Source organism: Neobacillus niacini (assembly GCF_000759675.1).
GTDB classification, from domain to species: domain Bacteria; phylum Bacillota; class Bacilli; order Bacillales; family Cytobacillaceae; genus Neobacillus; species Neobacillus niacini_A.
In genome coordinates this window covers 173,014-230,684 of record NZ_BAWM01000021.1, presented here as the reverse complement: position 1 = coordinate 230,684, position 57,671 = coordinate 173,014, and the positions used below count along the sequence as shown (strand labels likewise).

The following is a 57,671-nucleotide window of genomic DNA, read 5'->3' as shown; positions in this document are numbered from 1 at the left end:
TTCCCTTTAAAACCTCTGTTTGTCCAAACTGTTTATGCAGGTTCTTTATTTCAATCATGTATATTTCCCCCTATCAAATTAGCCCGCCACGTAACGATCCAGTCGTTTTTCCATCTGCCCTTGTGCATTCGAAAGAACGGTACTGAAAATTAAATAGATAAATCCTGCTAGACAATATAGTACTAATGGTTCATAGGTTGTAGCGGTAATTTGCTGAGCAACTCTAAACATTTCGGTCACAGTAATGGTTGCGGCCAAAGATGTATCCTTTACCAAGCCAATAAAACTGTTTGCCAAAGGCGGGACAGATACCCTTGTTGCCTGAGGAAGAATAATCCTTTTTAATGCTTGACGATAGCTCATCCCGATTGAGTAACCTGCCTCCCATTGTCCTTTGGGAATTGAAAGTATAGCTGCGCGAATAATCTCTGAGTTATATGCGCCAACACTAATAGTAAAACCGATTATAGCTGATGGCAGCGGACCAATTGTAATCCCTACACTTGGAAGACCATAAAAAATAATAAACAACTGAACAAGCAGCGGTGTTCCCCTAATCACCCATACATAAAATCTTGCAACAGCGTCGAGAGGTTTAATTCCCGAGATCCGAGCCAGTGCTGTAAGCAAAGCAAGAATGAGTCCCAGAAAAAAAGATGTGAGTGTCAACGGTACGGTAAAAGCGATCCCTGCTTTTAACATCGGTAAAAATGAGTTTACAACGATGTCAATAATTCGGTCCATTCTTTCATTAGCAAACATTAGAACACTCCTTATTTGGAAACATCAGTTTCAAAGTATTTTTGTGAGATGCTTAAATACGTACCATCTTTCTTCATGTCGGAGAGTGCTTTATTTACGGCCTCTACCAATTCTTTATTCTCTTTCCTGAACATAATTCCCATTTGTGTAGGTTCATCAAGCTCTGCTGCAACTTTAAGCGGTGCATCAGGCTGTTGCTTTTTGAAATCAAGATAGGACAATCCATCATTAATAGTCGCATCCACACGTTTTGAAATTAATAAATCGATAGCTTGATTAAATCCTTCAACACTCACGATTTCAGCACCGTTGGAAGCTGCCATTTCTTTAAATATACTAGTTAGTGACTGAGCTGATTTTTTCCCCTTCAAATCTTCAAATGTTTTAATCGTGTCATTGTCTTTGTTAACAATTAAGTAAGGTTTTGACACATTAGTTGGCTCAGAAAAATCGTATTTTTCCTGTCGGTCAGGACGAATACCTACTTGACTCGCAATTATGTCGAATCGCTTCGAATCAAGTCCGGCAAAAATTCCGTCCCATGGAGTTTCAACAAATTCAGCTTTCACTCCAAGTCTTTTCACCACTTCCTCGGCGATTTCGATATCAAAACCAGTCAATTTTCCTGATGCATCATGGTAGGTAAACGGTGCATAGGTTCCTTCTGTTCCAATTTTAATGGTTCCATCTGCTTTAATTTGCTCTAGCAAATTCTTACTCTCATCTGACTTTTTGCCTGCTTGACTTGCTGCCTGATTTTCAGCTTTTCCACATGCCGTTACTACTAGTGCTAAAAGTAACGAAAAAGCGATGATGATAAAACTCTTTTTCATAAATGGTTTCCCCCCTATATTTTTTTAAAAAAATGGATGATTTGCAAATTACTAACTTACTTTTCTGTATCATTTTAATATTCCGAAAATTTTCCTCACTTTAAACTCTATCCTCTTCAAATTGACTCCACCTCCCCTTTCATTTTATTATGCAAGAGTTGTGCCAAAATAAAATCCTTGTTAATTCAACATCCCTACTTTCAAACTGGTTGGAAAATTCCCAATCCCGCGAGAAATATAGTGAGAACCTAATGTTCCTTACTGTTTCAGATTCCCAAATTTGAAAATATTTTTCTAATTACTCAAAAAATTATCCTCTAACCACCTATAAAGGCAAAAAAAGATTGCAAATGAAATTTGCAATCTTCGGGTAAAGTTATCAAACTTTTAGATTGTATCGTTCTAGCTTACGATAAAGTGTCGATAAACTAATTTTCAATTCTTCCGCCACTTTTTCCTTATCTTTTCGATCTCGACCACCCAGGAAGAAACTTTGGATAATGGATTTTTCATATTCGGCCACCATCTCATCTAAACTTAACCCGCCAGTATGAACAGGTGCCTGAATTTGGTACAAATAATCCGGAAGATCCTGAAAGCCAATCACATCCGATTCTGCCATATTCACCATAAATTCCACAACATTTTCTAAATGTCTAATATTCCCGGGCCAATCATATTGGATTAGCCATTGTTCTACCTGTGGATCCACCGTCATGTACGGACGATTTAAGATTGAACAATACTTACAAATGAAGTACTGGAGAAAGAAGGGAATTTCATCCCTCCTCTCCTTCAATAACTTTGTATGCAGCGGGATCACATTGATTCGATAATATAAATCCTCGCGGAATGTACCGTTTTGAACCATTTCTTCTAAATTGCGATGTGTTGCTGTTATCACCCGAACATTTACAGGCAGTGATTTGTTTCCTCCCACTCTTTCAATCTGTCTTTCCTGTAATACCCTAAGAAGTTTAGGCTGCAGGAAAAGAGGGAGATCTCCTATTTCATCAAGAAAGAGGGTTCCATTATTCGCCAGCTCAAACTTTCCTGCTTTTCCTTCCCGGTTTGCCCCAGTAAAAGCCCCTCCCGCATAGCCAAACAATTCACTTTCTAATAAACTCTCCGGTATAGCGGCACAATTAACCGCAACAAAGGGGTGGTTTTTCCGATTCCCTTCATAATGAATGGCCTTTGCCAAAACCTCTTTCCCCGTTCCCGTTGCGCCTCTAATTAAAACATTTGCCGTGCTATTTACGATACGCTTGGCTTTACGTACCACATCTTTCATATCCTCATTTTTGCTGATGAAGCCATCAAAGGTACTGACTTTATTCGAATTTAATGTATCTTCGTATAAATGGCATTGTCCTTGGTATCTTTCACTCTGCGAGATTAACTGGGATTCAACTACAAGACTTAGATGCTGGAGAAATTCCTTGAGTGAATCAGCATTTTCGATCATCTTTTCTTTTTGTTCAGTTGAAAAGCCCATGAGCCCGATGACACCTAATGTTTCACTTCCCTTGACGATTGGATAACCAATGGTTGCTGTCTCTTTGCATTCCTTAATGAATTTACAGCTCATACAATGGGATTCATTTTTAATGACATCATAGGTCATATCGGGTCTGCCAGTCTTCATTACAGCCCGCAACAAGGAGCCATCAGGTGCGGGTTTGCCAATTTGATGTTGATAACTTCCTGTTCCACTAACCCGATTACCGTTTCGATCAAGTATTGTGATATCAAAACCAAGTACCGCTGTAAGGTTCTCTGAAAATAGTTGAATAAATTCCTGATTCTGAGTGATACCCCTCACGTTTTCTCCCTCCCATGAGCTCAAGTGATTTTAAATTTTTCCGTGTCATATTTCTATGCAATTTTCAAGCCAACTTTAAATCCCCAAAAACCTTTGTAAGAAAAAAAGCAAAACACCCATTGTTTTGCCAATTTTTCTGATTTTCCGTTATATACGTTATACAAATGATTATACTAAATTTCCAAATAATGAAAATACTTTTTCGAAGGTTGATAAAATTTTCAGATGTTTGAGTAACAAAACTTCACTGAAAGATCGAAGTTTTGGCATACCATACAACAGCATTCAACGAGACTCCATGATCAAAGGACTGTGCTAAAATTCTGGAATAGTATTACAATATGATAATAAAATTACTTAATGAGCTTTACATAAAGAAGCGACGGCGTTTGCCATTCCCCTCAAGGCATTTTCCAGCATCGAACGAGGGCAGGCAATATTTAGCCTCATAAATCCTTCGCCTTCCTTACCGAAAATCTGTCCTTGATTCATCGCAACTCTCGCAATCTGTAACATAAATTCATTCAATCCTTTACCTGAAAATCGCAATTCCCGGCAATCCAGCCATACAAGATAGGTTCCTTCCGGCTGAATCACGTTGATTTCCGGAATGTGGCTGCGGAAGTAACTCAGCGTGTATTCCAAATTCCCCTGCAAATAGTCAAGAACCTGATCCAGCCATTCTTCTCCATAGCGGTAAGCAGCCTCTAACGCAACAGCGCCAAATATATTGGGTGAACCAATGGATATTGTATGAAGTTCCTGATTAAATCGATCGCGCAACTGTCCATTTGGAATAATAATACTGGATGTCTGCACCCCCATTAGGTTAAACGTTTTGCTTGGTGCTATACAGGTAATGGAATGATTCGCAAACTCTTCTGAAATCGAGGTAAAAGGAATGTGTGTATGTGTCTTATAAACAAAATCACAATGAATTTCATCTGCCACAACAAGAATGTTGTGCTTTCTGCAAATCTGTCCTAACCTCGTCAATTCCTCTTTGCTCCATACCCTTCCAACCGGGTTATGAGGACTACACAGAATGAACATTTTTACCGTTTCATCGATCTTCGCCTCTAAGTCTTCGAAATCGATCGAATAATGTCCATGTTTGAGTACAAGCGGATTGGTTACAACTTCACGGCCGGCCGCTTCAATCACACGGGCAAAATGATGGTAGACGGGCGGCTGAATCATAATTTTGTCTCCCGGCTTCGTAAAGGACTGAATCGAAAGCGATAGGGCTGGAATCACGCCTGGACTGTGGGTAATCCACTCTTTCTTAACAGACCATTGATGTCTTCGCTTTAGCCAGTTAACAATGGATTCAAAATACGAGTCCGATCTTACTCCGTAGCCATATACACCGTGCTCCACCCGCTGTTTTAACGCTTCGATGACCGGCTGAGGAGACTGAAAATCCATATCGGCCACCCACATTGGGATGACATCCTCTACGCCAAATTGATTTTTACGGTCGTCCCATTTTTCGCAATCCGTACCCAGACGGCAGATTTTTTGATCAAAATTATATTTCATAAAGTATCGCTCCTTCTCAAGTTTGCTAAATTCTACTTCCTTCATTCGATTTGCCGTGATTCATTTTCCCCGGTGTGATGGAAATTCTCTGAAATGTCACAGCTTTATAGAACATGGATTCAATTCTTTACAAGACTGATAGATTAGTTCAAAAAGGAGATCCAGATCGTTTAATTCTACACAGGAAAAAGCGATCCGAAGGTCCGTCTTGGCAAGTGAGATAGTCCCCACTCCGTACTGATTGAGCAAATGGACCCTTAGTATTTCAGCATCAGAATGCTTTATGCGGAGACTTACGAAATAACCTGAGTTGAATGGATAAGGTTCAAATTCATCCGCATATTTCCCGTCTACTAAGATCTCTTTGACTCGTTTGGCCCTGTCTTCCAATACTTTATTTCTCTCGTTACGCTGTATTTCGAATTCGGGATTTACCAGGGCATCCAAAATGATCGTTTGGGAAAGGTGCGGACTGCATGAGATGGTACTTCGAATGGAGCCCATCGCCTTCTTCTCCAAAGCTTCTAAAACCAGAGGGTCTCGAATTCCAAATGTGAGAAACCCAACACGAAAACCCCAAGCATACTCTTCTTTCGTTGCCCCATCGATTTTAATCGGGAGGACACGCGGATGTACTCCAACTAAACGGGCAAATATAGATTCCTTGATTGAATCTTCATAATATAATCCAAAATAAGCATCATCCATTACAGCAACAATGTTAATCCCATGATCCGCCGCCTGCTTGATGGCATCAAGAATTCCTTCTGCTTCTTTCTCCGTAGGAGTATACCCGGTAGGATTATGCGGAAAATTAAGCACAAGAATCGCCTTTCCATTCTTGCAGGATAAAAGAGACTCCAGCAACCCTTCTGCATTAAATTCATTTGTCTTCGTAAATAATGGATAGGTCACGGTCCTGCTGTCGTGGCGGATGTTGAAGAGTATATGATAGTTATCCCAATACTTATCTGGCAGTATAATCGAATCGCCTTTTTCTACAAACAGGTCGGATACGATACTCAAGCCATGGGTCAGCCCGTTCGTCACAATCGGGGTACCAAATTCCTTTCCTTCAAGGGAAGGATTATCCTTTAGAAGCTTTTTTCTCCAAACCTCACGTAGCTCCGGTTTTCCTGCGGGTGGTGCATACGGATACAGGTCTTTCGGATTATATGAGGAGAGGTTTTTATGAATCACATCTAAATAAATGGGTTGTCCACCCTCTGAAGCCATCCCGATTGTTGCATTGAATCGATCTGCTTTCCCCCTTGCCTCTCCAGCTTGGCTGACAATCCCTTTTGGAAAATACAAGGATTTTCCTAACAATGAAAACATCTCATATACTGGTTTATTCCGTTCTTCAATAACATGATTTAATTCTAAAGCCAATGGGTTTAGCATTTTATACACCCTCCAATTTCCTTTAACCGCAATGAACTTGACGAATCCTTCAGCCGCACCGTTATTCTAATGCCATTTCGAGATCCTTCCATATATCTTCTACATCTTCAATTCCAACCGAAAAACGAACGAGTCCATCATAGAGACCTGCTTTTTCTCTTTCTTCTTTAGGGATTATCGCATGTGTCATCGAAGCTGGATGTTGAATTAATGTACCTACATCCCCTAGGGAAACTGCTAAAGTACTCAGTTTTACTGAATTCATAAGTTTAACACCTGTTTCGTATCCCCCCTTCAAGACAAAAGAAATCATTGCTCCAGGACCTTTCATTTGTTTCTCCATGATATTTTTATCTTCAAAACTTGCTAGTCCTGGAAAATAAACCTTCTCTATAGCTTTATGTTTTTCCAAGCGTTCAGCCAAAATTTGTGCATTTTCTTGTGAGCGATCTATGCGAATGTGCAATGTACGTATCCCTTGACAGAGAAGCCAGGCATCCATAGGGGCCAAATTTGCTCCCATAGTCTTCTGCACTTCTTTTCTCATCGGATCAATAATTTCCTTGCTGGAAATCACTAGTCCGCCAATAAGATATCCATGACCCGACAAATATTTTGTTGCACTGTGAACGACAATATCAATGCCGCATAGAATAGGATTTTGTAAATATGGGGACAAAAACGTATTATCAACAACACTCAAGATACCCTTTTGCTTAGCGATCGCCGCTACACTCTTCATATCCACTAAGGAAAGCGTAGGATTGGAAGGGGTTTCAAAGTAGACCACTTTCGTTCTATCTGTAATGTGTGGTTCAAGCTCTTCCCCTGTCTTAAACGGTACAAATGTTACATCAATACCAAATTTCTTTACCATTTGGGTTAGAAATGCGTGCGTCGCCCCATACAACGCTGTGTGTGCAACAACGTGATCTCCTGCCTGCAAAACACCCAGAAGGCAACCAGTTATGGCAGCCATTCCAGATGAGAAAGCCAAACAACCTTCACCAAATTCCAATGCCGCTACCTTCTCTTCCAGTTCTCTTACATTTGGATTTCCCAGGCGTGAATACATAAATCCTGGATCTTCTCCTGCGAAGCGTTGTGCACCTACTTCTGCATTATCAAAAACAAATGTTGAAGTCATATAAACAGGTGAGATGTGTGAGCCGTGCCCTGGATCTTTATTTACTTTTACTAGTTTTGATGAATAGTTCATTATTATTACGCCTCCTAATTTTAGTAATCTGAAATGCTGCCGTTTTTATTCTTCCTATTAGTTGTATACAAATCTTTATATGCAAAAATTATGCCAATTCTATAAACCTTATAAAATCTACAGTTTTAATATTAAAACTCTTTATTTATTTTCATTTTTGCCAAGGTGCACTGCAAAATATAGTAATTATCTAACTTACCACTTTTGCAATATTGATAATATATTTCTAAAATTGGAAAGAAATTAGCTACCCTTCTAACTTTTTGGTATTTCATTTTGCAGACAAGTCACTGTTCCTTCTCCTGCACTACCTAAGAAAAAGAACCATGCTCAAATATCAGCATGGTCCATTGTTATTATTCTGTATTTTAAAAAACTACTTGGCTCGGGCGTCCCGGGAATAACGGTCGTTTTGTTGTTTTCACCCTCTGTCCCTCCTGACAAACCATTATTACGTTCAAAATGTTTTAATCCTGTATATCTAATTTTCATTACTTTATTAAGTAATAGATCTAATTCCTGACTATATTTAATCGTTCTCGAATCACACAGGCCATACATTAATACTGATGTCTCCATTTTGGCTTTCAGATAATTGTATTCCTTCACATATTTAATAAGTTCCATTTTTTATCCCCCTTGAAGCAAAAAAGGTCATACAATACTCATCTACTAAATGCACAAAGTCGGCCTGTTATTCGAACTCTAAAAGCTGTATAGTTTCCATGAAAAAATAGTTGATAAGATTGTTGAGACTAAAAAGATGGCCAATAAATATTGAGTGACTGCTCAATAGTTATTGGCACCAGGCAAGGATTTTCTATCCTAGTTTTCCACTTGCCTCTACAATTTGATTAAGAAACTGTTCAACCTCTTCCTGACTTTTTCCAAGTTTACTTACAAAGCGGTTCAGTTCCTTCCCTTCTTTAAAAGCAATAAAGCTTGGGATTCCGTACACATCCAGCTTCTCTAATACCTCTGGAAAATGTTCACGATTTACTGCAATCATATCTACATTTTCTTTATACGCTTCTTCCAAGATGGGCATAAATAAATCAGTATGCTGGCAGTCTGGGCAATATTCGGCATAGAATTTGGCCATAACTGGTTTTGTTGATAAAATCGCCTCTTCAAACTCTTGTTTTGTTTTAATCTCTTTCATTATTAAAATCCTCCCCATATTTGGTTCTCAATGATAGATTGATTGTTTCCACTACCTAATTCACTTGCATCAAGATATTTTTCGCAATCCAGAGCAGCCATACAACCACTTCCCGCAGCCGTAATGGCTTGGCGGTATTTATGATCTTGAACATCCCCGCAGGCAAATACACCTGGGATATTCGTTTCGGTTGCACCAGGATTCACCATGATATATCCCATATCGTCCGTTTTGATTTGATTGTCTAAAAATGCTGTGTTCGGTTTGTGCCCAATGGCAATGAAAATACCATCAGTTCCCAGAACTTCCTCTTTTCCTGTTTCGCTGTTTTTTACTTTCAAGCCAGTAACGTGTCGATCCCCTGCGATCACTTCTTCAGGAATGGAATTTAAGCTCCACGTGATTTTTGGATTCTTTTTGGCACGGTCTTGCATTATTTGGGAAGCGCGAAGCTCCTTTCTGCGGTGGACAACCCGAACCTCCGAAGCAAACTTCGTTAAAAAATTTGCCTCTTCCATAGCAGAATCTCCACCCCCGACAACGATAATTTTCTTTCCTCTAAAGAAAAATCCATCGCATGTTGCACAGGTGCTTACCCCACGCCCAATATTTTCTCTTTCCCCTGGTATCTCCAAAAGTTTCGCTGAAGCTCCCGTTGAAATGATTAAAGATTGCGTTTTAAGCTCCCCTATTCCTTCCACCGTTAAGGTAAATGGGTTATTGGAAAAGTCGACTTTTTTAACCCAGCCTCTTTTAAACTTTGCTCCAAAAAACTCAGCTTGCTTTCGCATGTTCTGCATCAACTCTCGCCCCATAATCCCTTCAGGAAAACCAGGAAAATTCTCGACATCTGTTGTCAATGTCAATTGCCCCCCTGGTTCAGGCCCTTCAATGACCAAAGGACTTATGTTAGCACGTGCTAAATAGATTGCTGCGGTTAACCCAGCAGGTCCAGTCCCTAGAATAACGGCTTTATACATCGCTTACCTCCTTATCTCTTAGTCATGAATAGTAATTTGCAATATTCGTGCCAATTTTTAATTCCTTGTATATTCACTATTTTTACAGCCTCTTATCGGTTAATCAGTCCTATTTCCTATCACGTTTGAGAAAAATTTTTTCAAGATTAAGAAAACATGTATCCACTCAAATTTCAAACGTTTGATTAAAAACCAGGAAAGTTTTTAAAGGAAAGATACAAGATAGTTGTTGTAACTACTTGAACAATATTTAGGAATATATTCAATCATCTTTCTAGGTAAAACAATATAAACTTCTTTACATGGAGCTACTTAAATGAGGATTTTGGATTGGTCTTAAAAGGGAGGTTTTTTTTGGAACTTAAGGATAAAATCATTGCTAGTATATAGACGACTTACCAATAATAAAAAGGCAATTCCTATAAATGTTATCAGGAATCACCTTTATATAAACCACATTTACTTAGATTGCTTTAGGTACCGCTTCAACATCCTCGAGCTTCTTAGTCTGCAACTTTTTTATTCCAATTCCGGTGGCACCATAAATTATATCAAATAATGGTACAAAGAAGGCCAGGAAGACATATGGGAAATATGCATATGGCGATACTGCCAACATCTGCGAGCAATAGATGGCGTTGGAGTTCCAAGGGATAACTGGTGCACCCATCGTCCCAACATCCTCGATATTACGCGAAAGATTTTCTGGCGCCAAATTATTATTTTTAAAAACATTTCTCATAAGTGAACCAGCTACAATCGCAGTTAATAACATCGATGAGCCAATCATATTTGTGATTAATGCAATCAACATTGTCGCTAGTGTTATTTTAAAAGTAGAGCCGTGGGTTCGTTTAACTAATGGCTCTACTAAAGCACTCAGAATGCCTGATTGTTCTAACATGCCCGTTACACACATAGCTAAAAGGACAACAAGGAATGAGCTCATTAAGCTGTAGAGTCCACCTCTGCTCAGGATAGGATCAACTAACTCACTGCCGCTTTTAAATACAAATCCATTGGTCATGATATCAAACATTTTAGTTAAATTAAATCCCTGAGTAAAAACAGCAACAGCCAGGCCGCTAAACACACCCATTAACAGCGAAACAATAGATGGGATGCCTTTCACAAGCATCACCAGTACAATAAGGAGAGGAAGTAATGAAATCCAGGATAAATCAAAATTCTTTGCAATTACACCTGTTATTTCATCAATCTGCTGCAAATCCGATCCTTCTTTTCCATACTTTAAACCTAAAAAGATAAATATTATAGCTGTTAGAATATACGCTGGGACAGTTGACCATAACATATGTTTAACGTGCGACATTACTTTAGAACCAGCAACTGTAGCTGCTAAAACTGTACTGTCGGACAGCGGTGACAACTTATCCCCGAAGAAGGAACCGCAAATAATGGCACCTGCTGTCATTGCTTGAGGAATGCCAAGTGCATTACCAACTGTCATTAATGCCAAACCAACCGTACCCAAGGTTCCCCACGAGGTTCCAGTTGCAAGAGATGTTGCTGATGTAACGAGCAAAGCCGTGATTAAAAAAAACTGAGGTGAAATTATTTCTAACCCCCAATACATAATATAAGGAATTGTACCAGAAGCCATCCAAGTAGAAATCATGACGCCAACTACTAAAATAATCGTATTCGGTTCAAAAGACTGCTTCCCCATTTCCCATGCCATATTTTGGACTTCATTATATTTGTATCCTAGTTTCATGACAAGCAAGGCCACGACAATCCATAACAACAAGAACATTAATTCCAGGGATGCACCAAAACCAAGTGTTCCCGTAAGCAGCAATACGAAAAATACTAAGACAGAAATCATTGCATATTTAAATGACACCGGAAATTTATACGAATTATCATCCCATGAAATAGTTGCATTTCCTTGACTTTCAGGTTTGTTCCCCATACACAAAACCTCACAATTTATTAGTTTTTAAAAACCACCTTTAACATAATTTACCCTAATCCGTTTCAATGCACGTTCTAGTAAATATCTCGTACAGGCAATATTTACTCTTACCAAACTACCGCAATCTTTTCCATATGCACTACCGTCATTGACTCTAACTCCTGCCTCTATAAAAAATTCAGCCAATTCCGTATTGTTAAGTCCCAGCTCTCCACAGTCAATCCATAACAAATAGGAACAATCAGGATACTGAACTTTTAACTTGGGTAAATGTTTATTAATATAGTCAATCGAAAAATCAAGATTGCTTCGTAAATAATCATTTAATTCACCCACATAATAATCGCATTCATTATAAGCAGTGATTAAAGCCTCTACCCCTAAATAGTTATAATCGAAATGATACTTGATATAAATATCGTCAAACGACTTCTTCAGTTTTTTGTTTTTTACAATCACATAAGCACTAAAGAACGACGCCAAATTAAAGGTTTTGCTTGGAGAGTTCATCACCACAATATGTTTATCCTCTTCCTCACAAATCTCTAAAAAAGAGTGAAAAGGCAGCCCTTTGTGAATCATGTCGCTATGAATTTCATCGCTTATAATAATTACGTTATTCTCGCGGCATAAATCGTACATTTTCTGCATTTCCTCTTTTGTCCATACCCGCCCAATTGGATTAGCAGGATTACATACAAGGAGTATTTTCACATCAGGCAGCTTTAGTTTGGCTTCTAAATCTTCAAAATCAATATGATAACTTCCGTTGTGGTAATTTAATAGGTTGTCGATTGTATCTCTATTAAAATTCTCAATTACCTTTTTAAAGGTGGCATAGACTGGAGGCTGAATCACCACTTTGTCACCCGGATTGGTATAGGCATCTAAGAACATCCATAAAGCCCCTGTCATTAATCCGGGCGCATAACTAATTTCGTCTGCCCTAACATCAACTTTATGATTGCGACCATACCAACCTTTAATCGCATCCGTAAATCGATCATGCGGAAAATAGCCATAACCGAATACTCCAAAATCTACTTTTTGCCTTAAAGCATCTAAAACTTCACACGGAGCCCTGAAATCTGTATCGGCAATGCCCAGCGGAATCAAAGAGCCGCTTTGTCCCTCGTTATCCCACTTATCTGAATCGGTACCGACTCTATTTATATTTTCATCAAAGTTGTGTGCCATCATTTTCCCTCATTCTTTAAAGTTATCAAGTATGCGTTTACATTTTCACATGAACTAACTTTACTTTTGCAACTCACCTATTTTGGTCTGTCGGACACGTCATATGACATGTCTTGGACATACACTCTTATATGGAACCATATAACATCTTAATCTTTTCATCCGTCCAGCCAAACATACCACCCGTATGAATAAACAATATGTTTTGGCTTTCCTGCAGGTTTCCATTTTTAAGTTCGCGATACAAACCATACATTGACTTCCCGGTATATACCGGGTCAAGAATGATTCCTTCTTCTCGTGCGAATCTCTCCATGAATTTCAGTTCATCCAATTGACTCTTACCGTAGCCCAAACCTATATAGCGATCAATTATGTTAATTTCCTTATCCGAAAATCGGAAAAGATTGTCTCCATATTGATTCATATCTTCTAAAACATGTAATATATCACGAACCGCTTGTTCCATCTGATTTAATACACTCATACCAATAATGGTTTTATTTTTATTAGCCTCTTTATTTCCATATAACAAACCGGCGTATGTTCCGCCTGAGCCGTCAGTAACCACAATCGTATCAAACTCGATTCCCAATTGCTCCTCTTGCCTCAATATTTCGTAATAGGCATCTACATACCCTAAAGCTCCCAGGCCATCTGACCCCCCCATCGGGATCACATATGGGTTATGACCTGATTCTGTCAATTCCTCCTTTAATTCTTTGATGATGCAAGGGAGATTTTGATACTGCTGTTCACTTAAAATCTTAATTTTTGCGCCTACTAATTTATCAAAAAACAGATTCCCTTCCGTCTTAACTTTTTCGCTTTCTTTTAAAAGTAATAAAGAATTCATTTTATATTTTGCAGCAATAACAGCCGTTGCTCTGGCATGGTTTGACTGAATCCCACCATTTGTGATTAAATAATCACATTTTTTGTTTTGAGCATCTTTTATCAAATATTCAAGCTTTCTAAGCTTGTTCCCTGATGTTGCCATTCCAGTTTGATCATCACGTTTTATGAAAACTGATTTATGTAAGTTTTGCCTAAAAAAATGCACCTTTTCAATTTTGGTTGGTAAGTTAGCTATCATTAGTTTATCCATATATTCTTTCCAATCCTTAAATAATCTCAACTAAAGCATTTTTTGGCAGTTTCTCAACAGCAATAGCCGTCCTTGAAGGGTATGGAGAAACAAAAAATTCCTTATATACTTCATTCATGGTACCGAAATCATTCATATCATTTAAATAGACAGTCGTTTTTATGACATCAGCCATCGAGCAGCCATCTTCTACGAGGATCGCTTGTACATTTAACAGAGATTGTCTTGTTTGATCTTCAATTTCGTCACTAGGAAATTCATTTGTTTCTGAGTCAATTGGAAGCTGCCCAGATGTATAGATCAAATAGCCTACTTTACGGTATGCTGAATAGGACAAATTACCTCTTGATATTTTTCAACCAAAACACCCTCTTAATAATTTTTTATTATCATGGTAATATTATATTATTGAGGTAACCTAAATTGCAACAAATTTTCGAAATATTACTAATTTCCTTAATTATAGGTATATTATAAAAAGGGTGTTTAAATTTTTGTGAAATATATGACCAAAATTCCATTGCTATACCATTATTCATATATGAATCCTTGGAATTATTTTGTTGAACAGCTTTATGCATCTGGAACATGAATTCAATTATTGGTAAACTTTAGATAAATTGATTTTATCTTTTTACCTGTTTCCTTATTGATTTTTTATTAAGATTTATAGAAGTCCATTATTATTTGTGAGGAGTAATAAGATGAATAGGAAAGTTAAGGAAAAAGAAGATATTCTTGATCACTATAAAAAATTGGTGGAATTTTTGGGTATAGTCCTTGGAGAAAACTATGAAGTGATTTTACACATTATTGAGAAGGGCAATTCTTATGTTGGAGCCATCGCAAATAATCATATTAGCGGCCGAACAATCAATGCACCGTTAACAGGACTTGCTCTTAAAATGATGAAAGACAAAACCTATCAAGATAATGATTATGTAACAAACTACAAAGGATTTACAAAATTAGGTGCAGAAGTTCGAGGTTCTACTTATTTTATCAAAGATGAAAATAATGAATTAATTGGAATGCTTTGTATCAATTTTGATTCTAGTAAACATAAGAAAATTGCGAATGACATCCTAGATTTAGTTCAGACTCAATTAAACATGATTAGCCCAATAGCAGATGAAACGGCAGGTTCCATAGAAGAAAAAATAGAAGAACGCCATGATCATGAAATTATCGAATATTTTTCAGATTCTATTGAAGAGGTTGTACACTTAATCGTAGACCCAGTTCTTTTAAATGAAAATGTCGTCATAAAGCAGGAGCAAAAAATAGACATCATAAAACAGTTATCCAAGAAAGGAATATTCCAATTAAAGGGTGCCGTATCCCAAGTCGCTGAGTTATTGAATATATCTGAACCCAGTGTATACAGATATTTAAAAATGATTGATAAGGATAAAAAGTAAATTATTTTGTACTTTATTAGAGCCTCTCGTTAAAGAATACGATGGGCTCTAGTTTTAGCAACTATTTATGGAAAGGTTCACCTTACTTAATGTTAAACCAATAATTATTTATTATAGTGATAGTTAAGCTTTTGAAGTTATCGCCAGCTTTCCCCCCACTTCACACCGTACAGGCGAGTTTCCCAGCATAGGAACAAACTTAGGTGCTTCCTATGAGCCTGTTAGCATTGCATGTGCCTGTAACACAAGAAGGATTTTTATATTGTTGATTCTTACTCATCCATAGCTAACCCTACATTTAGTAGTAAATACATTTCTATATAACGCCAGTATAGACCCGTACATTCAGAAGTTCGTCAGCAATATACTTTCTTATTATATTTCATCGCATTCTCACCATATCTGTTCAACACAAGCACCATGATTTACACCACCCCATCGGGTAGGCTTTCGTCAGCCGGACTGTTACGGTAAATTCTCACGCCTATTAGCCGAGCTTACAACACGCTTTTTCCCTACTAAACAACGTGCTATTCGACGCAGGGGCAGCCTTTCAGAGCGTTACCTCCTCATTCGACTCCTCGACATGACCCTTCAGTTTTAGAAACCTAAAACTGCCTGACCTTTACCGTATTGTGTGACCACATTTCATTTGAGTCAGGAACATTTCGCACTAACAATCTGAACGCTCCACTATATCCATATCAGAAACGTCATGAATGGTTTTTAGCAATAAATATTTAAACATGCGAATTGGGTCTATGGCATTCCGGCCATTATCCAGACATTATTTATTCTAAAGTCCTTCGTAGACAAAGGAAAAGTCGACAAGATCATTAATCCTGCGCAACATGTTATCCTCTTGGACGATTATATTATAGAGATCCATATAAGGACTAAACTTCAAGGATTGTTGTTTTGATATCACCGAAACCGCCCACTTAAATTAGATACACTAATTATAAAACAAAAAAGGCAAAAACCCCCGAAAAATTTGAGAGTTTCTGCCTTATTGTTTAAGGGGACTTTTTCAGTGCCCTCCTCCCTACGGCGCGGGGTGGTTCTCTCGTTTTCTAGAACATTCTTCCGAAAAAAATATGTGCATACTTCCCGCACAATTCCCTTCAGAACTCGTAGAATTTCAAGAAATGTTTCCATGATTATCACCTCCTTTCCTAAAGAAGGAAAAGAAGATTGACAACCCTGCCACTCCAACAATATTAAGCTGCAACTACTTTCTAACACGCTTAAGCTATCTAACAACCTATCAATCTTCGACAAAACTCGGGTAATGACCACTGGCACCGGTATTATTACACATTAACCGATATCTACAGCACATCTAAACCCAATATTTCCAGTTGAGCTATCGGGTGAGTTTTGTGTTCTGGCTGCAACTCGATAACGATTACAATAGGATTCGTGACACAAATAGGAGCCGCCTCTCATAACTTTTGTCTCCCCTGTTGACGGTCCTGTAGGGTTTACAACACTAGCATGATACGGTGAGAACCAATCTGAACACCATTCCCAAACATTGCCGACGACATTATATAACCCAAAACCATTTTCTTGAAATGATTGTACAGGTGCCGTTGACAAATAGCCATCGTCCAGACTATTTTCAATAGGAAAGTTTCCCTGCCAAATATTGCACTGTTGCTTTCCATCAATCAATAGCTCGTCACCCCAAGGGTATTTCTTTCCCTCTAACCCTCCACGTGCAGCATATTCCCATTCTGCTTCGGTTGGCAGCCTTTTTCCCGCCCAGTTGCAATAGGCAATGGCATCATTCCAGGAGACATGTACGACTGGGTGATCTAGTTTTGCTTCAATCGTGGAATCTGCCCCCTCCGGTTGCTTCCAATAGGCCCCATCCACGACAAACCACCACGGTGTTCCGCTTACACTATTTTTGACGGTCCTTTTTACATCGTCGGATACTAATAAATGAAAAACAAATGACCATCCAAACCGCTCCGCCTCAGTCACATAGTTCGTCTCTTCTACAAATTCTTGGAATTGTTTGTTCGTTACTGTATAGCGATCAATGGCGAAAGGCTTGATAAACACCTTTCGAACAGGCCCTTCTCCATCGGCCAGAAATCCTTCTTGATCCTCCGTACCCATTAAGAATTCTCCGCCAGGTAAGTTCACCATTTGATCCATATGCCTTCTGTTACGCTTTTCCTTTAAAGAAAAGACCTGCTCTGCCATTTCCCGATTTGGCTCGCTTGCAACACGGGTAACACTGCAGCATGACTTTTTTTCCATCTTGTACTCACCTCGCTCAAAAATCAAATCATATAGATAAAGGGCAACCCCTCTTCATTTACTGAAGTTAGATCAATTTTCTTATGTTCAAGTAACTGCTCTATCGTAAAAAATCCAATTTTCTTTTCATACCTTTTGTTCCACCCTGCTTTATTTGCAGTGTCTCTAACAGGTCCTTTCATCCCAACAATATAAATATCAAGATTATTTTCCTGCTTCAGCCGGTCATGTAACTCTTCTAAAACCGTAAATGCAGAGGCATCCATATCATTTACCCCAGAGAAATCAATGATCACTAACTTTGCATTCGGCTTCAACCTAATAATATCCATTAGTTTCTCTTCCAAGTAATAGATGTTAGCAAAGTGAATAGAAGAATCAACCCGAAGGATGATGACATCATCCTGAGTTCTTGCCTGTGGAAATCTTTTAACATCTCGGAAAACTTTTTCTTTTTCTAAATAACCAACTTCGATAATATTTGGCCTAAACATCCTGCTTAGTAATAGGAAGAAACTAAAGATCGCCCCTATCAGTATTCCCCACTGTATCCCGATAAACAAAGTAACAAGAAAAGTTACGAACCAGCTCCAGCCATCGACACGTTTGACCTTTATAAGATTCTTTAATTGTTTTAAGTCGATTAATTTATAAACAGCAACAATAATAATCGCAGCCAGAACAGAAGTTGGTAAATAATAGAAGTAAGAAGTAAACAGCAACAGGGTAAGTAGGATGAACCCCCCCGTAAAGATGGATACCATCTGGGTAGCCCCACCACTTTGATGATTCACAGCACTTCTAGAAAAACTTCCATTGATCGGTAATATTTGAAAGAACGAACCAAACATATTCGCTAATCCTAAAGCTTTTAACTCCCGATTTGGATTAATCTTATACTTTTCTTTATCAGCAATTGATTTTCCAATTGCAATAGATTCCATAAATCCTAACAAAGCAATGGTAAGAGCAGGCAGGATGATTTGCTGGACTGCCCCCAATGTTAACGTTGGAAATACGAGTGACGGGAACCCGCTTGGCACCATCCCAACAATGTTAACACCCAATTGATCCAATCGAAAACGATAAACAACCACTATCGAAAATAAGATTAAAAGAAGCGCAGCTGGAATACGCGGATTCAGTTTCTTCATTCCAACTAAAAAAATGATGCTGCCTATCCCAATGAAGAAAGTAATCCAATGCAGGTCCATCATTCCCTTTACTGCATCATTTAATAAGAGGTGCACCTGAAAGTAATTACCCACCTCAATCCCTAACAAGTTCTTTAATTGGCTTAAAGCAATGATAATGGCCGCTGCAGACGTATAGCCGCTTAAAACAGAAGGTGAAATAAACCGAACAATGAAGCCCAATTTAAACACACCAAATAGAAACTGAAATATCCCAACCAAAAGAGCTAATAGAATCACAAGTGTGACATATTCTGGCGTTCCTGGCTGCCCAACAGCGGAGATTCCAGAAAAGACCAAAAGTGAGGTAATCGCTGTTGGACCAACAGATAGATGCCTTGAAGAGGCAAAAAGAGCATAAATGACTGGGGGAAGTGTTGAAGCATAAAGCCCCATAACGGGCGGAAGACCAGCTAACATGGCATACGCCATCCCTTGAGGAACGAGCATGACAAAAAGCGTGATCGCCGCAATAAGATCCTTCAAGAAAAGGTTCCTATTATATGGTTCTTTCATATTAATTGGAATATACTTTCTATCTATCATGTCCATCTATCCTTTTCATACTCTTATTTCTAATGACTTAAATACCCCTGTAGAACTTTTTGGCCAATCTCATATATGGAATCAGTATGTTTTTCAAAAAAGTGATAATAGGAATCGCAATAATAGAGGTGGTTTTCATTCGTTTCTTTATCGTGAACCTTATACCTTTTACACCCGCCTCTACACAGGTGTATATGTTTACACGATTGACATTTCTCGCTTAAAGGAGCCGATTCCCTTCTAAAATGGCAGGCGGTACTGTTTGTAAACATCTCAACATAACCATGGTCTAGAATATTTCCGATTATAAATTCATCCAAAGCATAGAAATCACAAGGATAAACATCACCATTTGCTTCAATGACAAAGTAAGTCGTACAAGCGCCTGCTAGTGCACAGTTTTCAGGAGCGTATCCCTGTGACATCCGAACATAGTTATCAAACAATCGATCACTAATATAATTTCCTTGATCAAAATTCTCTTTATAATAAGTAAACAAAGTGTCTAGCGTATTTTCATATTCTTCAATTGTTAATGCAAACGGATCCTCCTGATGGGTCCCACCGAACTGCTGCAAGCAAGGAATATATTGAACAAACTTAAAGTCTTCTTTTTTAAAAAAATCATATACTTCATGGAGATGTGCCGCTACATAGGAAGATAATACACAAAGAATATTAAAAGGAACGTCACAGCGTCTAAGCAGGTTAATTGATTCCATAATCCGCTTATGAGTCCCTTGACGTTGATGGGTCATTCTTAAATAGTCATGAATATGACTTGGACCATCAACAGATACCCCTACTAAGAAATGATGCTCTTTAAAAAACTTTACCCAGTCCTCATCGATCACGTAGCCATTCGTTTGTATCGAATACTCAACCGTTGCACCTTTACTATTATACAGATGTACCTCTTCAATAAATTCCTTATAAAACGCTAATCCTGCTAGCGTTGGTTCTCCACCTTGAAAAGCAAAGGAAACCCGCTTTGCTCCACTCGCAAATGCCTTTTCAATAATGGACGCCCGGACATTTTCCTTCATGATGCCGTAACTTTTTACTAAGCGGTGATCAGCAACATCATGATAAAAACAATACTTGCAGGCCAAATTGCAACTAGACGATGCTGGTTTTATTAATATCGTTAACGTATTCATCTGGCTGTCAACTCCCATTTTAAGCTGCAAATCTTTAATACATCTGCGGCATTTTCTTTTGATATTTATCCATCTTCACGGTGAACCTTAAAGTGGTTAGATGCGGTCTTGTAATGGCACTGCCAACAACAACAGCATGGGCACCTAGATACAGACTTTGAATTGCTTCTTCGGGCGTATTAATCTTCCCTTCCATTAATACATGCCCTAAGCCTTCACAAACCCTGACGATTTCACAAAGCATCTCAAAGTCGGGACTATCAATCGATTTCGGATGATCATTAAAGCGATATAAAGTAGGAGCAACCAGATCTGCCCCTATCTGTAATGCTTGAGAAGCCTCTGCTGCGTTCCGGATATCAGCCAAGATCATGGTATCTGGGAATTCTTCCTTTATAAGCGGAATGATTTCATAGGCTTTTTTTCCCTCTTCATTGATGCGGTCGGTTGCGTCGATGGCAACAATATCAGCACCGGCCTCGACAACTGCTCGAACTGCCTCCATAGTCGGGGTAATAAAGACAGGACTATTTTCACTATGAATCTTCCATAGACCTATAATGGGAAGGTTTGTCCTTTGGCGAACTGCTTTGATCTGTTCGGGAGTATTTAACCTTAACCCTGCAGCACCGCCCCAAATTGCCGAATCAGCCATGGCTTCTATAATGCCCGGAACATATATAGGATCATCCAGCTTAGCCTGACATGAAACAATTAACCCATTTTTCAGTTGTTCAATTAACACCAACTTTGATTTCATCACAAAATCCACCTCACTCTAGATATGTCCTTTTTTCAAACAGAAAACATCCTTTCTAATCATTGATGAAAGGATGCGAAACTAGTTTATTTGCCGATTTCAATAATCTCTATTGCCCCTTTTTCTACCTGCTGACCGTGTTTTAATAGGGTACAAGATTTCCCATTGGTAAAAACAACAATCACATCAGTAGACGGAACTTTGGCTTTTATCGCTTGAAAATCTGCCGTAATCAATAAATCTCCTTGCTTAACCTTTTGTCCTTGTTCAACATGAAGCGTAAACCCTTCGCCATTAAGGGACACAGTGTCCACACCTACATGGATTAAAATTTCTGCCCCGTCACTTGATTTCAATCCAATTGCATGCTTCGTAGGAAAGGCAAACTCGACTACCCCTTCAATAGGTGAGTGAATCTCATTCTGGATAGGCTCAATGGCAAAGCCGTCTCCCATTGCCTTTGAAGCGAAGGCTTCATCCTCAACTGCCTCTAACTCCTTAAGCTTTCCTGCAACCGGACTAATAAACGTTGCTTTCTTTTTAAATAAACCTAACATTGTTTTACCTCACTTTTAACATAATCATTTGGATCTTTTGAACTCGGATTTACACATTCTCTTTTATTAACCTTCCAACTTTCCTTAATCTCAATATGTCCTTCAAGCAATGGATCACTTGTCTTTACTTGGTGTTCTTGTAATTTAGCACGCATCTCTTCTAAAACACTTGCATAACGTGGGTCATCCGCAACATTATTCCGTTCACCTGGGTCATAAATTAAGTCAAACAATGACTCCCTATACTTCACTACTTGCTGTAATCCATTTTCTAAATAAAATTCTTTAGAAGGGGAGTTGTCAATATTCGAGATATTAACCTTTAAGAATTCCTCATCATAGTGGCGGATATATTTATACATATTTGTTCGAACACATCTCGTAGGCTCATAGGAAGTATGGAAATTAACTTCCGCAAAAATCTCCTGCCTAACCTCTGCTTGGTGATTGTTAAACATTTCAACGAATGAAACACCCTGAAGATTCTCGGGTTTTTCAATGTTAAGTAAATCACAAATAGTTGGAAACAAATCCACATGAGACACCAAGCCCTCAACGACTTCACCTTTTGTAGTACTTTCAGGGACACGAATGATTAACGAAACACCAATTCCTGTGTCTGTTACATTACATTTGCTAAATGGGAATGCTAATCCATGATCCGTTGTATAGATAATGATGGAATTATCAAATAACCCCTCTTCTTTCAATGTGTCAATGACAATCTTGAATGAATCATCGAACCAAGAACTTGATTTTAAATAGCCAGAGTAGTCTTCTCTTGTTGTCTCATTATCCACAATTGGATAGGGAGGCATAATATACTTTGAGTTAATCCCATTCTTCTCTTCTTTCGGAAATTTACGATGGGTAGCAAACAGACCATAAGACAAGAAGAAAGGTTTGTCTTTGTCAGCATGTTTTAACCAATCACTTACCCGATGTGCATTCAAGTAATCCCATTTCACTAGCTCATCTTCAGCATACTCGGAATTATCTTCAGTAATATTTTCATCGTACCCAATAACCTGAGCACCGTTTTGCGAATTAAGATAGCTGCCCACTTCATGCTGAATTCCGCATAATACTGTGTGATAGCCAGTATTCTTCAAGAATGGAACAAGATGTTGCGAATAATCTTTCAAACCAAACCCACGCTGAGACAGCCCCAGCATTCCATTGCTATGTGGGTACATTCCTGTTAATAGCCCCGCTCTACTTGGGGAACACGTTGGTCCGACACAGTACGCCTGTCTAAATAGCGTTGCATCCTCCGCAAACATTTTTAAGTTTGGCGTCGGAACATCATAACCGTATGGACTTAATATTCTCCCACTATCATGTGTGTGTATATAGATAATATTTTTACGCATTGTAGTCTCCTTGTTTTGAAATATTCCCGGTGTCCACTACTTTTAACAACTTGAACTGATAATAGGAATACTAGTACAATGGCTGCACTAGTATTCCTATTAATCAACTAAGAAATTGACTCTATATACTCATCAATATCTGCTCGGACAAGATTTACCTTTGGTCCAAAGATTACTTGAACAGAAGTTCCTCGTACAATTGTGTTATATGCTCCTGTAGACTTTAATGCATTCACATCTATTACGTCTCCTTTTTTAACACTAACACGTAAGCGTGTAGCACAGTTGTCAATATCTGTGATATTACTCATCCCACCTAAAGCAGCAATAATTTGTTCTGATTTTCCTGAATCTGTTACATAATTGCTAGGTGATGTTTTTTCTTCTTCTGTAACACCATCATCCTCACGTCCAGGAGTTTTTGCATTTAACTTAATGATTGCTGTTTTGAAAATGAAGAAGTAAGCAATTGCAATTGGGATACCTAGAAGTAATGCCCAAATGTAATTTGTCTTATCATTTCCTTGGAATACACCAAACAGTAAGAATTCAATAGCACCTGCAGAAAAAGTAGAGCCGATGGTAATGTCTGCTAAAGCAGCTACAACGAATACACTGGCAAACAATACTGCTTCAATGACGAAAAGAATTGGCGATGCAAAAAGCAGTGCAAACGAAAGTGGTTCTGTTACCCCTGTAATAAATGCTGTTAAACCCATTGATAATAAGAAACCCGCAGTCGCTTTACGTTTTGGTCCTGCTGGAATGGCCTTATACATCGCAAAAGCTACGGCCGGCATACCAATCATAATGTGGAGATAGCGTCCACTATTAAATAAAGCAAGGTTTTCAAAAAACTTCGTTGTACTTGGATCAGATAACTGTGCTAAGAAAATCGTTTGGAATCCTTGGTATACTTGACCTCCAACTTCTAGCGTTCCACCAGCGGAAGTCGTCCAGAAAGGAAGGTAGAAAACGTGATGTAAACCTAACAAATAGAGCGTACGTAATGTTAAACCATATAAAAATGAACCGAATACACCTAAGCCAGTTGCAAACTCACCAAATGCTGCAATTCCATGTCCGATAAATGGCCAGATTAAAAACATTAATGAACCGATGATAAGAAATGCAAATGTATTAACAATTGGAACTAAACGAGATCCACCAAAGAAAGCTAAAAACTCTGGCAAGCTAGTTTTATAGAATCGGTTATGGACAAATGCTGTTCCAATCCCGGCTAAAATCCCTCCGAAAACACCCATTTGAAGAGTCATTACTCCAAATTGAAGTCCTTGTCCATATGCTCTTGGATCCGTACCCTCTGGAGGTAATCCCCCTGTTACCTTCAATAGAGCATTTATCGTAATAATTAATACGAAATATCCTACTACAGCAGCTAACCCTGCTGTCCCCTTGTCTCCTTTAACTAATCCAACCGCGATTCCGACAGCAAAGATAAGCGGCAACGCTGAGAATACCCCAGAACCTGCTGCATTCATAATCTGTAAAATCGCTTGCAAAATCGTGTTATTTAATACTGGATAGGCTTGAAGAACAGCTGCTCCAGATAAAGCCGAAGAAATACCTAGTAATAAACCAGCTACTGGCAAAATTGCGATTGGAAGTAAGATTGCTTTCCCCAGCCGTTGACCAAAGTCTAATGATTTCTGCTTAATCGACATGTAGAAACACCCCTTTTTTGTTGTTTGTTCTAATAATAAATTAAACTAATAAACTGCTAAAATGATTGCAATTACTTATTTCGCGTCAAGTATACTTACCTCTCTTTCTACATCTCCCTCATAAATTGTATTCGCTTTCTTACTTTTTTTTATTATAAATGTTAATACAAATTTAATCAATATATGTTAATACATTTTTATTAAAAAATACTATTAATTCTTCGTTAACCTTGTATTATAGTATATCAAAGTGTCTATTTTATGTTATGTTTCATAATTTATTAATACCTTTTTTCGAATATGGTAGAGGTGTATTATTGTCTCCTTTTATAAAAAAAAGTAGTAAATCTCATGATTTACTACTTTTATCGTCTATTTTAATTTTATGGACTGATATTGGTATTTTGAAGAATTTAAGATTAGCACAGAATAATCCGCTATTTCTCCATTTGCTAAATATGTGCTATTTAACACCTTTAAAATGGGTTGCTCTGGGTCACATTGAAAATGATGTATGATTTCCTCGGAAGGCATAATGGGTACAACAACTTGGTGAGAATAATCCAATGAGACCTTTCTCGTTTGTTCAATATAATTATAACGGGATTGTTGAAGTTTTTCATAGGATAAATCTGGGTAATCAGCTACACTCATATAAGTCATTTCAAGCATCATCGGTTCATCATCAGCTTTTCTTAACCGCTCTATATAATAAACTGAGCTTCCTCCATTTATGTTCAACTTATTACTGACGAACTCAGTAGCTGGAACAATTTTAAAAGTAAGAATATCAGAGCTGACTTTTTTGTTTAGCCCGGACATTTCATCAGTAAAACTTTTGATATTCGTCGTTCTATTAATATGGGACGGCTCCGCAACGAACGTCCCACTACCTTGATTCCGTATTAAATATCCTTTAGCAACTAAATTGTTGGTCGCCTGCCTTACCGTTACTCTGCTAACATCATACTCCTTAGCGAGTTCCTGCTCAGTTGGAATTAGCTGCTCTTTTGAGTAAAAACCACTGTTAATCTTACCTAAAATATCATTTTCGATCATCTTATATTTAGCTATTTTCTTCTGATTGTTCATCAGTAATTCTCCTTTATCAAACAATGATTATTAGTATGCTTTCGAACTTACCATACCTATCAATAAAAAAAGAAAAAATCTTTGAATCTTAAAAAGGTCAAAAAACATAGCTATTTTAGAATTACCTATCCATCGCCATACTACCATATGATTCAGGTCTTGTTAAGGGCAAGGGAACCGTAGGAACGGTTCTTAAAGGTGTCAATCGGAAGTTTTCGCAAAAAAAGGCACAGGTAAAATAAATCGGCACCACACTCCTGCAACTTTTTTCCGAAACGAAGAAAGAGAAGTGCAACGAACACTTCTCTATGCAGCCTCTACCGTCAGGGTGGTGGTTGTCAATGTTTACTATTTTTGAGAACCACACTTTTGCTTACGACGGCGTAAGGTGGTTTTCTTGTTTTCGATTGCCTTCTATTATGGAGTCTTAACGTAGAAAGGGCCTAAGTTATTCTTTCAGCAAGGGGTATTCCTCTTCAAATACTGAAACCCAATACCCCAATTCATCCCTTTTGCAAATAGCTCTTCTTTCCTCAATAATCCCAGAAGGAGTAAATTGATAAGCCCATACTCTGTCTAGATCATTATCTCGGTCGTAAAAACGGTAAATCATTAGGACGTTGGATTGTTGTTTTGTATTTTTCTTAAAAACCAATTTATTTAGGTAATCAATTCGTGATGAAGATTCAATATTCTGGATACCAATCACGTTTTGCGGGATGTATCCTTCTGTTGTCATGGAAAAAAGCTTCTCAATCGTGACAACATCCTTATCCCACTGATTTTCCCGTTCTAGATGTAGGGCAAGACTGACAAAATTATCTTTATCAATCCGCTCATCCCATTTCCACCAGGAAAGATCCATCGGACGGTTTCTTTTCAATCGCTTGTCATACTTTGCATCTTCTACAAAAACGGAAAAGCCAAGCATTTCTCCCAAATTCGAAAAATGCTCAATCTCCCTTCTCGTAAACATAGAGCGGTTATGTAATTCATTAAGATTTAATCTTCGATAGTTCCTAACATATCCTTCAAAAAAAAGCATTAAATCTAAGTTATTGCCCAACAAAATCATTCTCCCCTTCTCTCTATCTTCCTATTATGAATGAAAATCGGTATTAGTTTAATAGTCTTATCAGGGTAGCTATTAATTTTCCTGATATATTGAAATTTTTCCTGATAAACTATTATTTTTTCCTGATATATTGAAATTTTTCCTGAAATACGATTCTTCTTTTCTTATACTGCCTGAATCGCGTCCATTGTAGTTGGAACTTCACTTTGATGGTGCCAAGCACCTATCTCCGCTTGATTTGCCTTACTCTTAAAATCTCTCCCTCTGAAACTGTAACACCTTCCATCTATAAAATTCCATTTTATAGTCTTTAAGCTCACTAAGAAACCACCGGCTCCACTTCCTCTTTTTGGGCACTGAGCTTATTTATTTTATTTTCTTTATTTGATAAAGTCTGGAGTTATAAAAATTTATAGTTTTTTTTTTCAAACTTCGACTCGTTTCCCCCTTATTCGTCCTAACTAAACGTTTGATTAAAAGTTCCTCTAACCCTTTTGGAAAACCAACTTTGGTTAATAAACTTGAAAAAATCTTATCGAATTCAAGGCTGCCTAAATACGGAATGGTTATAAAAACGTCCATAAAGGGCTTGTTTTTTACATCAGTAGACATGAAGAAACAAATTCGGGACTAATCAAACGTTTGATTAAATTTGAGATGAATTCAGGAGCAATTTCGATTTTCTTTGGTAGTTACATGCCATAATTGTCGAGATTATTTATTACCAAATATACAATTTGTTAGTTGATCAGTAATCTCGGCTATCCATCCTAGAACATATTCCGGAGCATCACTGCTCCGATATAAACTCATATACTTTTTAATAAACAAATCATATCGAGAAGAAGTTTGTTCCAATTTGAATCGATTTTTGCACTTTTCATCTATTTTTTAATGTTTAATTCAATTTTCTGTGATTCGAAGGTTTTCCATGAATGGATTATGGTAGAGCTACCTAGGAATAAAACGGAAGCGCGCTGCCCTGAAGGGTTTTACCAGTGGAGAGCTTTGATGAATTAGTTGTACAGTACCAACCAATGATTCATAAGATTATTCATTCACTACACATTTATAGAAATGAAGATGAATTCTATCAGACGGGGTTAATTGGACTTTGGGAAGCGACGCAGTCCTTCGATGAAAGAAAAGGCAGCTTCTCGAATTACGCTTACACCTATATGAAAGGGAAAATGTTATCTCAAATGTCCCAAAACAACCAATTTAATGAAGGACTTATCCATCCAAAGGTGGAATTCTGGGAAACGATTGTAGACCATGAGTCTTCTAATTACCTCGAGAAAGAAACGATTAAAATCTATTGCGAAGGTCTAACGGAAAAAGAAGCAAAATGGGTAATCTCCATGTCTAAAGATCAACTAACCATTAAGGAAATCGCGGCAAGGGAGAAAGTTTCAGTATCTGCCGTTAAGCAATGGCGGTCAGGGGCAATAAGAAAATTAAAAGAAAAAGTTGCAAATCATAACTAACAATTTTCAACCCGGGCAGTGTGTGGTACTTAACCTGTCCAGGGTTACCAAGGTAACATTACCAATATTCGACAAAATCGGATAATATTCACAAAATATCCACTAATGGTACATGTAAGCGTACAAATATTATAGTAATAAATGATATTATTTCATTAATGGTTTAATAGTTAGAAGAAACACTTCTAGAATCATTTTACAAATATAGTTTTGATTCTCTTCGTTATATTAAATCACTATTCTAATCCCTGTTTACTCAACTTGACCTCACTTTACTAGGTTTCATGGCTTTCTCAACTTGCATTGTTAACATACAGTATCAGTATTCATTTCAACCATTATCTAACTGCTATCAGAAACAAAAAATCAAAATGATAACAATTTAGGAGTGATGAGTTTGTTTATTGAACCGCACTACATCATTAATCAGCATATGATGTACATGTTTGGGTTACTTGATCGGAATGCAAAAGTATGTACCCTAGTAAGAGAGTTCCACCGTGTTTTTATCGTTGATCGATCACCTTTGGAGATACTTGACGATAGTCTCAGATGTATCGGCTTTAATTTAAAGGGAGCCATGGATACTGCCAAAATTATCATTGGGAATAACATGATGTGCCCTGTCATGATCAACCATATACATAACATTTGTGTCTTTCCCGATAAATCGCATAAACACGAAGATACGATTTGGTTTAATCCCTGTCACATCTTAAGAACCCAAAGTTCTAAACGAAAAACACACATAGAGTTTCGAAATAGACAAACACTCAAGAATGATTCCAAACTTTTTTCTTTTAATAACAAATGGAAATCAGCAGAGCAGTTAAGCACAATTACCATTGAAAATGCGAATAACCCGGTATCTTATATCATTGCACCACCAAAGAAGCGTAGGAAAAGAAAATACAAAAAGAAATAATTGCGTCTTATCATAGAATAATTTTTAAGAATAAAAGCGGTTAAACTGCCCACTACTTTTCAATTTTAGATAGTTTATTTTCTTTAAAAACCAAAATTGGTAACGCTTACCCGTATAACATATTAAAAATACCAATGTTAATTTTTCCTACTAAACAATGGATTGTATAAAGGAGAACTATGAGTAGAACCGTTGTCGTAAAATTAAAAGAACTACTTATCAAAAAAGGGTTAACACTAAGAAAATTATCTCGTCTTAGTAATGTCCGTCATGCGGCTTTAAGTGAATTAGCTAACCAAAAGAGGCTCAATGTCCACTTTCATCATCTAGCAAGTATAGCGGATGCACTAGATATAGATGATATGGACCAAATCATTACATTCGAAAAAATCGAAGACTAATTAATAATCCATTTGGTACATTCCGATTTGCTAGATGGTGATTATACATGTTAACCCACTTTGTGGAATATTTTAGTCATTGGAATATTGAAATAGGATATGTAAACAAAAAAGGTAACTACCAATTTTATTGTGTAGTTACCTTTTTTAATAGAGTTATGAATCAAGTGGATTTGTTTTTAATTTGGTATAAACAATATACCGTTGTGGTAAGTCGCCAAGTTGAGAACCAGGTTCAGGTAACTTAATCCAAGCTTCTTCTTTGAATGTCCGATTATGCAGCTCAGGTTCATAAGGCTTAACCACTGACTTGGCTAAAAGAGCCGTTTCCTTTTTCATTTCCCATATGAAAATACTGATGACGGCTATTCCAGCGACAATGAGTAAAGTGGGAATACTAAACAATCTAGGAGCTACACTTCATACCAAGTATGTCACGAAAGGCAAACTGTTGGGATAACACTGTTATTGAAAGCTTTTTTTCGCAGTTAAAAACGGAATTCCCTTGTTTTTATCCCAACTGCCCAATCGATTCTTTTCAACAAAATCTAAAGAAATATATTCGCTATTACAACGAAAAACGAATCCAGCATAGAATGGGATTCGTTTCTTCTAAAATGTATTATTTAAATTACCAAAATGCATCATAAATGTCGAATTTATTGATGTCTATTTTTGGGGGCTTGACCAAATTTATTCATACCTTTGTGGAAGAAAATAGGGAAACGGCGGAACCGTCCCCGTGTTTTCATTTACTTGCCTTGCTTCTTACCTGTTGAAAGACCGATTTCATGAAGTGTTGGTGCAACACCATTCCATTCAATCTTGATTTCAAATACATTCTTAGATTTAGCTGTGCTAAATACATTCTGAGATTTAGCTAGTGTACCAACTTTAGACCAACCATTTTCAGTTCTTACTGAAACAACTGCATCTGAAATAGTTGATGGGCTTTGGATTACAGTAAACTTAGTGATATCAGTTCTATCAGAAAGTTTGTATACAAGGCTACCACTCTTAGGTGCATTTACACCTGGTTTAAATGCTGTATTTAATTTACCGTCGATTAAGTTAGCTGCTTCAAATCTAGGTTCAGCAGCTGGTGTAACCTCAAATGTAACATCTTTATTGGAATATTGTACTTCTAAATTTGTAATATCAAATGTAACTGCATCTTTTGTGTTATTAATCACTCGAGCATAACGTGCATTTGTAACGTTTGTTAAATCTGTTACTTCAGTCCATTCAACACCATTGATTGATGCTTCTAATGTTAATTTATCATTGTTTGTAACATCAGCAATGATAGTAGTTAATTCTTTAATTTTGTTTAGTTTGATACCAACATATTGACCTTTACCTAATTTAATACCTTTTACATCTGCAAGTGTCGCGTTAGATGGGAAGATATCTACTTTGTTTGCTGCTAATGCCTTAACATTTGTATATACATCTCTCTTAATGTGACCCGCATCATCCTTGTTGATTGATAATTCACGTACGGAAATCCAGTTGCTCTTAAGTTCACCTGTTGGAATTACTCTTATATGTTTAGCCTTTAAATTTAAGTCTTTGACAACGATTTTTTGCGTATGTGGACCATATTCTTTTCCATCTACATCTATCCATTTTTTTCCATCAATGGAATATTGGAATTTAACATAGTTAAATGAATCGCCAGCACCTGGCTCACCTTGTTCAAAAGTAATGCTATTAACGTCTGTTTCATCACTTAATTCTACCGCAACATAGTCGTCTGCCTTAGCACCGCGTCTTACCCACATAGTTGATAATCTATCAGTACCACCATCTACGATATTTTGAATATGTCCCCAATATAAGTTAGGACCCATGTTTGTGTAAGGGAGAAGTACTAATCTATTAGTATCTGGATTAATTGTTTGAGTAACCATTTCGCTTACTAATCTTGATAAATCATTAATAAATGGTACTAAATATTTTGTACCTGGTTCTGGTCTAGTTAGACCATTATTGATTGCTGGAACTCTATGAGATCTTGAAGCAGCGTATTCATCTCCACCTTGAACATAGAACTTCATTGCATCATCATATTTACCTTGTTCGTAAGCGACTGCTGCATTTATATATGCAATTGTTGATTCGGCTTCATCTCTTAAAGAATCAACCCAACCTTTAATTTCTGTATTTAATAGTTCATTTTTAGATTTTTGTACAAAACTATTTGTAGCATCTACAATCTTTCTATATTCGTTTAATAGGAACTTGCTATCTTTTACAATAGACTTTCCATCAAATAATTTTTTTGTAAAATCTACTATATATGGAGCTAACTCTTCTGACTCTTCTAAAGCTAAACCATGCCAGTTTGGAGTTGGATCACTCATATGTTTTGCAAATGTGTGTAACTCTTCTGCTGCATCTGGTGCAATGTACTTGAAAGAATCCGCCCAACTCTTGTCCATATCGAAACCAGCTCTATTCCAGCCATAGTCTGCTATTGCAAATAAAGCTACTTTTGAAGCTTGAGCTTCTTGCATTGGATTCGTTACAATACCACGGAAGTTCGTAACAGAAGGATCTAGCATTTCACCTTTACCCATTAGTAATCTCTTATTGTTGATATCATTAACTGGCCAGTTTAACCACATGAATGCTTCACGACCAACTGCTTCTTCAAAGAATTCGAAGGTTTCTTTATTTACATCACCAAGAATTACGTCACCTGTCCACATAATTTCAGTAGATTTAGGCATTTGTCCTATTGTATTTAAATATTCGTTATTAACATCGCCACCTGCAGACTCCTTTGTATATACCTTAGGAACGAAGATAAAGCTATATACATCGCCTTTTGATACGCGCCACTCTTCTAAATCGTTCATTAATCTTACTTGGTCTATTGCTTCTCCTACTGCTGCATCATCGCCAAGTACACCAAATTGACGTACACCAACATCATATAATTGCTCAAACTTTGTAATGATTGTTGCTAAATCTTCTTGATATTTTGCTTCATCATCAAATTGGATTGCATTGTGTAAGAATGGATGAATGGTCCAAATAAATTTATTCTTTGTAGCAGCTCCAACTTCAACCATTTCTTTAATTTCAGTTAACTTTTCAGTTGGGTATGGTTCTCTCCATTTAAGACTGTGATACACATCATCTTTTGGTGCGAAGATGTAAGCATTCATCTTAAAGTCTCCACCAAATTCCATTAAGCTCATACGGTTTTCATTGCTCCAAGGAATACCATAATATCCTTCAATAAATCCGCGCCAATGACCATCTGAATAATCTTTAATTAATAGTTTTCTAATTTCAGAACCTTCTACTTGCTTAAAGATTAATTTTAACGATGTAATCCCGTAGAAAGCAGAATCTGTATCTTTACCTAATACAGCGATTACATTATCATTAACAGATATGATATGAGAATCGTTTTTTGTAAAATGAGCCTCATCATCTAACCCTTTTGTATTGAAATACTTATCAACGATTTCGCCTGAGTTGTTAATCCCAACAATAACGTTTGTTTTTCCTGCTTGAATTTCTGTACCTACAGTATGACGAATATTTTTAATTGCTAACACTTCGATTAAACGATTTTTTGTTGCTTCATCTAATCCACTTTCAAAGACAACGTTTACATCTGAACCTAAGTCAAGGTTTCCTTTCTTGTATACAATGCTTTGAGGAATTGGATAAATTTCGTAACCTTGGTTACCTTTTTCCGAATTACTACCTTTTTTACTAGCTTCTATTTTTACTTCTTCTGCTTGAACAATAAAGCTAGGTAGTAGTAAAGAAACTAACATTACTACAGACATCATGATTGCTACTAAAGAATTTGGCTTTTTTCTAAATAAGTGCATGTAAATTCTCCTTTAACTTCGAAAGTAGTTTACGTTCCTTCTTACTAGTTTGGCATAAATAAATCACATGTTTTTCTATCATATTCACCCTTAACGTAACCGCTTACTACATAAACCAAGAAGAGGGCGAACCCTTATTTTCCGAAGGTCCGCCAATCCAGATGGTAACAGGAGTTGTCACCTTCTCCCCGGCATTGATCCGGACGATTCGTTTGACGTCTGCGTCCTTCAATGCCCGAAGAACCTCATGAATCGCCTGTTCATCCGTGTCCTTGCCTACCACAATTCCGACGTCTGGTGTCAAAGGAAACCCTTTATCCTCCGATATTTTTTGCTCCTGCGGTGTCGGATTTAAGTCTAGGTCTCCTGTTACAGCCGCAGATGCCCGTAGTGTTCCCTGTGACCCTACTCGCCAACTTTCACACTGGAGGCATTAGTAGGTTTATTCAGGGCAAGGTTCTTAGATCCTGGTTCTGGATCTGTACCATTGTCCTCAAAAGCCACCTAATTCTGCAATTTCTTCGTTTGTCAGTAGGCGATCGTATAACTGGAAGTTATCCAAGCTTCCTACTAGATTCTGACCAATCTTTTCTAGAGGCATGTTCATAGATGGAGAGTCCACCCACCATGTTCCGTTGAAGCCCTCAGGTTTCTTAGGACCTTGTAAAGTAGATACTAATTCGCCATTGACATGGAGAGTATTAGGTTGATTCCATTTAGCAAATTCGCCACCACTTGGCTTAGATTCATCAGAAGAGAATGCAATACGGTAAGGTTGTCCCTTCTTAAATGTAAAGTTGTGTTCGAAATTAAAGTTCTCACGTGAATAAGTCAGACGATACGTTCCATCCGCCTGTTCCTTCATAATAATAACACGTGTTTCCTGACCTGTAGGCATGCCGTCTTTCTCAACACATTCTTGTTTAGGCATCACTTCTTCGAAAAGAACGATGTCCCCAGTTTGATTTTCGTCAATAGTCAAGTCGAACATAGCTGTGTAAGGCCATTTTAGAGCCTTGTGTTGAGCTTTAATATAACCCTTACCATTAAATGTAAGTTGCTTTCCATTGGGACCATCCGTCAACTTTGCACCTTTAACAGTTGCGTTATAACCATTACCAGACTGATCCTTTAGATTTGTACCCTTCAATTCTTCCATGTCGAAGTTGTAAACAACTTCACCATCAGAATCGATGTCCTTGTATAAGTTATCTAATCCTGGTCCAACTTCGATAGTGTCAACTTTTTCTTTGAACTCTTCAAAAGTTTCATCCTCGCGACCATACCAGTAACTCTGAGCTAGGTATGGGTACTGAGAACGTTGTCTTGCAAAGATGTCGTTTACAGTGTAACCTGCAAACATACCACGGTCATTCCAAAGTAACATAGTACCACCAGCAATATTTGGGTGACCTTCTGGGAAGATAGTTCCATTTCCATACCATCCAACCATATTTCCAGCACTCAGTTCATTGTAGAGACGTTCTTCTTTCGCATAGTCGTAGAAACCAATCTGTGCACCTGGAACAATGTACCAGCGATGGTCTCCATTAACAACCTTGTATCCCTGATCCATCAGTTTTTTCAAACCACCAGAAACTTCTTCCCATTTCCAGTAGTCTATTACAATATCATCCATTGGATACATTTCCTTTGGATATTTTTCATTTGCTAGAGAAGCGTTAGAGTCCCAAGCAAACGCAGTTTTGTTGTACTTGTTAACTACCTTATCGTACATATTAACAGCATAAGCACGAAGGTCATCCTGATTACCAAAGTATTCATCCATACCGATATTGAATGCATCAGTGGTAATAACAGGGTTATCTCCGCCTAGATACTCTTCCAGAACCTCACCCATCAAATTTAAGACACGCTCACGTGCGCCTCCTTCTTCACTGAGATTGAAGTGAGTGCCATCTAGACCTAAATTCTTGTATTTTTCAGGAGCATCTTCATACTCGCCAAGCTCAATGAAACGGCGAGAATGAGCAGGTCCGTCGATTTCAGTAATTACGCGTATGCCATAGTCGCCCGCGTGTTTCTGAAAGTTACGGTACTCTTCTTTAGTGTAATATCCGTCAGTGCTTGTCAAATGAGGAATATTAGATTCCAAACGGAATGCTGAATAGTCGTTGAATGTATCCTCACTGAGGTGGGCCTGGAAGTCTGTAAGCTTCAGCCATGATGCGTATTTCATTAAATCTTCTAGGTACCACATCGGGAAGTATTTACGTCCAATATCCAACATGAACTTACGGATAGGATAGTTAGGGTAATCCACAGCAGTACCATAGGCAATAGTCTTGTCGCCTGATGTAAGCATGCCCTGAAGCACACTTCTAGTACCGAAGAATACACCTCTATACTCTGTTCCTCGGATTGTAATATAGTCGCCAATCTCCAGTATATATCCCTGTTCTCCTAGCTTCTTATCGCCTTTTTCAAAGGTTAAGACAATATCACCGGCCTTAGGAGTGCCGGAAACAATCTTCACATCTAGTCCAAACAGTTCTTTGATATCGCTCTTAGTGATTTCAGCAGCTCTTTTGAGTGCATCCATCTCTTTTGCTGCAACTACAATACGGCTATTCTTTTTGAAAGAGAACGCTCCTTCGTTAGCGCCGGACCATTCCTGCATAGTTGGAACAACCTTTGGCATCTTGTTTGTTCCAGTAGTATTTTTACCTTTGACAGTGATCCACTTGTTCTGAACCAAAGGACCTTCGTCATAGGCAACATCTTCTCTATTTTCCTGAACAATGTAGGTTATCTGAACCTTCTTGTCGACTAATGGTTGACGAAGAACATTCCCCTTATCATCAATAATCAGGTCGTTCTCGCTACTAAAGATTTTAGAAATTTTCTTACCGTCTTCAGATTCAAAAGTAGGTAACTTTTCCACTTCATTAGGATCAATAACTAAATCTTTCAGGTAGTCTTCAGTCTTCTTAACCATTTCATCAGTAGCAGCTGCAGACTTGTCATGGTTGAGCAGGTATTCAGCCTCAATCTCTTCCTGAGACAGAACAGAACGATACACCTTTACATCATCAATAAGAGAGTCAATGCGGTATCCCCCGTTCCCATCAGCACCAATGTTGAATGGGTAAGAAACAGTTGCATCCTTATCAGCAGTAGATGCAATTGAAGTAGATGCAATCATCTTGCCATCCACATACAGCGTGCTCTCTTCATCTCTGTCCAGAACAGCTGCAATGTAGTGCCATTTGCCGTCATAAACCTTGCCAGCAGTACCACCAACAATATTTTCCTGCTGTCCTTGGCCGTTTGCAGCGTATGTAGTGTAGAACTTCCCTTGTCCCTGAACAACTGCCATACCAGGATTTGCACTGCTGCTCCAGTTTTTGTCACCAAGAACTGCAGCCCATGAACCTGGGTTAGATGCCTTATACCAGAATCCCACTGAAAAATCTTCAGTGCCCAAGTTCAAATCGTCAGTTGCCTTAGCAACAGACACATAACCGTCCTTAGTGGATAGGGCATTGCCCAGATTCTCTAGACCTGGGACAAAGGATACAGTGCCTTTTTTCACACCATTGTTGCCGCGTCCAGTTTTATCCTTCATTGGTTCATCACCGTCGAAATCCCACCACGCGACTGCTTCACTAGGTTTAGCAGGAATTTTCTGCAAACCAGCAATAGCAGTATTTAGAGCATCAACTGCTTTGTTTACCGCATCCTGCGTATCTCTATTAGAATCCTCTGCTGCTTTCACAGCACCTGCTAGAGTTGCCAGCGTTTCTTCGGTATAACGATCTGTCATCTTCAGAAGATTATTTGCCTTTTTGATCTGTTTGTCCAACAGTTGAGTAGATGTTTGTTCCTCTTTTAATAACTTATAAGTTGCAACGAGAACTTTGTGGTCAGATCCAATCCCATCTGCCTTATACGCCTCGGCTTCTTTGATTTCAATATTACGTGTCGTAATAATATTATCAATAGCATTTGTTTTCATAGACGCATCGAATGGAATGTAGGTATCTAACCATTTACCATCCTTACCATTTGCAATGTTGTAATTGCGCAGATAAACATCGAACTCATCATTGCTTTCCTGTGTATTAAAGTCACCAGTCAGCACTTTGTATTCAGTCTTATCTGCTTCCATTACGTCTAACACATCTTTCATCTGCTCAGCACGAATGCTGTGGTCCTCCCAAGTTAGATGAGTATTATATACGGCAACCGTTTTATCGCCAACACTCACTTCAGCACGTTGCCAGCCACGGCCTTCATAGCCACCTGCATCCAGGTCAGCACCATTCTCGTTAGCAAATTCAGATTTAGCAACCATACCATTGCCGTACTCGCCACCAGAGTAGTCGATGCTCTTACGGAAGTAGTAGTCATAGCCTGCTTCATCAGCGATTTCCTTTAACATATCTTTCTGATTTCTTCCAGTGTTTTTATCCACCTCCTGGAATCCAGCTATGTCGATATCCTCAGCTTTGATCAGTTCACCAATTGCTTTTGTGCTGCCTCCCTTAGCTGCAATATTATACGAAGCAATTTTAAACTCCGTATCCTCCATAATTGCCCGAGGAGTCGCTTGTACAGTAAAGCTAGGTGGCAATAATGAAACTAACATCCCCATTGACATCATGATTGCCATTAATGACTTTGGCTTTTTCCCCAAAAATCTCATGTGAATCCTCCTTTACTATTGGAAAGCGATTATTTTACAACTTTCCTTTTGATTAGCGTAATCAAATGCCCATGCTTTTCGTCCGTTCTTTTTTCCTATGTACCTACACTACGCCTTGATTTAAAGGATGTGAGTCCCCTTTTTATGATGAGGTGGTAAAATTAGAACGTTAAGAAGAAATTCCTTACTAGATTAAAATAGCGTTTTTTGATCAATACATGTTTTCATCACCTCCTTTAAAAATTACAATTTTTCCCTATATATTAACATCGTAATATATCAATACATCGATATATCATTATGAGAATAAGGCTCAAAATTTATGTACATCCAATTAACAAATTGACATGCGGATAGTCTGTATTTTAGTAAGTATTTTTCTTAGAAATGCCTTCACATCTTGTAAAACACTTCGATGTCATCTACGTGTTTTTATCTATTTTCATACCTTTGATTACTTAAATAATATCTTTTAAAAATTAGATTCAGATTTAGTGAATATTCAGATAAAAAACGGTTTTAATCGAGACATATTTTCTCCCAGAAATAATTTAAGCGCCTTCATATAATGGTGCCGAGCATTATCTAAAATCACGACCTCATGTTTGCCCCTATTTTGAAGAACGTAAGATAGAAAATGTTGAAACTTTTGAGTATTATAGGTAGAAGCTCCCGTACAAAAAAACTCACTAATCTCTGGATTTATGATTCTAAATAAAAAAAGATTTCCCTTTTCAGAAATTTCCTTTTGTTTCCCTTTTAAAAACCATGTATTGGTAGAAAGCGAATTTTCACAAAAACGACATTGTCAGTAACAGTTAAATATGACTTTTCTCTTTGATTTCTTTCCAACTTAACAAATCAACTATGTTACCTTTTTCGCATAATTATCAACACGTTATTGATGAATAGTTAAAATAGAAGTAATCTGAACCATTAAGAAATCTATATATCCCATTAGATTTCATTTTAATAACTAGACTCTTGCAAAAAACTTGTCATATCGAAATTCGTCTAAAATTGTGTAATATATAGAACCTTTGTCGTATCTGAAAATAAAAGGAAATGCTGACAGAAAACACAGCACGAACGTAACGCAGGCCACTAACACCCGCTGTCCATGTTTGAAAAAAAACATTCCGTTTACTCCTCCTCAGGATAGCTTCCAGCAGGGACGGTTCTTAAACCGCCCCCCCTGATTGCCTTATATCTTAGTTTTGTGTTTCAAAGACGCTGATTTCGTACAATGAGTAGCCCCAGCTGCTGGATCGTTTGATGCCCTGCATTTTAACATATCGGGCATCGACGGCAGGGAACTGAATTTCATCGGTCCCTCCGTTGCTGTTTAGCTCTGTGTAAACATCTGTCCACTGGCTGCCGTCCTTTGATACCTGAATTTTATATTGTTTTCCATAGGCCGCTTCCCAGTATAATTTCACTTTATCAATGGAATACACCTGCCCCAGGTCGACACTGATCCATTGATTATCGCTGTACAAGGAGGCCCATCTGGTATTGTTGTTCCCGTCTACAGCCAGGTTCGGTGTCAGCCAGCTGACTTCACTCGAAGAAGCGGTGGCATTTTTTCCTTCCGCTAAATTTTTCCCGTTAAGCACCTGCTCCAGGAAGGTCGGAAGCACGCCGATACTCAGCTTCTGCGGGATTTCGGCCATCGCTGTCATCGATTGCTGCAGGACCAATCGCTCTGCAGCAGCCTCAGCCGCATCCCCGCTCTGTTGAGCCAGCATCATGTTAACTGCCGCTTCACCCGCTTGGCCAAATAGCTCCAGCTTGTTTAAATATCCAGCGGTCTCTTTCAAGAAGTTCGGATTATCCACCTGATCCCGCAACTGGGCAGGGGCCTGCTTCATCTTGCCGAATTCTTTTAGCAGGGCCTCGCCAGCCTCGGAAACAGCCTGACTGTCCTTGGCTTCCTCTGCCGTCCAAAATTGCTGGATCAGTGGCTTTAACCTTTCCGTAATCGGCTCCTGGTTGTTATTGAGACTCGTAGCATACGAGGCTTCCACTAGGAGATTTAAAGGTTCATAGGCTGCTGGGGCAAATTCCTTCAGGCTCCGCTTCATCGAGTCAGCCGGGTCATAGGCTTCAGGGTTCCACGTATAATCGGCAACAGTAAACAGTGGTATTTTCGAAGCCTCGGCCTCATTCATCGGGTTGGCCGTTAAGCCAATCACGCCATGTTCCACCGTTAAATCCGAATCCCGGCCGGTCAGCGGCGCAAGGAACAACCGGTTTCGCTCAAAATCATTCACCGGATAGTTATCCCAAATCAGTAAATCGTGTTTGAAAATTCCATGGATTTTATCGGCATCCTCCGAGGTAATCGTAGGAGCAACGACACCAATTCCTGTCCATTGAACAACGATGTCAGGCTGAACCAGCTCAGCAAAGCGTTTCCGGTAAGGAGTAGTGCCCGCCTGATAATAATCGGTCGGCACCGTGATCAAGCGCTCTGCCCCGTCGTGTTTTTTAATAAATTCGTCATTGAATCGATTTAATAGATACGCCTGTGCCGCTGCCGGCGGGTTAGGATCGCGGCCAAACATTGCCCTGTCTTCAGGAGAACGGAGGCTAGGGTCAATATCATCGAGGTATAAGGCAAACGATCTTACACCGATATCCCACATGGCTTGGGCCTTATCAATCAAAGCCTTCAAGTCCGCCTCACTGGAATAGGTGATGGTATTCCCCGGCGAAATCGCAAAGGTAAAATCGACATGGTTATCGTGAGCAGCCTGGACGAGTTCGGCAAGATCCGCTAATTTATCCGCCGGGTACGGCTCTTTCCATTTATCGCGGTGGTATGGGTCATCCTTTGGAGCATAAATATAGCTGTTCATCTTATGCTCGCCGTAAAATTCTAACTGACTTAAGCGGTCTTCATGGGACCATGGCGCACCATAAAAGCCTTCAATCGAGCCCCTGATCGGCATCGTAGGCCAGTCCTTAATTTCCACCTCAGGAATCCAGTCCGTTCCATTCCGCTCGACAATGATTTGTCCAAAGGTTTGTGTCCCGTAATAGGTACCTGCCTCATCATGTCCGGAGATGACAATATGTTTCTTATCCTCGGTCCCGTGTTTGGAAGCGACAATATACCCCTCTTTTTTCGTCATCTCCAAGTCCTCAAGGCCGGTGTGCTGCTGAATGGTTTTCAGCTCTTCAGGCTCCGAGAACTCCCCCAGCCAAATGATGACAGGTGCCTGGAGCTTAGGGTCTTTGATATCACTTTCCACAATTGTGGTTACACCTGCTTTCTCCAGGGCTTGCTTCAATTCATCAATCGCAGCAGGATCGGTTCCTTCTTCCGTAACCAATGCCACTTTTGGATTCAAGGGAAATCCATTGTTTGTTTGTTCTAACGATTTCGGGATGGGGGACACAGTCACTTCGTAGCTTTTACTTGCCTCTGCTTTCCCTATTTTTTGAATATCCAGTGGAACCAATAACCCGGATACCAAACAAACTGAAACAACGGCCTTTAACGCTTTACTTTTTGCCAACTTAACCACCTCTTCTGTTATCATTTTGAACAATCAGGGACGAACTTCAGGTTCCAAGGTGCTCCGGCTCTCAGGGTTTTTAGGAGTATGCTAGCAGAGCCGTTCCCATAGCCTCGACCAAAAAAAAGCAGGACAACACTTGAGCAACGGGGAGATCCCCATTACCAAGTGCCGCCCTGCCTGATCGAGTCAGTAACATGCGAATTAGATATTCGTTCCTACACTGGGAATCATACCCAATATAACAAGAGGTTCACAGAGTCTAAAAGCCTATTTTTGAAAGCCCTTTCAAAATTTATGCAAGACATTTTTCATAGTTGGGGCAGCCGGAGGGGGGCCGGTTTTATTTGCGATTTCTGGGGCTTTGCGGGGAGTGACTGGCACGGATATACCACTTTTCGACCTAATTCCCCCTTCGTCTATTCCAATCAATTGTTTGATTAAAAACCTGACAAACCCTTTTGGAAAAACGAACTCCATGTGCATTTCAAGAAAATAATTGTCGAAGAAAAGGGTTGGAAATCTTTCACGAAATGGCAGAATCTATGATAAAAATTCGTCATTTACAAAGAATGCTAGTTTTCAACAATTATGGATGTCAATCAAACGTTTGATTAGAAACGCTGAACACCCCTTCAAATAAGTGTTTCTATCCAAAAGGCATAGAAAAACATGTCGATTGCAGGGAATGATATTTGTCAAAAAAATTGTCAAATTTCGGTGAACTTTGTATACTTTAATTCGTAGGTATAAAGCCCCATTTATTATTAAATAGATTTAGGGATGTTAACTTTGTTATTTTTACCTCTATTATCTACCTGTCAATGAAAAATGGATTTGACAGGATTTCAAAGGTGGTGCAGTGGAGCTTACAACTACCGACCTTTTTTTAGTGAAAAATCGCACAAAATTGAAATGGTCTTAAAAGAATTTGACATTTACCTAAACAATTTTTTAAATATATCAAAATTTCCATCTATTCAAGTTTCCAGTTATCTAGTATTCTATAAGGTAAGTTTGAAATAATTGTAGTTTTTGGAGGAATTTGTTAATGCGAGCAGAAAAAAAGAAGCGCAAGTGGTTTAAAGTAACCGGAATAGTATTGTTACTATTGCTCGTATTTGGAGGAATCTATGGGTATACAGTGTATAGATCATTAACCGATGCTGTTGAAACGATGCATTTACCGCTTCAACGTGAAATATCCGAGAAACGTCCTGAACCAGTGGTATTGGAACAGAAAGACCCATTTTCAGTCTTAATTTTGGGTGTGGATGAACGAAAAGGAGATCGTGGCCGTTCTGATACAATAATCGTGTTGACTATCAATCCAAACAACAATTCTGTAAAAATGCTTAGCATACCACGGGACACACGAACTGAAATAATTGGAAAAGGATTTGAAGATAAAATTAACCATGCCTACGCCTTTGGTGAAGTTCCGATGGCGATGGATACCGTTGAAAATTTCCTTGATATTCCGATAGATTATTTCGTACAAATTAATATGGAGGGTTTCGAAGATATTGTCGATGCAGTTGGGGGAGTGACCGTCCAAAATGATTTAGATTTCTCTGTTGGTGAATTCAAATTCCCAATTGGTGAACTAAAGTTAAATGGCGAAAAAGCATTAATTTTCTCCAGAATGAGATATGAAGACCCGAGAGGTGACTTTGGCCGTCAAACTAGACAGCGTCAAATTATTCAAGCGGTGATTAAAGAAGGAGCGAGTTTAACAAGTCTTACTAACTTTTCAAATATTTTTTCAGCACTTGGCAGCAATGTAAAAACAAATCTTACTTTTGAACAGATGATTGATATCCAAAAAAATTATAAGAGTGTTGGAAATAATATTCAACAAATGGAAATAAAATCACAAGGAACAAAAATCGATGGAATATATTATGGGCTGGTATCGCTAGAAGAAAAGCAGCGCATCCAAACTGAGTTAAGAACACAGTTAGAATTGAATTGATAAGGAAAGCCGATTGATAAAACTCAATCGGCATTTTTTTTAGAAACTTTTCTTCTTTTAAGCCATTTCTTATATCTATCTTATTGAATTATTGTTGCTAGTTGAAGTATCCAAGAAGGGAAATATTGTAATTACCTAGGTTCAATTAATAATTTGAAACCTTCCCTACATTTTATTAATTCAACGTTAAATACACCAAGGTCTTTGCTAGTTGTATCCCCAAATAAGAAAATGTTTATTTCTTCTATGGGATAAATCGAAGAGAAAAAATAACTTATTAAGGTCATTAGTGAGTATTTTACAAATAACAACCAAGTACCTAAATGGGTTATGAGATAGGAGACCACGCTATACCCGAGACCAACTAAGCTTAATCGAAAAGTTTATCGAAATAGGTTGATTAGAATAAATGTCGAATTTATTGATGTCTATTTTTTGGGGGCTTAACCACTGGCACCGATATTACTTCACCATTTTAGCCACTTTTGAATCAACTACTTCTTTATAAATCATTTATCAGTTGTTGTTTGGATCTGTATCTTCATGATAAGTTGAACCTTCTGTCTGTGCATTAAATGTCCAATCCACTTGCAGGTTATCACCTTGGAATTGGTTTTGATCTTCTCCGTTATCTATAAATTCAAATAACACAAAGATTTTTTCCTTATCCCCAGGAATAATGCCATCTGGTTTTGGTCCGCCAGCAAGAACATCTATCTTAGTTACATCTGGTTGTTGATTTTGTAGGTCATACAGCGTTGTTTCAACAACTGTGTTAGTCGCACTGCTTGTGTTGTACATAATTGTAACTTTAATATGTTTTGCTAAATCATCCGTATTATCTGATTTGGCATCTTCAACAGTATATTTCGTATCTAATAATACTTTACCTATCTGTAATGTACCGTTGTTTTCAAGTGTAAATTCACGATAAATTTCATCGCCTGGTTTGATATTGCTGATGTTAACAACAGCATTAGGATTCATCCCTAAATCCAAATTACCTGCCGCAAATGTGTTTTGCGTTTCAACTGCATCACTAAAATATGCAAATGTTCCTCCGCCAATTAATGACATACCCAATGCTGCAGTCATAACACCTTTCGTTATCTTCTGTGTAAATCCCATTTTAAAACCCTCCTTTATTATGTAAGAAATATATTAAACTCGTATGTATTTATGTGGATACATACGAGATCTAACCAACATCATCATGCTTTTACTGCTTCCAGTTCTTTTTTTGCGCCAATGATGGAACGCAATGCTGAAATGACTAGCAATATGCCTGGGACAACCAATAAAAGAGCCCCACCCGCTTTGGATTTGGTATAATCCATTGCGTATCCCATAAATGGAATGGTAAAACCTGTATACTTCCCAATTACATTTTCTGTGGAAACCATCCATACATCTGGAGCGTTGTTATGATCCCCTTTTGTTTTATACAGAACTTTTCCATTCTCTTGTATGATCTCGATAATTCTATGTGTAATCAACTTCTCTTCCTTACGGAACATGATAACGTCCCCTTTTTGATAGGTAGAGTGTTTATTTGCTAACTTGATAGAAATGATAGAACCTGTTTGAAATGTCGGTTCCATGGATCCTGATAAGACTGCTTTTACTTGGTATCCTAAAATTGTAGGTTCTCCTCCAGCTATCCTGGAAGAGAGGACAACAAATGCTAACAAACATACAAAAACTAGGAAAATACTTCCTGCCATACTACTCACTATGCGTACTATTTTCTTCATCATGTTCTGTCACCTTCTTATTCGTATTTGAATGCGTTGCTACTCCTTGATTGGGTGCTGTTCCCCCTTGGGTTCGGAGTTCACTTGAGGTAGATTTGCATGTAGCTGTTCCTCAGAAACTTTCTCTTTCCCTTCTAGTTTCTTTATTTGCAATGCGACTGAAGAACGGATAGCTTCTATTTTTTGAAAATCAATCGTTTCCCGTACTTCTTTCAACATGCGATCTGCTTTCTGAAACCCTTCACGTACATAGCCAAATGTCTGAATTCCCGTTGTTTGTTGTTCCTGAAGCTGATAGTGATATTCGGACAGTTCGTCATACATATCCTGCAGAGTGCTGAACTGTTGATGTAAATTCTGTTCGATAGCTGTAATTTCAGCAAGCCTGTCACGCAATGTTTGTAATGATGTACCTGGTGAAGTTGCAACGATCATTTCATATTGTTCGTACATCTGATATGTAATCTCCTCTGCGCGATTATCCAGCTGTTTAATGGTCCCTGGAAAAACAAATGCTGTGGCTAGTCTTAAAGGTTCAGGTGAAATTTGACTTGAAAATGACGCTTCTGTTTCTCCTACTATTTGAGATCCTACATAAAAAGACATGCAGCATAAACAAGGAAGCAGAATGGCTTTATGAAATGTTCTCCTCATTTTTACTCCCCTCTTAAAACAATTCTATTTGCATTTATTATTACAGAATTATCAGAAGATTTAAATTGAGATATTTCCATTGCAAAACCGTGTAAAATTTTGTTGGATTTACTCGAAAATTCAAAAAATGCTTTAAAGACTTGCGAAATTTATCTCAAATTGAAAATGATTGATTTTATTTTAAATTTTCACAATAATTTTAATTGTACAATATTACATTTCGCAAAGGAGTGAGGGTGTTGAAAAAGAAAAAACAGAAAAGCATGATTAAAAAAGCGGCAATTCCTACTGTACTGGCACTATCCGTGGCGTTTGGTGGACAACTGCCAACAGTTGATACATTTGGTACAAATGTATCAACTGTACATGCCGAAGAAGTAAACAAGCAAGATGTTGTGAAGGCGTTTCTTCAATCAAAAGTAGAAGAGAACGTTTTGAAATCCGGAGCTGTAGGAGATCAATTCAAAATTGTAAGTGAGCAAACAGATAGTGCAACAGGTACATACCATGTACGTACAGTCGAGCAATACAAGGGGATTCCCATTTATGGTTCTGGACAAACTGTCGCATTGGATGCAAACAATAATGTATTTGCATCCTTCGGTAAAGTAACGCAAAAATTGGCCCGTTCGATCATTCCAACTGAAGCATCAATTTCAGAAGAGGATGCAGTCGCAATTGCTAAAGAGGGCGTCGAAACACAAATTGGCGCTGTAAAGAATTATGATGGGATTGAATCCGAATTGATCATCTATCCTCATGAAGGGGAGTACTATTTAACTTATTTGGTTAAAGCGTCTACTTCCATTCCGGCTCCAGGATACTTCCATTACTTTGTAGATGCAACAAGCGGAGAAGTGATTAATAGCTTCAATACTGTTCACGGGGTTGATCCAACAACACTTTCTCCAGTAACGGCAAGAGGATTAGACGTACATGGCAAGATGCAATCTTTCCCTGTTGGAAAAGATCTTGCAACTGGAACAAGCTATTTATATGGTGCTTCCATTGCTAGCAATAACGCTGTACCTATTGCCACTTTTGACGCAAAGCGTATGGACGAAACTGCTTTCATTCTCGGTTCAGCTCTTTTAGGATTTACTGGATGGGAAGTAACAACAAACAGTGCTAGTAACTTTTTTGCTAATCCTGCTGCTGTTTCAGCACATTTCAACTCTGATAAAGTGAACAGATACTACCAAACTACTCATAAGCGTAACAGCTTAGATAATAATGGGATGCCATTAATCAATACAGTTCACATTGGGGTGAAATGGAATAACGCCGCTTGGAATGGAAAACAAATGTTATACGGAGATGGTGATGGGATTCAATACAGTTCACTTTCTGGCGGCCTAGATGTAGCTGGCCACGAAATGACTCATGGTGTTATTGAACATACCGCTAACTTAATATACGAAAATGAATCTGGAGCCATCAATGAATCCTTGGCAGACATCTTAGGTAATTTCGCACAAATGCAAACTACCGGAGTAATTGAATGGGATCTGGGAGAAGACATCACTACTCCTAATATTCCTGGTGACGGAGGACTTCGTTCTATTATTGATCCAGCTTCCAAGAGAGTTAGTACAAAATATATGCCATCAGGGCACTATCCGGATACTTATCAAGATCGTTACCAAGGTACATTAGACAACGGCGGCGTTCACATTAACAGCGGTATTAATAACAAAACAGCTTACTTAATTACGCAAGGCGGCACAAATAACGGAATAACGATCAAAGGAATCGGCAGAACTAAGGCAGAAAAAATCTATTACCGTGCTTTAACGCTATACTTAACACCTACTTCCGGATTCAAGGATATGCGTGAAGCTGCTATTCAAGCTGCTCGTGATTTACATCCAGATAGAAACGGTGTTCCATCAGCAGAAACAAAGGCGGTCATGGATGCATACACTTCTGTAGGCGTTAACTAAACAACTTACATATGGAAAGCCATGAACGGATTCCTATTCACTCATGGCTTTGCATATTTGCAAAACTATTGACCCTTTACAAGTAACTAAATAGCTTTATATGCAACTCTTGACCTTCATACCTTTTCTCTTCTATCTTCCTCTGCAAACACAGTTTTTAGGTTATCCTAACAATCAAAGCAACACACGATCGTAGCAATGTATAGAATCCTGCATATTCCATATTAGCAGAGATAACGGTAGCTTCTTGTTTTAATAGGATTCTGAAATTGAAAGAACTGTTATTCATAAAATATTAAGCAAATTTTCCATGCATACAATATACGGGAGAATTCACATAGCTTCTACCTTGTAATTGTGATATTATTTAGAAAATAGAGACATCTTAATGTTGCATCAACGTAATTACATAAGGGCACAAGGAGCGAGTTATATGTTAGAGGGAGAAATCATCAAATTTTACCGACAAAAAGCTGGACTTACACAGGAACAATTAGGAAAAGGAATTTGCACCCTCTCCTACGTTAGCAAAATTGAACGTGGGCAAACAGCTTGTTCTTCGGAGATTATCGCATTATTATCAGAACGTTTGCACATAGATATAGAAAAGGAACTCAACCGCCTTGAGAATATTGAGAATCAACTCCATCGCTGGCATAAGGCAATCATTATGAGAAAGTTGAAGGATGTAGAGGAAACCTACAATGAACTGAAAAAAATCCCTTTCATTGATTTTTCCCAATATGCTGCCTTCTACCAGTTACTGCAGGCAAGATACTATATACTGAAAGCAGACTCTGAAAAGACATATGCCATTTTACAGTATGTGGAACAAAACTCCCCGAATCTCCCGCCTTATGAGAAAAACCTGCTGAGGCATGTATGGGGCATATATTATATATGCAATTGCATTACCTCAAAAAATGAAAACCATCAAAAGGCTATAAAAATCTTGCGGGAAATCAACAAGGATGAATATGGGAATCTTGAATATACTTATGACTTGGCGTTAGCTTATTACTGTATTGATTCCAAAATAATGGCCTATGCGTATGCAGAGAAAGCGCTTCGCTACTTCAGGGAAACGAATAACTCTATAATGGCAATCACTGCGGAGTCTATGATGCTTTTGCAGATTGGAAATGATAAGTATCTTGATTTAGAAGAGTTGGCGGAATCCTATCAGAATCTGATTTATCACAGCGAATTACTACATGCTCCTGAAAAAAAAGGGATGCTTTTAAACAATTTGGGAAATGAATATTTTAAAAGAAAAGATTATGCTGGTGCACATAGGTTTTATAAAGATGCGCTTCATTTGGCGGATAACTCTTCTGTTATATATATTAACCGCTTGTATAATTGTTTGGAAAGTAGCTTAGAAGGAAAGCTACTGCAAAAAACAGTGATGCTGAAAAAAGCTCAAGAAGGGATATTTTTGGCAAAAAAGTTAAAAAACCGCTTTTATCAACTGTTATTCAAGCTTCTTATCTATCGTATAGAGAATAAACTCGATCTGTATTATAACTTCATAGAGAAAGATGCTTTACCCTATTTCCAGTCCAATGAACATACGACTTTTATAAACAAGTTTGCTAAAGAATTATATAATTATTATATAGAAATGAAACAGCATGAGAAAGTCGTTCAAATTTCAAAAATCCTTATACATGGAAAATAGCAGAACAATGAAGGGATATTTTCAAACTGAATACATCCCTTTTCTAGATTAACAAGATTAGTTTGTCCAAGATTTAGAGATTAGTTCCACATTGCAGAAACTCCTATACCAAAACCGGAAAGATATGTAATTATAATAAATATTAGATTGATGTGAGATTTACATAACCTGTCATTGTCGGAATTAATCGCATTGTATCTTATACTGCAAGCCCAAACAATTGATGGATGAAAATTTATGAAGCAGTTTCAACACAGGAAGGAGAGTTTTAATACAGGCTCGATCTGGAGAATCGTGATTCGTATTTTCCACCTGATCAAGCAAACTCCTCCCGGCAATCATTAAATTCCCCATAGATAAACAATTTTCTACCAATTTCCCTATCCTTTTATCCTTAACAAACGTTTGATTAAAATAGCCTCAAACCCTTTTGAAAAACGAACTTTGAGTGTTTTAAAACTTTTTGCTAGATAAAAAATTCTTTTCAAAAAGGGCTAAACTATTTTTACTAGTTTGTCGATAATACTAATGTAACTTGCTAACTCCTAAGCAAGTACTAGTAATATTTCACTAGAGCTGTCCTATATAGAGCAGCTCTTTTTCATGAAATCCTTAACTTAATCTGAAATCCTTCATATCAGTGCCCTTTTCATATAGATAAGGGCACTATATCTTCAACATTTATTTTTAGAGGCTTTCTTCAAATCGATTTTTGAATCATTCAAGATTTTTTTAACTTTTAAAAAGCCTTCGTCAAAAGAGTGTTATTTTCCATAATATTTTAAGTCAGCTTCTAACCAAATTAGCACCCTTTATTGAATGGATACTAAAGACAATTTTGTACCCCTTTTCCCTTCCAGTGTTAGTGTTGCTTTCTTTCCTTGATGTTTAAATAATTCATCAATCATGTTGCCCGTTGCTTTTGCAGCATATGTGGTACCTTCAGCCGTGATAAACCGAAACGTTCCGTTATTATCTACCCCGCCTATTTGAGCTGTTATTATTATTTGATTGACAGTAGGTGCAGTAGTCGAAGGAATTTTGATGGTTTGTCCAATTTTCATCTTTGTTGGTTCAACTCCTGGATTTAGTTTTTGAATCTGTGAAACAGAGAACCCTAATGTTTTACTGATTTTTGTAAAAGTATCACCGCTCTTAATCACATAGGTGCCTGTGTTATTCAACGTATCATTAATGTTTTTGCTTGGTTCGTTATTCGTTAAATAGGTTTCACTAACAAATGCTATTTTGCCATTGAAATGAATCTTAGCCCAACCATTAGAAGTGGATATCATTGACACACGATCGTTTATTTTTAAAGAGCCAATGATAGCACTACTCGTAGAAGCTGCTTGTCTTACTCTCAACGATGTTGCCGTTACATACATGGTTTTAGTAGTTGGGCTTGTTAGTGATTCATCCTCTTGTTTTGGTGTAAGATAATCCACACTCACAAAACAAACTCTTCCTTTAATCAAAATACCAGCCCATCCGTCTTCTTCGAATACAACCTTAACTACATCACCTTTTTTATATTTTCCAATAATACTACTTTCAGCGGTCGGTTGGGATCGAATATTTAGTATGGTGGCGGTAACCATTCTATCTTCTACTTTTGGTAATAGTATTTTCTTTCCAGCAATGGAAGTCAGCCCATTGGCATCTAATATTTCTTCTGGTGTTACTCCATGTTTCGCAGCGATATTTTCAATTTTTTCACCACTTTTTACCTGATAGGTATATTCTTCAATCAAGGGTTGGGCATTCGCAGTGATGGAAGAAATACCTAGAACTACAGTAAAAATTCCCGTCACAACCAATCTTTTTACTGGATTTTTTTGAATCCATTGGCTCACCTGTGCTACATATGTATTCCAATTGGCACGAATATCGTTTAAGAATCCTTTAACATCTAGGACATTCCGGATATCAAAATGATTGACGCTCTTATAAAATTCCCGTTTTTCCATTCTAGAAGTGAACGCTGGTACATTCTTTGGCTGCTTGCTTTTTCCGTGAGTTTCTTTCCTGCTTAACATTAATTCTCCATCTAAAAATAACTCTGTAGTCAAAATAACCCCGTCTCCTATTCTTTCTAAGTTGAAAGTCATCCATAATATTTCCTATACATGATTCGATGGTTAATAAAATTTCTTGTCCCTTTTTGTCAAAAAAAGTAGAAATTAGTTTAATATGGTTCCATTTCCATATTCATGATGAATATTTCAACTTTTATGCAAATAGTTTACAAAAAAATTTTTTCTCCCCTGTCCTTTTTCCTATATAGAAAGTGAAAGCACAGTGAGCCATTCGAAGATACCAGCCCAAGTTTTCTTTCACTATTTTCCAGTTTAAAAAGAGATGAGATTCGAATGAGCCGTTTATTGATTAATGAAATCCGAGCGCTTACTTCACGCACAATTCCTTTCAAAACCTCTTTCAGAAATTCAAGAAATGTTTCATGATTATCACCTCTTTTCCTAAAAACGGAAAGAAGAACGCCAATGAAAAAAAGACGACATATGACTATGTCGCCTCTAACATTGACGTTCTATATCATTTAATGCTTGAAGAAAGTCTTCCCTTATCCAACTACCCTATAAAGCATATTTTTCTTTAGTTCTAATCTTTACTCAGTTGATCGACTATTTAGCTATCTAACAACCTATCAATCTTCGACAAATTTCGGGTAGTGAAAGTGGATTGCGCCATAATGAAATTTATGTAAAAAAACTGCATCTATTTATGGTACGGTTCGCCGTAACACATCAAAGTGAGGTTTAGTAGGATAATGACTATTTAACCCGTTGGAAATTTATACTGGAATACTTGAAATGCAAAGGAATTTTACAATCGAATCTGTTTTATTAATCCAATTGTGGGGGGTTGTTGAATCTAGGAATATACAGTCAAAGGGATTCAAATCTTGTTCCTCTTTTTCAATAAGGATTGTAAGTTTCCCTTCTAGAACGTATAGAAATTCTTGCCCCGAATGTGAATAAGAATCCTCTCTCTTAGCGCCTGGATTAAGTATGACTAATATAGGATTAAATAGTGGATTTTCAATGTTGCCCGCTAAATCCCTATAAAAAAATTGGCTTTGTAGGGTGTTAGTTTTAATTACGTTTCTCATAACATTTGTTGCTGATTTCTTATCGGATTCTGAAAAGAAGTAGCTTGGATTGACACCAAGTGCTTCAGAAATTTTTTTCAATGTTTCAAGTGTTATCGATGATTTTGAACGTTCCACTTGAGATAAAAAGCTGATTGAAAGACTAGTTTGGTCTGCTATTTGTTTTAATGTTAACTTTCGCTCTTTTCGTAAACTTTTTATTTTTACTCCAATTAAATCGTTCACTTTTCCCCACTCCCCTTACTGACATTAATCAAGCTTACTATTCTGGGAAAATTTATTTACTAAGACGCTATATTAACTTTCATTATGAAATAGCAAAATTAAAGATAATAATTTCATTAGTTTTACATTAAATTAATTCCCATTTTTCAAGATATTTTTCAAATAAAACAAATTATTTTAATGGTTAATTTATTAATTTTAGGCCTGAGAATATAGAATAAAACTCCTTAAAATTAGGTTTGGTGATCCTGTCCAACCCCCTAATAAAAAAGAGCGTACATGGATAATAATACCACAAAAACCACAATTAAATAACTATTAAAATTTAGTCCCATTATATTTTTGAACTGAAGTGACACTTAAATTATAGGCTTTGTTAAAGAATAATGTTGTTTTTTGACCACTTGTTGATTGGAGTGGAGGGCACGAAGACTCCTGCGGGAGAAGCGAGACAGGCGAGACCCCGCAGACACGCAGTGTCGAGGAGGCTCGGCGGTCGCCCGCGGAAAGCGAAGTGCCCGGAACGGAAATCAACAACTAAGTTTAACAGAGCCAAATTATAAGTAATTACAAATCGGGAAAGGGTGGATTTTTTTAAAGAATATTCTAAAAATTCTATTTACACAGAAGATACAGTGTGTTAGTATCGTAAATAATTGAAGTGCTACTTCAATATAGGCTTTTTTATCAAGTAATCTATTACAAAATAAAATTAATTATTTGAGGAGAATGAAGATGAATTTTCATGGCATTTTGGTTCCTTTGGTTACCCCTTTTAAAAGCGATAAAAGCTTGGATGTAGAAACCTTAAAACAATTGACTAAAGCCTTTATCAATAAAGGTGTAACTGGTTTGGTGGCGTGTGGCACCACCGGCGAATATTACGCCTTAAACGAAGAAGAACGTGAAACCGTTTTAAAAACCGTGGCAGAAGTCGCCAAAGACCGCGTAACTTTGATTGCCGGTATCAATGATTTATCAACCGAAGGGGCGGTTAACCGTGCCAAACAAGCCAAAGCTCTGGGCTATGAGGGCCTAATGTTAGCACCCACTCCTTATAGCCTGCCTGACCAAACTGGTGTGATTGCCCATTACGAAACTGTGGCGGCAGCAACCGATTTACCAATTATCATGTACAACTTTCCTGCACGCATTGGCATTGAAATTGAATACGACACCGTGGTGAACTTGGCGAAAAATCCGAATATTGTTGCCATTAAAGAAAGCAGTGGTGACTTTAGCCGCGCTTTACGCTTACTACAAACCCCATTTGAAAATTTTGAAGTGATTTGTGGTTGTGATGATCAACCCGTAGACTTTTTCTTCTGGGGTGCGAAAAGCTGGATTGCTGGTGCAGGTAATGTGTTTCCAGAAGAGCAAGTCGCCATGTTCAATGCTGCCGAAGCTCGTGACTGGGACAAAGCTCGACAAATCATGCGCGATATCTACCCTGCAATTTTTTCAATGGAGTCCGGTAACTACAACCAAAAAGCCAAACTAGGCTGCCTGAAAGGCGAAATCAACGTCGGTACGGTACGCCTACCTTTATCTGATTTATCAGAAGAAGAAAAAGCAGAATTCTTGGCTTTCTTTAAATAATGATCTGGAGGAGAGACAAATGACCATAACTAGAGAGCAAGTCTTTGCCCTCGCCAAAGAAGGCAAACTATGGGCAGGCAACTTAATTGACGGTTTTACGAGCGCAGCTGGCAAATTAGAAAACCTTACCCCCATTGACAACAGTTTAATTGGCTATATTGCCGATGGTGATGCACGGGATGTTGATGCTGCTGTTAAAGTAGCCAGAGACACATTTGAAGCAGGTATTTGGAGTCAATTATCACCCAGGGAGCGCAAAAAAGTGATGATCCGCTGGGCACAATTGCTGGAAGAACACAGCGAAGAATTAGCTGCTTTGGATTGCGTGGATGCAGGTAAACCCATTACCGAATGTTTGAATACCGACATGCCAGCAACCATCGATACATTTTATTGGTATGCCGAAGCCATTGATAAACTCTTTGGCAAAGTCGCTCCTACGGGTAACGATGCTTTGGGTTTGATTGTCACTGAACCCATTGGCGTGGTTGGCGCGGTGTTACCTTGGAACTTCCCTGCGCAAATGTTTGCTTGGAAAGTGGCACCTGCTTTAACAGCCGGTAATTCTGTCATTGTGAAGCCTGCTGAATTAACTTCACTTAGTGCTTTCCGTATGATTGAACTTGCTTATGAAGCTGGTGTCCCAAGAGGCGCTTTAAGCTTGGTGTGTGGTTTGGGCGAAAAAGTAGGTGAACCATTGGGGCGGCACATGGATGTTGACATTGTATCATTTACCGGTTCAACTGAAGTCGGTAGGTATTTCTTAAAATACTCAGCAGAAAGTAACCTCAAAGAAATTATCTTAGAGTGCGGTGGCAAAAGCCCGCAAATCGTGTTTGAAGATGCTGATTTGGATGCGGCTGTTCCTCATATTCTATCTGCTGCCTTCTGGAATATGAGTGAAAACTGCAGCTGTGGATCCCGTTTGATCGTGCATGAATCTATCAAAGAGGAATTATTAGAAAAATTAAAATCTGGCTTAACAAGCTGGAAGGTGGGTAACCCCAAGGATGAATCGGTTGCCATTGGTCCTATGGTTGAAGAAGCACACTTTAATAAAGTGAAATCGTTCTTGGACATTACTCTTCAAGAAGGTGGTCGCTTAGTTACTGGAGGCAACATTCACAGTGATGTGGGCAGTGGCTGGTACATAGAACCCACTATTTTTGACAATGTAACCGCTAACATGACCTTATTCCAAAATGAAGTATTTGGTCCTATTTTAGCGGTTAGTACGTTCGAAACGGAAGAAGAAGCTATTGCCCTTGCTAATAATACTTCTTATGGTTTGGCTGCTTCTTTTTATAGCCAAAATGTACAGCGAACGATGCGTGTGGCACGTGCCATTAAAGCTGGAACCATTTCTGTGAATGGCTTTAGCGAAGGTGATATCACCACCCCATTTGGTGGCTTTAAACAATCTGGCTTTGGTGGCAAAGACAATGGATTAGAAGCATTTGAACAATATGTGCAGACAAAAGTGATTTGGTACAATCATTCATAATAATTTGAATCGGCTTTTGGGGGGAGTAAATATGGCGAAAACAGTAAATAAGCAGTTAAAAAAAGTTGTGGCTGCATCGATGATTGGATCTGTAGCTGAATGGTATGAATTTTTCTTATATGGTACCGCTTCTGCTCTCGTTTTTGGACAATTATTTTTTCAACAAACGGGAAGCGCCATTGACGGCATCCTGGCTGCATTTGCTCTCTATGCGGTTGGCTTTTTAGCTAGACCTATCGGCGGTCTTGTTTTTGGTCATTATGGTGATAAAATTGGGCGTAAAAATTTATTACAGCTTAGTTTGATTATCGTTGGTATTACGACTTTCTTAATGGGATGTATTCCGACATTCAATAGTATTGGGTATTGGGCCCCGGTCTTACTCGTTACTTTACGTTTAATTCAAGGATTTGCTTTTGGCGGAGAATGGGGAGGAGCGGTTATTTTAGTATCTGAGCACAGCCCTAATGATCGACGTGGTTATTGGGCAAGTTGGCCACAGGCAGGCGTGCCATTGGGGAATTTACTAGCAACCATTATCCTTTTACTTTTATCAAAAAACTTAAGCCCTGAGCAATTTATGGATTGGGGTTGGCGTGTAGCGTTTTGGTTCTCTGCAGTAGTAGTACTAATTGGTCTTTGGATTCGTAAAAGTGTAGATGATGCCCCTGTTTTCAAAGAGGCACAAGAAAAACAAGCTAAATTAGAAAAACAACAATTAGGTGTTATAGAAGTGATTAAATACCATAAAAAAGCTCTTATTGCTGGTATTGGAGCTCGTTTTGCAGAAAACATCTTATACTATATCGTTGTCACTTTCTCCATTAGTTATTTAAAACTTGTGGTCAATAAAGATACTACAGAAATTTTATTATTAATGTTTGGTGCCCATGCTATTCACTTTTTCTTTATACCATTAATGGGACACTTAAGTGATGTTTGGGGACGCAAGCCAATCTATATTACAGGAGCCATATTAACTGCGTTTTGGGGATTCATTGGGTTTCCAATGATGGATACAGGAAATGATTGGTTAATCATGTCTGCTATTACTTTTGGTTTATTCATACAATCGATGACGTATTCACCATACTCCGCATTAATGACAGAGTTATTTCCAACTCACATCAGATATACAGCTTTGTCTTTATGTTATCAAGTAGCACCAATTTTAGCAGGCTCATTGGCTCCATTAATTTCATTAAGTCTCTTAAATAAATTCAATAGCTCCAT

General features: G+C 38.1%; 45 protein-coding genes and 2 pseudogenes (2 of these 47 only partly in view). 11 read left to right on the top strand and 36 right to left on the bottom strand.

Translation table 11 applies throughout. From position 1 onward, the window contains the following. The 14 genes from TR08_RS13765 to TR08_RS13700 form a co-directional block, all read right to left on the bottom strand. A protein-coding gene (locus TR08_RS13765; RefSeq protein ID WP_045518967.1) for an amino acid ABC transporter ATP-binding protein crosses the window boundary here: on the bottom strand, positions 1-58 show its 5' portion. It extends 686 nt beyond the left edge of the window; the window shows 58 of its 744 coding nt (coding positions 1-58); the start codon lies at positions 56-58; the stop codon falls past the left edge of the window. A gap of 20 nt (positions 59-78) precedes the next feature. Further along, positions 79-762: an amino acid ABC transporter permease gene (locus tag TR08_RS13760; RefSeq protein WP_045518965.1), complete on the bottom strand. Its 684-nt coding sequence runs from the start codon at positions 760-762 to the stop codon at positions 79-81. Positions 763-773: 11 nt separating this feature from the next. Continuing rightward, a complete protein-coding gene (locus tag TR08_RS13755; protein WP_045518964.1) occupies positions 774-1,595 on the bottom strand; it encodes an amino acid ABC transporter substrate-binding protein in 822 nt (273 codons plus the stop codon). Positions 1,596-1,974: 379 nt separating this feature from the next. Beyond that, entirely contained in the window at positions 1,975-3,420 is a 1,446-nt protein-coding gene (locus tag TR08_RS13750) for a sigma-54 interaction domain-containing protein (protein ID WP_045518960.1), read from the bottom strand. A gap of 357 nt (positions 3,421-3,777) precedes the next feature. Further along, positions 3,778-4,962: a MalY/PatB family protein gene (locus TR08_RS13745; RefSeq protein ID WP_045518959.1), complete on the bottom strand. Its 1,185-nt coding sequence runs from the start codon at positions 4,960-4,962 to the stop codon at positions 3,778-3,780. Positions 4,963-5,058: 96 nt separating this feature from the next. Beyond that, complete coding sequence (locus TR08_RS13740) at positions 5,059-6,366, bottom strand: aminotransferase class I/II-fold pyridoxal phosphate-dependent enzyme (RefSeq protein ID WP_045518958.1); 1,308 nt, start codon at positions 6,364-6,366, stop codon at positions 5,059-5,061. 61 nt (positions 6,367-6,427) lie between these two features. Next, the gene (locus tag TR08_RS13735) at positions 6,428-7,585 is read right to left on the bottom strand and encodes a trans-sulfuration enzyme family protein (protein ID WP_045518957.1); all 1,158 of its coding nucleotides are present in this window, start codon (positions 7,583-7,585) and stop codon (positions 6,428-6,430) included. A 330-nt stretch (positions 7,586-7,915) separates the two neighbouring features. After that, on the bottom strand, positions 7,916-8,212 hold the full coding sequence (locus tag TR08_RS13730; RefSeq protein WP_045518952.1) for an aspartyl-phosphate phosphatase Spo0E family protein: 297 nt from the start codon (positions 8,210-8,212) through the stop codon (positions 7,916-7,918). 193 nt (positions 8,213-8,405) lie between these two features. Then, on the bottom strand, positions 8,406-8,747 hold the full coding sequence (locus tag TR08_RS13725; protein ID WP_045518951.1) for a thioredoxin family protein: 342 nt from the start codon (positions 8,745-8,747) through the stop codon (positions 8,406-8,408). A gap of 2 nt (positions 8,748-8,749) precedes the next feature. Continuing rightward, on the bottom strand, positions 8,750-9,727 hold the full coding sequence (gene trxB / locus TR08_RS13720; RefSeq protein ID WP_045518950.1) for a thioredoxin-disulfide reductase: 978 nt from the start codon (positions 9,725-9,727) through the stop codon (positions 8,750-8,752). Between the two features lie 463 nt (positions 9,728-10,190). Further along, positions 10,191-11,663 carry a Na+/H+ antiporter NhaC gene (gene nhaC, locus TR08_RS13715; protein ID WP_045518949.1) on the bottom strand — a complete coding sequence of 491 codons (1,473 nt, stop codon included), beginning with the start codon at positions 11,661-11,663 and terminating at the stop codon, positions 10,191-10,193. 27 nt (positions 11,664-11,690) lie between these two features. Further along, positions 11,691-12,863 (bottom strand): MalY/PatB family protein, encoded by a 1,173-nt coding sequence (locus TR08_RS13710; protein WP_045518947.1) that lies wholly within the window; start codon positions 12,861-12,863, stop codon positions 11,691-11,693. Between the two features lie 127 nt (positions 12,864-12,990). Further along, positions 12,991-13,971, bottom strand: a complete 981-nt coding sequence (locus TR08_RS13705) for a 1-aminocyclopropane-1-carboxylate deaminase/D-cysteine desulfhydrase (protein ID WP_045518945.1) — start codon at positions 13,969-13,971, stop codon at positions 12,991-12,993. Between the two features lie 16 nt (positions 13,972-13,987). Continuing rightward, entirely contained in the window at positions 13,988-14,308 is a 321-nt protein-coding gene (locus tag TR08_RS13700) for a Rid family detoxifying hydrolase (RefSeq protein WP_202964969.1), read from the bottom strand. Between the two features lie 367 nt (positions 14,309-14,675). Between TR08_RS13700 and TR08_RS13695 the strand changes: the two genes are divergently transcribed. Further along, a complete protein-coding gene (locus TR08_RS13695; RefSeq protein WP_045518941.1) occupies positions 14,676-15,392 on the top strand; it encodes a helix-turn-helix transcriptional regulator in 717 nt (238 codons plus the stop codon). Positions 15,393-16,074: 682 nt separating this feature from the next. Here TR08_RS13695 and TR08_RS31025 read toward each other — a convergent pair. From TR08_RS31025 to TR08_RS32540, 11 genes and pseudogenes are all read right to left on the bottom strand, one after another. After that, a pseudogene (locus TR08_RS31025) lies at positions 16,075-16,320 on the bottom strand (transposase); the annotation flags it as partial. Positions 16,321-16,712: 392 nt separating this feature from the next. Continuing rightward, positions 16,713-17,666 (bottom strand): formylglycine-generating enzyme family protein, encoded by a 954-nt coding sequence (locus tag TR08_RS13685; RefSeq protein WP_045518937.1) that lies wholly within the window; start codon positions 17,664-17,666, stop codon positions 16,713-16,715. Positions 17,667-17,689: 23 nt separating this feature from the next. Then, positions 17,690-19,405 carry a SulP family inorganic anion transporter gene (locus TR08_RS13680; protein WP_045518936.1) on the bottom strand — a complete coding sequence of 572 codons (1,716 nt, stop codon included), beginning with the start codon at positions 19,403-19,405 and terminating at the stop codon, positions 17,690-17,692. A gap of 29 nt (positions 19,406-19,434) precedes the next feature. Beyond that, positions 19,435-20,565 (bottom strand): anaerobic sulfatase maturase, encoded by a 1,131-nt coding sequence (locus TR08_RS13675; protein ID WP_045518935.1) that lies wholly within the window; start codon positions 20,563-20,565, stop codon positions 19,435-19,437. Between the two features lie 34 nt (positions 20,566-20,599). Further along, positions 20,600-21,325, bottom strand: a complete 726-nt coding sequence (locus tag TR08_RS13670; RefSeq protein WP_045518933.1) for an N-acetylmannosamine-6-phosphate 2-epimerase — start codon at positions 21,323-21,325, stop codon at positions 20,600-20,602. A gap of 86 nt (positions 21,326-21,411) precedes the next feature. Continuing rightward, positions 21,412-21,882 carry a PTS sugar transporter subunit IIA gene (locus TR08_RS13665; protein ID WP_045518931.1) on the bottom strand — a complete coding sequence of 157 codons (471 nt, stop codon included), beginning with the start codon at positions 21,880-21,882 and terminating at the stop codon, positions 21,412-21,414. Further along, a complete protein-coding gene (locus tag TR08_RS13660) occupies positions 21,876-23,255 on the bottom strand; it encodes a sulfatase family protein (protein WP_045518926.1) in 1,380 nt (459 codons plus the stop codon). The genes TR08_RS13665 and TR08_RS13660 overlap by 7 nt, the downstream gene beginning before the upstream one ends. Before the next feature lie 107 nt (positions 23,256-23,362). Then, positions 23,363-24,940: a PTS transporter subunit EIIC gene (locus TR08_RS13655; RefSeq protein WP_045518924.1), complete on the bottom strand. Its 1,578-nt coding sequence runs from the start codon at positions 24,938-24,940 to the stop codon at positions 23,363-23,365. Between the two features lie 372 nt (positions 24,941-25,312). Next, entirely contained in the window at positions 25,313-26,032 is a 720-nt protein-coding gene (locus tag TR08_RS13650; protein WP_045518922.1) for a GntR family transcriptional regulator, read from the bottom strand. Positions 26,033-26,480: 448 nt separating this feature from the next. Beyond that, complete coding sequence (locus TR08_RS13645; protein ID WP_238579137.1) at positions 26,481-27,098, bottom strand: hypothetical protein; 618 nt, start codon at positions 27,096-27,098, stop codon at positions 26,481-26,483. A gap of 173 nt (positions 27,099-27,271) precedes the next feature. Continuing rightward, positions 27,272-27,427, bottom strand: coding sequence for a hypothetical protein (locus TR08_RS32540; protein WP_193747742.1), 156 nt, complete (start codon positions 27,425-27,427; stop codon positions 27,272-27,274). 678 nt (positions 27,428-28,105) lie between these two features. Between TR08_RS32540 and TR08_RS13640 the strand changes: the two genes are divergently transcribed. The 3 genes from TR08_RS13640 to TR08_RS13630 all read left to right on the top strand — a co-directional run bounded on the left by TR08_RS13640 (position 28,106) and on the right by TR08_RS13630 (position 29,920). Further along, complete coding sequence (locus tag TR08_RS13640; protein WP_045518918.1) at positions 28,106-28,594, top strand: sigma-70 family RNA polymerase sigma factor; 489 nt, start codon at positions 28,106-28,108, stop codon at positions 28,592-28,594. Between the two features lie 397 nt (positions 28,595-28,991). Beyond that, positions 28,992-29,519 carry a competence protein ComK gene (locus TR08_RS13635; protein WP_045518917.1) on the top strand — a complete coding sequence of 176 codons (528 nt, stop codon included), beginning with the start codon at positions 28,992-28,994 and terminating at the stop codon, positions 29,517-29,519. 179 nt (positions 29,520-29,698) lie between these two features. Further along, positions 29,699-29,920, top strand: coding sequence for a helix-turn-helix domain-containing protein (locus tag TR08_RS13630; protein WP_045518913.1), 222 nt, complete (start codon positions 29,699-29,701; stop codon positions 29,918-29,920). Between the two features lie 156 nt (positions 29,921-30,076). Here the strand turns inward: TR08_RS13630 and TR08_RS13625 are convergent, their stop codons facing one another. Then, entirely contained in the window at positions 30,077-30,325 is a 249-nt protein-coding gene (locus TR08_RS13625; RefSeq protein WP_045518912.1) for a hypothetical protein, read from the bottom strand. Between the two features lie 26 nt (positions 30,326-30,351). Here TR08_RS13625 and TR08_RS33935 point away from each other — a divergent pair, with 26 nt between their 5' ends. Further along, on the top strand, positions 30,352-30,570 hold the full coding sequence (locus tag TR08_RS33935; protein ID WP_081954478.1) for an IS3 family transposase: 219 nt from the start codon (positions 30,352-30,354) through the stop codon (positions 30,568-30,570). 102 nt (positions 30,571-30,672) lie between these two features. On the opposite strand, the gene TR08_RS13620 is transcribed toward TR08_RS33935, so the two are convergent. The 5 genes and pseudogenes from TR08_RS13620 to TR08_RS13605 form a co-directional block, all read right to left on the bottom strand. Beyond that, positions 30,673-33,777, bottom strand: coding sequence for a beta-N-acetylglucosaminidase domain-containing protein (locus TR08_RS13620; RefSeq protein ID WP_045519072.1), 3,105 nt, complete (start codon positions 33,775-33,777; stop codon positions 30,673-30,675). Positions 33,778-33,883: 106 nt separating this feature from the next. Then, complete coding sequence (locus tag TR08_RS13615) at positions 33,884-34,081, bottom strand: hypothetical protein (RefSeq protein ID WP_045518910.1); 198 nt, start codon at positions 34,079-34,081, stop codon at positions 33,884-33,886. Between the two features lie 189 nt (positions 34,082-34,270). Continuing rightward, positions 34,271-38,446: a LamG-like jellyroll fold domain-containing protein gene (locus tag TR08_RS30310; RefSeq protein ID WP_052427460.1), complete on the bottom strand. Its 4,176-nt coding sequence runs from the start codon at positions 38,444-38,446 to the stop codon at positions 34,271-34,273. A gap of 502 nt (positions 38,447-38,948) precedes the next feature. Then, positions 38,949-39,236: pseudogene (locus TR08_RS33930) on the bottom strand (transposase); the annotation flags it as partial. A 421-nt stretch (positions 39,237-39,657) separates the two neighbouring features. Next, positions 39,658-41,970, bottom strand: coding sequence for a beta-N-acetylglucosaminidase domain-containing protein (locus TR08_RS13605; protein ID WP_052427459.1), 2,313 nt, complete (start codon positions 41,968-41,970; stop codon positions 39,658-39,660). 1,051 nt (positions 41,971-43,021) lie between these two features. Here TR08_RS13605 and TR08_RS13600 point away from each other — a divergent pair. Then, positions 43,022-43,945 carry an LCP family glycopolymer transferase gene (locus TR08_RS13600; RefSeq protein WP_045518909.1) on the top strand — a complete coding sequence of 308 codons (924 nt, stop codon included), beginning with the start codon at positions 43,022-43,024 and terminating at the stop codon, positions 43,943-43,945. Positions 43,946-44,461: 516 nt separating this feature from the next. On the opposite strand, the gene TR08_RS13595 is transcribed toward TR08_RS13600, so the two are convergent. The 3 genes from TR08_RS13595 to TR08_RS13585 form a co-directional block, all read right to left on the bottom strand. Beyond that, positions 44,462-45,073, bottom strand: coding sequence for a TasA family protein (locus tag TR08_RS13595; protein WP_045518907.1), 612 nt, complete (start codon positions 45,071-45,073; stop codon positions 44,462-44,464). 83 nt (positions 45,074-45,156) lie between these two features. Next, on the bottom strand, positions 45,157-45,699 hold the full coding sequence (sipW, locus tag TR08_RS13590) for a signal peptidase I SipW (protein WP_045519068.1): 543 nt from the start codon (positions 45,697-45,699) through the stop codon (positions 45,157-45,159). 39 nt (positions 45,700-45,738) lie between these two features. Continuing rightward, a complete protein-coding gene (locus TR08_RS13585) occupies positions 45,739-46,353 on the bottom strand; it encodes a DUF4047 domain-containing protein (RefSeq protein ID WP_052427458.1) in 615 nt (204 codons plus the stop codon). Positions 46,354-46,619: 266 nt separating this feature from the next. On the opposite strand from TR08_RS13585, the gene TR08_RS13580 reads away from it, so the two are divergent. Both TR08_RS13580 and TR08_RS13575 read left to right on the top strand, forming a co-directional pair. After that, positions 46,620-48,296, top strand: a complete 1,677-nt coding sequence (locus tag TR08_RS13580; RefSeq protein WP_370576310.1) for a M4 family metallopeptidase — start codon at positions 46,620-46,622, stop codon at positions 48,294-48,296. A gap of 433 nt (positions 48,297-48,729) precedes the next feature. Then, the gene (locus TR08_RS13575; protein ID WP_045518906.1) at positions 48,730-49,977 is read left to right on the top strand and encodes a helix-turn-helix domain-containing protein; all 1,248 of its coding nucleotides are present in this window, start codon (positions 48,730-48,732) and stop codon (positions 49,975-49,977) included. Between the two features lie 812 nt (positions 49,978-50,789). Here TR08_RS13575 and TR08_RS13570 read toward each other — a convergent pair. Both TR08_RS13570 and TR08_RS13565 read right to left on the bottom strand, forming a co-directional pair. Further along, positions 50,790-52,088 carry an SH3 domain-containing protein gene (locus TR08_RS13570; protein ID WP_045518904.1) on the bottom strand — a complete coding sequence of 433 codons (1,299 nt, stop codon included), beginning with the start codon at positions 52,086-52,088 and terminating at the stop codon, positions 50,790-50,792. A gap of 704 nt (positions 52,089-52,792) precedes the next feature. Further along, the gene (locus TR08_RS13565) at positions 52,793-53,335 is read right to left on the bottom strand and encodes a helix-turn-helix domain-containing protein (RefSeq protein WP_045518902.1); all 543 of its coding nucleotides are present in this window, start codon (positions 53,333-53,335) and stop codon (positions 52,793-52,795) included. A gap of 735 nt (positions 53,336-54,070) precedes the next feature. On the opposite strand from TR08_RS13565, the gene dapA reads away from it, so the two are divergent. The 3 genes in view from dapA to abaF are tightly spaced (at most 31 nt apart) and all read left to right on the top strand, a layout consistent with a single transcriptional unit that may run on beyond the window. Continuing rightward, a complete protein-coding gene (gene dapA, locus TR08_RS13560) occupies positions 54,071-54,934 on the top strand; it encodes a 4-hydroxy-tetrahydrodipicolinate synthase (protein WP_045518900.1) in 864 nt (287 codons plus the stop codon). 19 nt (positions 54,935-54,953) lie between these two features. Continuing rightward, positions 54,954-56,438, top strand: coding sequence for an aldehyde dehydrogenase (locus TR08_RS13555; protein WP_045518898.1), 1,485 nt, complete (start codon positions 54,954-54,956; stop codon positions 56,436-56,438). 31 nt (positions 56,439-56,469) lie between these two features. Beyond that, positions 56,470-57,671, top strand: the 5' portion of a protein-coding gene (gene abaF, locus TR08_RS13550; protein WP_045518896.1) for a fosfomycin efflux MFS transporter AbaF. 106 nt of this gene lie beyond the right edge of the window; only the first 1,202 of its 1,308 coding nucleotides appear in the window; the start codon lies at positions 56,470-56,472; its stop codon lies beyond the right edge, outside the window.

Coding starts and splice junctions, on each gene's coding strand:
- TR08_RS33935 (WP_081954478.1), top strand. CDS start 30,352: ATGTCACGAAAGGCAAACTGTTGGGATAACACTGTTATTGAAAGCTTT.
- TR08_RS13695 (WP_045518941.1), top strand. CDS start 14,676: ATGAATAGGAAAGTTAAGGAAAAAGAAGATATTCTTGATCACTATAAA.
- TR08_RS13655 (WP_045518924.1), bottom strand. CDS start 24,940: ATGTCGATTAAGCAGAAATCATTAGACTTTGGTCAACGGCTGGGGAAA.
- TR08_RS13660 (WP_045518926.1), bottom strand. CDS start 23,255: ATGCGTAAAAATATTATCTATATACACACACATGATAGTGGGAGAATA.
- TR08_RS13705 (WP_045518945.1), bottom strand. CDS start 13,971: ATGGATAAACTAATGATAGCTAACTTACCAACCAAAATTGAAAAGGTG.
- nhaC (WP_045518949.1), bottom strand. CDS start 11,663: ATGGGGAACAAACCTGAAAGTCAAGGAAATGCAACTATTTCATGGGAT.
- TR08_RS13620 (WP_045519072.1), bottom strand. CDS start 33,777: ATGCACTTATTTAGAAAAAAGCCAAATTCTTTAGTAGCAATCATGATG.
- TR08_RS13665 (WP_045518931.1), bottom strand. CDS start 21,882: ATGTTAGGTTTATTTAAAAAGAAAGCAACGTTTATTAGTCCGGTTGCA.
- TR08_RS13570 (WP_045518904.1), bottom strand. CDS start 52,088: ATGACTTTCAACTTAGAAAGAATAGGAGACGGGGTTATTTTGACTACA.
- TR08_RS13600 (WP_045518909.1), top strand. CDS start 43,022: ATGCGAGCAGAAAAAAAGAAGCGCAAGTGGTTTAAAGTAACCGGAATA.
- TR08_RS13585 (WP_052427458.1), bottom strand. CDS start 46,353: ATGAGGAGAACATTTCATAAAGCCATTCTGCTTCCTTGTTTATGCTGC.
- TR08_RS13650 (WP_045518922.1), bottom strand. CDS start 26,032: ATGAACAATCAGAAGAAAATAGCTAAATATAAGATGATCGAAAATGAT.
- TR08_RS13725 (WP_045518951.1), bottom strand. CDS start 8,747: ATGAAAGAGATTAAAACAAAACAAGAGTTTGAAGAGGCGATTTTATCA.
- TR08_RS13710 (WP_045518947.1), bottom strand. CDS start 12,863: ATGGCACACAACTTTGATGAAAATATAAATAGAGTCGGTACCGATTCA.
- TR08_RS13745 (WP_045518959.1), bottom strand. CDS start 4,962: ATGAAATATAATTTTGATCAAAAAATCTGCCGTCTGGGTACGGATTGC.
- trxB (WP_045518950.1), bottom strand. CDS start 9,727: ATGTATAAAGCCGTTATTCTAGGGACTGGACCTGCTGGGTTAACCGCA.
- TR08_RS13755 (WP_045518964.1), bottom strand. CDS start 1,595: ATGAAAAAGAGTTTTATCATCATCGCTTTTTCGTTACTTTTAGCACTA.
- TR08_RS13680 (WP_045518936.1), bottom strand. CDS start 19,405: ATGATAGATAGAAAGTATATTCCAATTAATATGAAAGAACCATATAAT.
- sipW (WP_045519068.1), bottom strand. CDS start 45,699: ATGAAGAAAATAGTACGCATAGTGAGTAGTATGGCAGGAAGTATTTTC.
- TR08_RS13730 (WP_045518952.1), bottom strand. CDS start 8,212: ATGGAACTTATTAAATATGTGAAGGAATACAATTATCTGAAAGCCAAA.
- TR08_RS13740 (WP_045518958.1), bottom strand. CDS start 6,366: ATGCTAAACCCATTGGCTTTAGAATTAAATCATGTTATTGAAGAACGG.
- TR08_RS13555 (WP_045518898.1), top strand. CDS start 54,954: ATGACCATAACTAGAGAGCAAGTCTTTGCCCTCGCCAAAGAAGGCAAA.
- TR08_RS13760 (WP_045518965.1), bottom strand. CDS start 762: ATGTTTGCTAATGAAAGAATGGACCGAATTATTGACATCGTTGTAAAC.
- TR08_RS13595 (WP_045518907.1), bottom strand. CDS start 45,073: ATGGGATTTACACAGAAGATAACGAAAGGTGTTATGACTGCAGCATTG.
- TR08_RS13685 (WP_045518937.1), bottom strand. CDS start 17,666: ATGGAAAAAAAGTCATGCTGCAGTGTTACCCGTGTTGCAAGCGAGCCA.
- TR08_RS13575 (WP_045518906.1), top strand. CDS start 48,730: ATGTTAGAGGGAGAAATCATCAAATTTTACCGACAAAAAGCTGGACTT.
- dapA (WP_045518900.1), top strand. CDS start 54,071: ATGAATTTTCATGGCATTTTGGTTCCTTTGGTTACCCCTTTTAAAAGC.
- TR08_RS13735 (WP_045518957.1), bottom strand. CDS start 7,585: ATGAACTATTCATCAAAACTAGTAAAAGTAAATAAAGATCCAGGGCAC.
- TR08_RS13670 (WP_045518933.1), bottom strand. CDS start 21,325: ATGAAATCAAAGTTGGTGTTAATTGAACAACTGAAAAATGGGTTAATT.
- TR08_RS30310 (WP_052427460.1), bottom strand. CDS start 38,446: ATGAGATTTTTGGGGAAAAAGCCAAAGTCATTAATGGCAATCATGATG.
- TR08_RS13630 (WP_045518913.1), top strand. CDS start 29,699: ATGAGTAGAACCGTTGTCGTAAAATTAAAAGAACTACTTATCAAAAAA.
- TR08_RS13675 (WP_045518935.1), bottom strand. CDS start 20,565: ATGAATACGTTAACGATATTAATAAAACCAGCATCGTCTAGTTGCAAT.